At 53.0% G+C, this 48,274-nt stretch carries 42 protein-coding genes and 1 pseudogene; 20 read left to right on the top strand and 23 right to left on the bottom strand.

Annotated elements, in window-relative coordinates:
• Positions 1-171: 171 nt before the first annotated feature.
• Together J1785_RS25255 and copA are read right to left on the bottom strand one after the other, a co-directional pair.
• The gene (locus J1785_RS25255) at positions 172-972 is read right to left on the bottom strand and encodes a TraB/GumN family protein (RefSeq protein ID WP_217220982.1); all 801 of its coding nucleotides are present in this window, start codon (positions 970-972) and stop codon (positions 172-174) included.
• Between the two features lie 50 nt (positions 973-1,022).
• A complete protein-coding gene (gene copA / locus J1785_RS25250) occupies positions 1,023-3,566 on the bottom strand; it encodes a copper-exporting P-type ATPase CopA (protein WP_129992292.1) in 2,544 nt (847 codons plus the stop codon).
• 188 nt (positions 3,567-3,754) lie between these two features.
• Between copA and J1785_RS25245 the strand changes: the two genes are divergently transcribed.
• From J1785_RS25245 to cueR, 3 genes are all read left to right on the top strand, one after another.
• On the top strand, positions 3,755-4,693 hold the full coding sequence (locus J1785_RS25245) for an extracellular solute-binding protein (RefSeq protein ID WP_238483375.1): 939 nt from the start codon (positions 3,755-3,757) through the stop codon (positions 4,691-4,693).
• Complete coding sequence (locus J1785_RS25240; protein ID WP_217139562.1) at positions 4,665-5,450, top strand: molybdate ABC transporter permease subunit; 786 nt, start codon at positions 4,665-4,667, stop codon at positions 5,448-5,450. Before J1785_RS25245 ends, J1785_RS25240 begins: the two co-directional genes overlap by 29 nt.
• 62 nt (positions 5,451-5,512) lie before the next feature.
• Positions 5,513-5,914 (top strand): Cu(I)-responsive transcriptional regulator, encoded by a 402-nt coding sequence (cueR, locus tag J1785_RS25235; RefSeq protein ID WP_129955618.1) that lies wholly within the window; start codon positions 5,513-5,515, stop codon positions 5,912-5,914.
• A gap of 8 nt (positions 5,915-5,922) precedes the next feature.
• On the opposite strand, the gene J1785_RS25230 is transcribed toward cueR, so the two are convergent.
• From J1785_RS25230 to tesA, 5 genes are all read right to left on the bottom strand, one after another.
• Complete coding sequence (locus tag J1785_RS25230) at positions 5,923-6,378, bottom strand: NfeD family protein (protein ID WP_217220981.1); 456 nt, start codon at positions 6,376-6,378, stop codon at positions 5,923-5,925.
• On the bottom strand, positions 6,378-7,298 hold the full coding sequence (locus J1785_RS25225) for an SPFH domain-containing protein (protein ID WP_129955616.1): 921 nt from the start codon (positions 7,296-7,298) through the stop codon (positions 6,378-6,380). Before J1785_RS25225 ends, J1785_RS25230 begins: the two co-directional genes overlap by 1 nt.
• 235 nt (positions 7,299-7,533) lie before the next feature.
• Positions 7,534-8,391 (bottom strand): co-chaperone YbbN, encoded by an 858-nt coding sequence (locus J1785_RS25220; protein ID WP_217139358.1) that lies wholly within the window; start codon positions 8,389-8,391, stop codon positions 7,534-7,536.
• A gap of 208 nt (positions 8,392-8,599) precedes the next feature.
• Entirely contained in the window at positions 8,600-9,376 is a 777-nt protein-coding gene (locus tag J1785_RS25215; protein WP_129955614.1) for an SDR family oxidoreductase, read from the bottom strand.
• A 121-nt stretch (positions 9,377-9,497) separates the two neighbouring features.
• Positions 9,498-10,127, bottom strand: a complete 630-nt coding sequence (tesA, locus tag J1785_RS25210) for a multifunctional acyl-CoA thioesterase I/protease I/lysophospholipase L1 (RefSeq protein ID WP_217158014.1) — start codon at positions 10,125-10,127, stop codon at positions 9,498-9,500.
• Between tesA and ybbA the strand changes: the two genes are divergently transcribed.
• Positions 10,098-10,784 (top strand): putative ABC transporter ATP-binding protein YbbA, encoded by a 687-nt coding sequence (gene ybbA / locus J1785_RS25205; protein ID WP_129955613.1) that lies wholly within the window; start codon positions 10,098-10,100, stop codon positions 10,782-10,784. The two genes, tesA and ybbA, sit on opposite strands and share 30 nt — an antisense overlap.
• Positions 10,781-13,213, top strand: a complete 2,433-nt coding sequence (gene ybbP / locus J1785_RS25200; RefSeq protein WP_217220980.1) for a putative ABC transporter permease subunit YbbP — start codon at positions 10,781-10,783, stop codon at positions 13,211-13,213. Before ybbA ends, ybbP begins: the two co-directional genes overlap by 4 nt.
• 121 nt (positions 13,214-13,334) lie before the next feature.
• Here ybbP and purK read toward each other — a convergent pair whose 3' ends face one another.
• Both purK and purE read right to left on the bottom strand, forming a co-directional pair.
• Positions 13,335-14,399 carry a 5-(carboxyamino)imidazole ribonucleotide synthase gene (gene purK / locus J1785_RS25195; protein ID WP_217220979.1) on the bottom strand — a complete coding sequence of 355 codons (1,065 nt, stop codon included), beginning with the start codon at positions 14,397-14,399 and terminating at the stop codon, positions 13,335-13,337.
• Positions 14,396-14,905, bottom strand: coding sequence for a 5-(carboxyamino)imidazole ribonucleotide mutase (gene purE / locus J1785_RS25190; RefSeq protein WP_129955610.1), 510 nt, complete (start codon positions 14,903-14,905; stop codon positions 14,396-14,398). Before purE ends, purK begins: the two co-directional genes overlap by 4 nt.
• Before the next feature lie 180 nt (positions 14,906-15,085).
• Between purE and J1785_RS25185 the strand changes: the two genes are divergently transcribed.
• Positions 15,086-15,718, top strand: coding sequence for a MiaE family protein (locus tag J1785_RS25185; RefSeq protein WP_129992288.1), 633 nt, complete (start codon positions 15,086-15,088; stop codon positions 15,716-15,718).
• Positions 15,719-15,829: 111 nt separating this feature from the next.
• Here the strand turns inward: J1785_RS25185 and lpxH are convergent, their stop codons facing one another.
• Both lpxH and ppiB read right to left on the bottom strand, forming a co-directional pair.
• Positions 15,830-16,552 carry a UDP-2,3-diacylglucosamine diphosphatase gene (gene lpxH / locus J1785_RS25180; protein WP_129955608.1) on the bottom strand — a complete coding sequence of 241 codons (723 nt, stop codon included), beginning with the start codon at positions 16,550-16,552 and terminating at the stop codon, positions 15,830-15,832.
• 11 nt (positions 16,553-16,563) lie between these two features.
• Entirely contained in the window at positions 16,564-17,058 is a 495-nt protein-coding gene (ppiB, locus tag J1785_RS25175) for a peptidylprolyl isomerase B (RefSeq protein ID WP_129955607.1), read from the bottom strand.
• 227 nt (positions 17,059-17,285) lie between these two features.
• Between ppiB and cysS the strand changes: the two genes are divergently transcribed.
• A complete protein-coding gene (gene cysS, locus J1785_RS25170) occupies positions 17,286-18,677 on the top strand; it encodes a cysteine--tRNA ligase (protein WP_129955606.1) in 1,392 nt (463 codons plus the stop codon).
• Positions 18,678-18,807: 130 nt separating this feature from the next.
• Entirely contained in the window at positions 18,808-19,671 is an 864-nt protein-coding gene (gene alkA / locus J1785_RS25165) for a DNA-3-methyladenine glycosylase 2 (RefSeq protein WP_238483378.1), read from the top strand.
• A gap of 13 nt (positions 19,672-19,684) precedes the next feature.
• Here the strand turns inward: alkA and J1785_RS25160 are convergent, their stop codons facing one another.
• The 3 genes from J1785_RS25160 to J1785_RS25150 all read right to left on the bottom strand — a co-directional run bounded on the left by J1785_RS25160 (position 19,685) and on the right by J1785_RS25150 (position 23,831).
• The gene (locus J1785_RS25160) at positions 19,685-21,961 is read right to left on the bottom strand and encodes a diguanylate cyclase (RefSeq protein WP_129955604.1); all 2,277 of its coding nucleotides are present in this window, start codon (positions 21,959-21,961) and stop codon (positions 19,685-19,687) included.
• Positions 21,962-22,163: 202 nt separating this feature from the next.
• Entirely contained in the window at positions 22,164-23,603 is a 1,440-nt protein-coding gene (gene mgtE, locus J1785_RS25155) for a magnesium transporter (RefSeq protein WP_217220977.1), read from the bottom strand.
• 9 nt (positions 23,604-23,612) lie between these two features.
• Positions 23,613-23,831, bottom strand: coding sequence for a YfgG family protein (locus tag J1785_RS25150; protein WP_217220976.1), 219 nt, complete (start codon positions 23,829-23,831; stop codon positions 23,613-23,615).
• A gap of 541 nt (positions 23,832-24,372) precedes the next feature.
• Here J1785_RS25150 and J1785_RS25145 point away from each other — a divergent pair.
• A complete protein-coding gene (locus tag J1785_RS25145) occupies positions 24,373-26,577 on the top strand; it encodes a sensor domain-containing phosphodiesterase (protein WP_238483374.1) in 2,205 nt (734 codons plus the stop codon).
• Between the two features lie 74 nt (positions 26,578-26,651).
• Here J1785_RS25145 and ppx read toward each other — a convergent pair whose 3' ends face one another.
• The 5 genes from ppx to purM all read right to left on the bottom strand — a co-directional run bounded on the left by ppx (position 26,652) and on the right by purM (position 33,226).
• Positions 26,652-28,196 carry an exopolyphosphatase gene (gene ppx / locus J1785_RS25140; RefSeq protein WP_217220983.1) on the bottom strand — a complete coding sequence of 515 codons (1,545 nt, stop codon included), beginning with the start codon at positions 28,194-28,196 and terminating at the stop codon, positions 26,652-26,654.
• Between the two features lie 22 nt (positions 28,197-28,218).
• Positions 28,219-30,288: a polyphosphate kinase 1 gene (gene ppk1 / locus J1785_RS25135; RefSeq protein ID WP_129955600.1), complete on the bottom strand. Its 2,070-nt coding sequence runs from the start codon at positions 30,286-30,288 to the stop codon at positions 28,219-28,221.
• A 429-nt stretch (positions 30,289-30,717) separates the two neighbouring features.
• Positions 30,718-31,293, bottom strand: a complete 576-nt coding sequence (speG, locus tag J1785_RS25130; protein ID WP_129955599.1) for a spermidine N1-acetyltransferase — start codon at positions 31,291-31,293, stop codon at positions 30,718-30,720.
• A 220-nt stretch (positions 31,294-31,513) separates the two neighbouring features.
• Positions 31,514-32,152, bottom strand: coding sequence for a phosphoribosylglycinamide formyltransferase (gene purN / locus J1785_RS25125; protein ID WP_129955598.1), 639 nt, complete (start codon positions 32,150-32,152; stop codon positions 31,514-31,516).
• A 36-nt stretch (positions 32,153-32,188) separates the two neighbouring features.
• The gene (gene purM, locus J1785_RS25120; protein WP_129955597.1) at positions 32,189-33,226 is read right to left on the bottom strand and encodes a phosphoribosylformylglycinamidine cyclo-ligase; all 1,038 of its coding nucleotides are present in this window, start codon (positions 33,224-33,226) and stop codon (positions 32,189-32,191) included.
• A 232-nt stretch (positions 33,227-33,458) separates the two neighbouring features.
• Here purM and upp point away from each other — a divergent pair, with 232 nt between their 5' ends.
• The 3 genes from upp to hda all read left to right on the top strand — a co-directional run bounded on the left by upp (position 33,459) and on the right by hda (position 36,467).
• A complete protein-coding gene (upp, locus tag J1785_RS25115) occupies positions 33,459-34,085 on the top strand; it encodes a uracil phosphoribosyltransferase (protein ID WP_013576561.1) in 627 nt (208 codons plus the stop codon).
• Positions 34,086-34,290: 205 nt separating this feature from the next.
• Positions 34,291-35,583 carry a uracil permease gene (gene uraA / locus J1785_RS25110; RefSeq protein ID WP_129955596.1) on the top strand — a complete coding sequence of 431 codons (1,293 nt, stop codon included), beginning with the start codon at positions 34,291-34,293 and terminating at the stop codon, positions 35,581-35,583.
• A 176-nt stretch (positions 35,584-35,759) separates the two neighbouring features.
• Positions 35,760-36,467: a DnaA inactivator Hda gene (gene hda, locus J1785_RS25105; RefSeq protein ID WP_013576559.1), complete on the top strand. Its 708-nt coding sequence runs from the start codon at positions 35,760-35,762 to the stop codon at positions 36,465-36,467.
• Positions 36,468-36,518: 51 nt separating this feature from the next.
• Here the strand turns inward: hda and arsC are convergent, their stop codons facing one another.
• Both arsC and bepA read right to left on the bottom strand, forming a co-directional pair.
• Positions 36,519-36,875 carry an arsenate reductase (glutaredoxin) gene (gene arsC / locus J1785_RS25100; protein ID WP_129955595.1) on the bottom strand — a complete coding sequence of 119 codons (357 nt, stop codon included), beginning with the start codon at positions 36,873-36,875 and terminating at the stop codon, positions 36,519-36,521.
• 27 nt (positions 36,876-36,902) lie between these two features.
• Positions 36,903-38,435, bottom strand: coding sequence for a beta-barrel assembly-enhancing protease (gene bepA / locus J1785_RS25095; RefSeq protein ID WP_217220974.1), 1,533 nt, complete (start codon positions 38,433-38,435; stop codon positions 36,903-36,905).
• A 260-nt stretch (positions 38,436-38,695) separates the two neighbouring features.
• Between bepA and J1785_RS25090 the strand changes: the two are divergent.
• Positions 38,696-39,759: pseudogene (locus J1785_RS25090) on the top strand (AI-2E family transporter).
• Between the two features lie 75 nt (positions 39,760-39,834).
• Here the strand turns inward: J1785_RS25090 and bcp are convergent.
• Together bcp and J1785_RS25080 are read right to left on the bottom strand one after the other, a co-directional pair.
• A complete protein-coding gene (bcp, locus tag J1785_RS25085; protein WP_015698249.1) occupies positions 39,835-40,302 on the bottom strand; it encodes a thioredoxin-dependent thiol peroxidase in 468 nt (155 codons plus the stop codon).
• A 25-nt stretch (positions 40,303-40,327) separates the two neighbouring features.
• A complete protein-coding gene (locus J1785_RS25080) occupies positions 40,328-40,894 on the bottom strand; it encodes a glycine cleavage system transcriptional repressor (protein WP_129992281.1) in 567 nt (188 codons plus the stop codon).
• A gap of 145 nt (positions 40,895-41,039) precedes the next feature.
• On the opposite strand from J1785_RS25080, the gene dapA reads away from it, so the two are divergent.
• The 7 genes from dapA (at position 41,040) to ypfH (ending at position 48,200) form a co-directional block, all read left to right on the top strand.
• A complete protein-coding gene (gene dapA, locus J1785_RS25075; RefSeq protein WP_013576553.1) occupies positions 41,040-41,921 on the top strand; it encodes a 4-hydroxy-tetrahydrodipicolinate synthase in 882 nt (293 codons plus the stop codon).
• A gap of 16 nt (positions 41,922-41,937) precedes the next feature.
• Positions 41,938-43,017, top strand: a complete 1,080-nt coding sequence (bamC, locus tag J1785_RS25070) for an outer membrane protein assembly factor BamC (RefSeq protein WP_217220973.1) — start codon at positions 41,938-41,940, stop codon at positions 43,015-43,017.
• Between the two features lie 56 nt (positions 43,018-43,073).
• Positions 43,074-43,787 carry a phosphoribosylaminoimidazolesuccinocarboxamide synthase gene (purC, locus tag J1785_RS25065; protein WP_015698209.1) on the top strand — a complete coding sequence of 238 codons (714 nt, stop codon included), beginning with the start codon at positions 43,074-43,076 and terminating at the stop codon, positions 43,785-43,787.
• Positions 43,788-44,012: 225 nt separating this feature from the next.
• Positions 44,013-44,888, top strand: coding sequence for a KPN_02809 family neutral zinc metallopeptidase (ypfJ, locus tag J1785_RS25060; RefSeq protein WP_217220972.1), 876 nt, complete (start codon positions 44,013-44,015; stop codon positions 44,886-44,888).
• Positions 44,889-45,001: 113 nt separating this feature from the next.
• Positions 45,002-45,454, top strand: coding sequence for a DUF441 domain-containing protein (locus J1785_RS25055; protein WP_129955589.1), 453 nt, complete (start codon positions 45,002-45,004; stop codon positions 45,452-45,454).
• A 1-nt stretch (position 45,455) separates the two neighbouring features.
• Positions 45,456-47,441, top strand: a complete 1,986-nt coding sequence (locus J1785_RS25050; RefSeq protein WP_217220971.1) for a tRNA(Met) cytidine acetyltransferase TmcA — start codon at positions 45,456-45,458, stop codon at positions 47,439-47,441.
• Between the two features lie 108 nt (positions 47,442-47,549).
• Entirely contained in the window at positions 47,550-48,200 is a 651-nt protein-coding gene (gene ypfH / locus J1785_RS25045) for an esterase (protein ID WP_129955587.1), read from the top strand.
• Positions 48,201-48,274: the final 74 nt, after the last annotated feature.

Below are 48,274 nucleotides of genomic sequence, written 5' to 3'. Positions count from 1 at the left end.
ATTATTAAGCGAGAGAGAAATAGTAGAGCAAGGAATGGTTATTGCCAAGACCCGTCGCAGATTGATACCCTGTGGCCGCCGGTGCTGTGCCTGTAAAGGCTGGCACTGAAGCTATAACTAATAAAATGAAATTCCTCTTTGACTGGCCGGCCTTAAAAACCGGCCATTTTTTTAATCTTTCAGTAATTCCGGCAGGTTCCCTTCGCCATACAAATGCAGTGCGCCGACGGCGACGACATAATGCCCCGGCGGAAGATCCAGAAGCAGTTGTTTCCAGCGCAGATTACGCTGATTCATCAGGATATCGTACAAATCGCTGCTGAAGGTATTCGGCAAAGGCTCGGCAGCCAGTCCTGGTTTGGTATCCAGCCACCAGCTGATCATGGTTTGCAGCAAACGGGCATTGGTTTGCCAGTGTGTCAGAGTATCTTCCAGCAATGCGAGTCCGTCGTCCGGCAAGTGCTGCAATAATTCAAACTGTTCCTGCGGACCTTCCAGCTCAATGATTTTCTTTCCCTGCTTTTTAGCGGTCTGCAACAGCTGATAATCAATGCCGTAATGTCCGCGCAGCCCGAGGCGCTGCGCCTGCGTAGCCTGCAACATCAGGGCGATCTGCCACGACGGCAGCGGGTTCAGCGTCCACATTGAGACACCCAGTTCTTCGCATAAACGTTCGACGTGCAGATATTGTGATTCAGGCAGGCGTTCGGCCAGCGGCGGAAATTCACCGGTCATGCTGAAAGGGGATTCTGTTGTGCTGATATCGGCCTCCACAATCAGCGCATCGGCTTTTTGCAGGCGACGCAACAACTTCGCCGGCAGCGGTTGCATATCTTGCGTGCCCATATGAATGCTGCCAACCAGATGCAGTGCGCGGTTGCCCGGAAGCTGAATATCAATGGCGGGATAAGAATACTCGACGGGAAACAGCCTGCGAAGCCTGCGGATCACCCGGTTTAAAAACTGCGCCATAGTGCATGGTCTCCCGAAAAAATGAGAGACCATGCTAACGTGTCAGCGTTTTAGCGAACAGGGGAAACGTCTTGTTTTTTCGGCTTAAAGTGCAACAGACGATTTGCATTAGCGACGACGGTAATTGATGACAGCGCCATTGCTGCGCCCGCGACTACCGGGCTGAGCAAGGTGCCGGTTAGTGGATAAAGCACACCGGCTGCAACCGGAATACCAATCACGTTATACACAAACGCGCCCAGCAGGTTCTGCTTCATATTACGCAGCGTCGCCTGTGACATCGCCAGTGCATCGGCGACACCGTTCAGGCTCGGACGCATCAGCGTAATGGCCGCCGTTTCGATCGCGACATCGCTGCCGCCACCCATCGCGATCCCGACATCTGCCTGTGCCAGTGCCGGTGCGTCATTAATACCGTCACCGATCATGGCGACCTGCTGGCCTCCGGCCTGCAATGCTTTAATGGCATCCGCTTTACCTTCCGGACGCACACCGGCAATCACTTTATCGATTCCCGCTTGTGCGGCAATTGCCTGAGCGGTACGCGGGTTATCGCCGGTCAGCATCACCAGTTGATACCCAAGCTGATGCAGACGTTGCAGGGCACTGACACTGTCTTCCCGTAATGGATCGCGCAGCGCAAACAGGGCTGCCAGTTTTCCGTCAACGGCAAGCAATACCGGTGTCGCGCCTTCACCTGCCATGCTTTCCAGCAGCGTATTGGCATCAGAAGTGTCGATGCCGTTTTCCTGCATCAGCGCCTGGTTACCTAATAACAACGCCGAATCTTCAGCATCACCGCGCAGGCCCAGACCACCCAGTGTACGGAAATTCAACACATCAGGAACGGCCAGCCCTTCCGCTTTGTCAACGATCGCTTGTGCCAGCGGATGGTGCGATCCTTTTTCCAGCGCGGCCGCATAGCGCAGCGCCTGTTGTTCACGGGTGCCGCCAAAGGTATGGATATCGGTCACTTTGGGCTGGCCTTCTGTCAGCGTCCCGGTTTTATCAAATACCAGCGTGGTGAGGGTACTGGCTTTTTGCAGCGCATCGGCATCACGTACCAGTACGCCGAATTCTGCTGCACGGCCTACACCCGCCGTAACTGACATCGGCGTCGCTAATCCCAGTGCACAAGGGCAGGCAATAATCAGCACGGTAGTGACGATCACCAGTGTGTACATCAGTTGTGGCTGCGGGCCGAAGAAGTACCAGATTGCGCCGCTTAACAGGGCTATCAGCACCACCACGGGCACGAAGACAGAAGAAATTTTATCTGCCAGCTTACCGATTTCCGGTTTGCTGCTCTGAGCTTCGCGCACCAGTTTGATGATCCGCGACAGGGTGGTCTGGCTGCCGATGGCGTCAGCACGAAACAGCACGCTGCCGTCTTTGACCAGCGTCCCCGCATGGACTTTTTCACCCTGCGATTTCTGCTGAGGAATTGGCTCGCCGGTCAGCATGGCTTCATCCATCCAGGCTTCGCCGCTTTGAATCTCACCGTCAACCGGCACACGGTCACCGGTGGTCAGACGCAGCGTCATGCCTTGCTGTACTTCAGCCAGCGGCAGGTTTTTTTCGCCTTCTCCGGTGACGACCCGTGCGGTTGGCGGTGTCAGATCCAGTAAGCGTTCGAGCGCCTTGGATGAACGCTGACGTCCGCGTTGTTCCAGCGCATGACCGAGATTAATCAGGCCGATAATCATCACGCTGGCTTCATAGTAGAGATGGCGCGCCTGCATTGGAAACGCTTCCGGCCACAGGCTGACAGCAAAAGAGAATATCCAGGCCGCACCGGTACCCAGTGACACCAGCGTGTCCATATTGGCACTGCCGTGCATCAGGTTTTTCCAGGCACTGCGGTAGAAATGTCCGCCAGCGACAACCATGATCAGTAACGTCAGCAGGCCGACAATCAGCCAGCCGGTCTGATTGCTGCGGGTGACCATCATTTCACCGCCGAACAATCCCCATAACATCATAGGGATACCGGCAGCTAAGCCGACCGCCGCCTGCCAGCTGAAACGGATCATGCTTTGGCGTGAGGTTTGTTGCTGGCGCTCGCGGCGCTTGGTTTCGTCGATAATAATTTCAGCGCCGTAGCCGGCCCGTTCAACAGCGGCAATCAGCGCGTTTTGATCAGCATTGCCGCTGACCAGCGCACTGCGTTCCGCCAGGTTGACCCGCGCCCGTTCGACACCCCCCACGCCTTCCAGCGCCCGTTGCACTTTACTGACGCAACTGGCGCAGCTCATGCCGCTGAGCAACAACTGTACGCTGGCGTCTGCGGCTTGCGGGGCGTGAGTCTCAGCCGGAACGGGTGACACAGCCGCTGACAGGGGTTCCGGCAAAACACTCGCCTTATCGGTCAGCGGCTCAGATTTTGGGGATGCGTCTCCTGCTACCTGCGCTTCGTAACCGGCGCTGACCACTGCGTCGATCAGGCTCTGGCTGCTTGCATTGCCTTCAACAATGGCTTTATCCAGAGAAACTTCAACGGCGGTCGTGCCTTCCACAGCTTCCAGCGCTTTACGCGTTGAAGCCACGCAGTGCCCGCAGGACAGGCCTTGCAGAGATAATACGGTGGTCGTCATGATTATTTTCCTTAGGTTAACTTCACTCAGGACAAAGGATAAACCTTCCCGCAAGGTGAAGGTCAAGCCACGGTATCGGTTATTTTCATTTATCGTCCATTTACAATTTATTTAGAAACGCGCGCTGACTTTGCCTTATCGTTATACCCTGGGATATATAACGAAAAGTTCAATAACGGTAAACCACAATGGGAAACAAAAAGACGATGGCAATGATGCAAAAAGCGTTGCTGACTGCGGCACTTCTGGTAGCGGCACAGGCTTCGCAGGCAGCGGAGGATTTTCGTGTGACTTACGCCGGTTCGATGGGGGTGGTCATGGACAAATACCTCGGACCGGATTTCGCGAAAGAAAAGAAAGTGAATTATCAGGGACAGGGGCAGGGCGCTTACGGCATGGCAAATTTGCTGGCGTCGAAAAAAGTGGTGGCGGATGTATTCGTTTCGATCACGCCAGGGCCGGTTAAGATCCTGCAAAAAGCCGGGCTGGCCGGGCAGGCGATCCCTGTCGCCAGCACCAGCATGGTGATCGCTTATAACCCGAAAGGAAAATATGCCGAAAAATTTGCCGCGATAAAAGGCGGGAAAGCGGGCGCAGAACCGTGGTGGAAAGTGCTGCAAACCCCCGGGCTGCAATTTGGTCGTACCGATCCGGTCAGTGATCCGCAGGGGCAGAACATCATTTTCACCATGATGCTGGCGGAGAATTACTATAAACAGCCGGGGCTGGAAAAAGCAGTGCTGGGGGATGTACAAAATCCTCAACAGATTTCCGGAGAAGGCGGATTGCTGACGCGTCTGGAAGCCGGTCAGGTAGATGCGGCATCAGGTTACGAGAGTGCCACCCGTTCAGCCCATCTGCCGTACATTAAATTGCCGGACGAGATTAACCTGAGCAATCCGCAGATGAGCAATGACTGGTACAGCAAAGTGACTTTTAATGTGAAAGATGCGGCCGGTAAAGAGAAAACGCTGAGCACTCAGCCGCTGGTGTTCTACGCAGTTGTGCTGAACAACGCGCCGCATCCTCAGCTGGCCAAACAGTTCATCAGCTACATGCAAAGTGCCAGGGGGCAGAAGCTGTTTGAACAAAATGGCTATGATAAGCCGAAAGGCGGAAACCTTTAAGTTGCGTGCGTCAGGACTGGCGGTTCCCGCTCTGGCGTTGCTGATGGTGCCGTTTGTTACCCTGCTTTTCCTGACGCCGTGGTCAGATTTTCATCTGGCTTACGGTGACAGCCATGCGGTAGTCGTTTCGCTCGGTCTCAGCCTGGTGTCGGTAGGGCTGATTGTGGTTCTCGGTTTGCCGGTAGCCTTCTGGCTGGCGAAAACGTCATCGCGCTGGCGCAATATTGTGGAAGTACTGGTGCTGATCCCTTTGCTGACACCGCCGCTGGCGATGGGGATTTTACTGGTGTCGGTTTACGGACCTTATGGCTCGGTCGGGGAAATCCTTTCCGCTATCGGCATGACGCTTAATAACAATGCGCCCGCGTTCGTGCTGGCGCAGATTTATGGTGCGTTACCGTATTTTATTTTATCCGCGAGAGGCGCGCTGGAGGCCGTGCCGGAAGATGTCGAAGAGGCAGGGAAAACACTCGGTGCATCACCGTTTCAGGTATTTATCCGGCTGACATTACCGCTGGCCTCACGCGGGATTGCCGCCGGTGTGGCGATCGCCTGGGTACGTGCCATCGGGGAGTTTGGTATTGTGATGGTATTCTGTTATTTCCCGCAGGGCATTCCGGTAAAAATGTTTATCAACCTGCAAAACGACGGGGTGACCTCGGTGTACTCGCTGCTATGGATCCTGCTGATGGTGACTTTGCCGTTGCCGATGTGGCTGCTTCTGCGTACCAAAAAACAGACTGTGCATTACAGCTGATCGCCGGTAATGGCGTATGATGTCTTTATCATGCGCAAAAATCAGGTTGTCGTGGAGGCGAAATGAATATCAGTGATGTGGCGAAAAAAACCGGGCTGACCAGCAAAGCGATTCGTTTTTATGAAGAGAAAGGGCTGGTCACCGCACCGGCCCGCAGTGAAAACGGCTATCGCCGCTATGCGCAAAAACATATCGAAGAACTGACATTGTTGCGCCAGGCGCGGCAGGTCGGATTTACGTTAGAAGAATGCCAGGAACTGGTGGCATTGTTCCACAATCCTGACAGGCACAGCGCGGATGTCAAAGCGCGTACCCTGGAAAAGGCCGCTGAAATTGAGCGGCACATTCAAGAACTGAAAACAATGCATGAGCGCTTACTTACGCTGGCAGAGGCCTGTCCCGGTGATGACGGAGCCGAGTGCCCGATCATCGACAATCTCTCAGGGTGTTGCCACAAACACTGAGATCTTATTTAACGGGTGTCAGGTTCCACGCGCAGCGTCGCGCCTTCCACGCCTGTGATAATCACTTTGTCACCGACGTTCAGCGGCGACGTACAGATAGCGCGCCAGCTGCTGTCACCGATTTGTACCCGCGTGAACTGATTAGTGACGGGTTCCAGCACCGTGGCATAAGTGCCGACTAACTGCTGGCCTCGCTGATTCAATGCTGAATTGCCGGCGGATTTATCCACCCGCTGGTTCAGCCACTTCCACCACAGCCACGCGGCCAGAATGGTCAGCAGTGCAAACGCTGTGCCCTGCCATTCCCACGGTAGCGGCAGGATCCACGTGACAGCGCCCACTAAGGCGGCCGCCACGCCACTCCATAGCAAGTAACCACTCGCACCCACCAGCTCAGCCGCCAGTAACAGGCCGCCCAGAGACAGCCAGAATACGTGCGGGTTTGCCATGAAATCATGTGGCATTATTTGCCGCCTTTGGTTTCTTTTAGCAGCTCAGCAATACCGCCGATTGACCCCATCAGACTGGTAGCATCCAGCGGCATCATGATGATTTTGCTGTTATTGGCAGAACCAATTTTCGTCAGGGCATCCGTATATTTTTGTGCCACGAAGTAGTTAATCGCCTGCACATCACCGGCAGCAATCGCTTCGGACACCATTTTGGTTGCCTGCGCTTCCGCCTCTGCCGCACGTTCACGCGCCTCAGCCTGCAGGAAGGCCGACTGACGTTCACCTTCCGCTTTCAGAATTTGTGACTGCTTTTCACCTTCAGCACGCAAAATGGCGGACTGGCGTACCCCTTCTGCTTCCAGAATATCGGCACGTTTTGTACGTTCGGCTTTCATCTGCGCGTTCATTGCGGAGATCAGTTCAGCCGGTGGGCGCACGTCACGGATCTCGATACGGGTGATTTTTACACCCCATGGATTGGTGGCTTCATCAACGATATGCAGCAAACGTGCGTTGATATTGTCACGTTGTGACAGCATCTCGTCGAGTTCCATCGAACCGAGAACGGTACGGAAGTTCGTCATTGTCAGATTGACGATCGCCTGCTCCAGATTACTGACCTCATAGGCAGCGCGTGCGGGATCAATAACCTGTATAAAACACACAGCATCGATGGCCACATTGGCGTTATCGCGGGAAATGACTTCCTGTGAAGGAATATCCAGCACCTGCTCCATCATATTAATTTTACGGCCGATGCGGTCAACAAACGGCACGACCAGATTCAGTCCGGGCATCAGGGTCTTGGTATAACGGCCAAAACGTTCGACGGTCCACTGATAGCCCTGAGGCACGATCTTGATGCCGGCGTAGACCACCAGCAAGGCCAGTACGATCAGAATAAGGATAGGAATGGGAATGAGGTCAAACATAGTATGAAACTCCTGTAAAACTGCGTTCTGATGATTCCTGTGGGAATAATCGAATAAAAACATGTCCCTGGCGCTCTCACCGCTGGGTCAGGCGCATGTACAATTATCGCACAAATCGTTAAGTCATCGTATTAATAAAAGAAGGGTTCTGCGGATAAAGGCGGAGGAAAGCTTAAAAAAAACGCACGTCCGGTTAAATGACGTGCGTCTGCTGTTTTACGGTGAAGCCAGCGTATTAATAAAGTAAGGAATATAACTGACGACGATACTTCGCTGCCAGCGCATCACCGGTGCCCAGTGCCGCCATAATATCCATCAGTGTCTTACGCGCTGCCCCGTTCGCCGCGCCCAAATCTTTCTTCAGCGGCGCCATCAGCAGTTCCAGTGCTTCTTCGTTACGCCCGACCTGATGCAGTTGCAGGCTGAGTTTTACCACTAACTCGGCGTTTTCAGGATCCTGCTGCAATTCCTGTTGTAACAACTGAATTTCCGGCGTGTCGGCGGCCTGTTTCAGTAACTCAATTTGCGCAACCAGCCCCTGATAACGGGAATCTTTATCCTGCAGCGGGATGGTCGCCAGCACGGTCTCTGCATCATCGGTACGGTTCAGATGAATTTGGGTTTCCGCCAGCAACAGGCCAATATCACTGCGCTGATTGCTCAGTTGCCACGCTTCTTTCAGTAACGGCAGGGCGTCATGAGTATTGCCCGCCTGCAGCAGCTCCTGTGCCTCGGCCAGTTTCAGCTCTTCTTCTTTCGGCAGCACTTTCTGCAACAGTTCGCGGATCACCTCTTCCGGCTGCGGCCCCTGGAAACCATCGACCGGCTGACCGTCCTTGAACAGGTAAACGGCAGGAATTGAGCGCAGGCCAAACTGCTGGGCGATCATCTGCTCGGCATCGCAGTCCACTTTTGCCAGGATCAGCTGACCGGCGTATTCCGCAGCCAGTTTGTCCAGAACGGGCCCCAGTTGCAGACAATGCTGGCTGCGTTCAGACCAGAAATAGAACATCACCGGCACCGACATGGATTGTTCCAGCGTCTGGTGCAGATTGGTTTCGTTGATATCGATTACTGTAGGTTGTGCAAGCATGAATTTGTTCTCTCCGCTACCTGTCATACTTCGAACTGCTGATGCGTTGGCTACGCTCACTGACCCCGGTCACTTAGGTATCTAAGCTCCCGGGGATTCGTGAACTTGCCGCCTTCCCGCAACCCGAATTATTTAGGGTATAGAAAATTAAAGTATTTAAGAATAAATGGGGGCGACTCGTGCCGCTTCAACCCCTTATCGTTTTTACTTAGCTGTTTCCGCGTAATATTTTGTCCAGCAGGCGTGCCGGTAACAGGCGTTTAAGTACCGTCAGCGCATGGGCGACCAGCGTGACCGGATAACGAAAACGCGCGCGCGGGTTTTCTAAAGCATGGTGCAGTTTGGGTAAAACTGCCTCAGGCCTGAGCGTAAAACGTCGTGCAATGCCTGGATTTTCTACCGGCTGGTCGGCCTGTGACTGATTCACATTGGCGGTGAAATTACTGCTCAGCGGACCGGGTTCAATCAGGCTGACCTGAATCCCCGTACCGTGAAGTTCCATACGCAGCGTATCGGACCAGGCCTCCAGCGCAAATTTACTGGCGGCATAAGCGCCACGTCGTGGCGTCGTTATCAGCCCCATCACCGAGCTGGTCTGGATAATACGGCCTTCGCCGTGCGGTAACATGGCGGGTAACAAAAGCTGCGTCAGCTGATGTGTACCAAACAAATTGGTGGAAAATTGTTGTTCGAACTGCTCACGGCTGATGCTGCCGAGCGGGCCGTAGACACCGTAACCTGCATTATTAAACAGGCCGTACAGACGGTTGCCGGTCAGTGCTATGACCCTGGCAGCCGCAAGTTCGACGCTCTGTTTGTCATCAAGATCACACTGAATGGTTTCAAAACCCATTTGTTGCAGTGTGTCAATATCCTGTGTTTTACGACATGCCGCCAGAACCCGATAACCGCGTGCGCGCAAATCCTGTGCGGCAACCAGTCCGATACCGCTGGAACAACCGGTGATTAATACTGCTTTTTGCATAACTTTACCTGTGAGGTGTCCCTATTTTTTATGGCTGTGATTTACTAGGGAGTCGGGTGAAAAAGGTAACGTCTTGGTTTTACTCACGTCCCGGTATTATTTTATTCGTCGTATTTTAACCCTAATGTACCAGCAGCGGCGTGAGTTTTTCTGACATCCATCCGGCAATAAACGACTGTGCTGCCAGGGCCGGATGTAAGCCGTCGTCCTGCATCCATTCAGGTTTCACGGCGACCTGTTCCATAAAGAACGGCACCAGCGGGACGTTCTCCTGCTTTGCCAGTGCCGGATAAATGGCGTAGAACGCATCGCCGTAGCGGCGGCCATAATTTGGCGGGAGGCGGATTTGCATCAGCAGCGGTTGGGCATTGGCCTGTTTAACCTGTTTAATCACCTGGGTCAGCGTCCGGGAGATGGCCTGTGGCGGGAAGCCCCGTAACCCGTCGTTGGCGCCCAGTTCAATCAGCACCCAGCGGGGATGATGTTGTTGCAGCAAGGACGGCAGGCGTGCCAGCCCTTGTTCAGCGGTATCGCCGCTGATACTGGCATTGATAATGGTGGGTTTACCGCCTTCTTTTTGCCAGTTGTTATTCAGTAATGTCGGCCACGATTCGGCTACCGGAAGGCGATAGACAGCACTCAGACTGTCGCCAATAATCAGCAAGTTATCAGCAGCAACGGCGCGAAAACTCAATAATCCTAACAACATAAGGAAGGGGAGATGCCAGCGGAAAATGTTCTTGAAGTTCATCATCTAAGTAAGCACGTCGGTCAGGGTGAAGGTCAGCTCACCATCCTGTCCGGTGTGGAGCTGGTTGTCAAACCTGCCCAGACAATTGCCCTGATTGGCGAATCCGGCTCCGGTAAATCCACCTTGCTTGGCATTCTTGCCGGGCTGGATGATGGCACCCGCGGTGACGTGAAATTGCTGGGTAAATCCCTTAGCGAACTGAACGAAGAAGGGCGCGCAGCACTGCGGGCTAAAAATGTTGGTTTTGTGTTTCAGTCCTTCATGCTGGTGCCGACACTCAACGCGCTGGAAAATGTTCAACTTCCTGCGTTGTTACGTGGCGAAAGCGACAGCCGCAGCCGTCAGCAGGCGATGCAGTTACTGGAAAGCCTGGGGCTGGGCGAACGTCTTCATCATCTTCCGGCACAACTTTCCGGCGGTGAGCAGCAACGTGTAGCGCTGGCGCGGGCCTTTATCGGCAAGCCGAAATTGCTCTTTGCCGATGAGCCGACCGGTAATCTGGATCGCGTAACCGGCGAACGCATTGTCGATCTGCTGTTCTCACTGAACCGTGATGCGGCGACGACGCTGATTCTGGTCACGCACGACGAACAGCTGGCGGCGCGTTGTCAGCGCCGGTTACGTCTGCGTGACGGGAAATTGTGGGAGGAAGCATGATCTGGCGCTGGTTCTGGCGGGAATGGCGTTCGCCCTCACTGCTGATTGTCTGGCTGGCGCTGGCGCTGGCGGTAGCCTGTGTGCTGGCCCTCGGCAGCATCAGCGACCGCATGGACAAAGGGCTGAGTCAGCAGAGCCGTGAGTTTATTGCCGGGGATCGCGTGCTGAGTTCTGCCCGTCCGATCACCGAAGCCTGGCTGCAAGATGCCCAGGCGCAGGGATTAAAAGTCAGCCGTCAGCTCTCTTTCATGACCATGACTTTTGCCGGTGAAACGCCGCAACTGGCAGCGGTTAAAGCGACTGATCTGGCGTATCCGCTGTATGGGGCGTTACAAACCGAACCGGCAGGGCTGAAACCTGAGCCGGGAACGGTACTGGTTGCGCCGCGATTACTGGCGCTGCTGAACGTGAAAATCGGTGACAATCTGGATGTGGGTGATACCACGCTGAAAATTGCCGGTGTGATCCTACAGGAGCCGGATTCAGGCTTTAACCCCTTCCAGACTGCACCCCGGGTGATCATGAATCTGGAAGACGTGAAAAAAACCGGTGCTGTTCAGCCGGGCAGCAGGCTGACGTATCGCTATATGTTTGCCGGTTCACCGCAGGCCATTCAGAGTTATGGTGAGGCGATAAAAGGCCTGCTCAAGCCGGATCAGCGCTGGAGCGGCATGGAAGATTCCGATGGCGCGCTGGGCAAATCCTTACAGCGTTCACAGCAATTCCTCACGCTGTCCGCGTTGCTGACGCTGATGCTGTCGATTGCCGCCATTGCCGTTTCAATGGGGCATTATTGCCGCAGCCGTTACGATCTGGTTGCGGTGCTGAAAACACTGGGTGCCGGGAAAAAAGCGCTGCGCAAACTGATTATTGGTCAGTGGCTGGCAGTACTGGTACTGGCAGGGTTGTGCGGTAGCGTGATCGGTCGGGTGTTTGAAGCCGTGCTTATGAAGGTACTGGCACCGGTTCTGCCCGCCACCTTGCCGCCTGCCGGTGGCTGGCCGTGGGTGTGGTCGATGGGTGCGATGGTGGTGATTTCTCTGCTGATCGGCATCCGTCCCTATCGTCAATTGCTGGCGACACAGCCGCTGCGTGTGCTACGCCATGACGTGGTAGCGAATGTCTGGCCGCTGCGTTATTTCCTGCCGGTAATGGTATTGGTGGTGATCGGTCTGCTGGCGGCACTGATGGGCGGAAGTTCACTGCTCTGGTCGTTGCTGGCAGGCGTGCTGGTGCTTTCGTTACTGCTCGGTGTGACTGGCTGGGGAGCACTGATGCTGTTACGCAAGCTGACGCTCCGTCAGTTACCGCTGCGTCTGGCGGTTAACCGCCTGCTGCGCCAGCCGTGGGTAACACTCAGTCAGCTGGCGGCGTTCTCAATGTCGTTTATGTTGCTGGCGTTACTGCTGGTGATGCGTGGTGATTTGCTGGACCGCTGGGAACAACAACTGCCGCCGGACAGTCCGAATTACTTCCTGCTTAATATCACCAAAGAGCAGATCCCACAGGTAACGGATTTCCTGCATCAGCATAACGCTGAGCCGGAAACCTTCTATCCGATTGTGCGGGTTCGCCTGACAAAGATTAACGATAAAGTGGCCACGGATATCATCAGACCGGACGATGCGGGCGGGGAAGCGGTGAACCGTGAACTGAATCTGACCTGGATGCAGGGCTTGCCGGATCACAATCCGCTGGTGGCAGGCAACGGGCCGCCGAAAGCCGGTGAAGTGTCAATTGACGAAGGGCTGGCGGGAAGGCTGGGGCTTAAACTCGGTGATACCGTGACGTTCAGCGGCGATACGCAGGAATTCAGTGCCAGAATTACCAGCCTGCGGAAAGTAGACTGGGACAGCCTGAAGCCGAATTTCTACTTTATCTTCCCGCCTGGTGCGCTGGATGCACAACCGCAAAGCTGGCTGACCAGCTTCCGCTATCATGGCGATATCAGCACTATCACGCAGCTTAACCGCCAGTTCCCGACGCTGAGTTTGCTGGATATCGGCGCGATTCTGCGTCAGGTCGGGCAGGTATTACAGCAGGTCAGCAAGGCGCTGGAAGTGATGGTGATCCTGGTGATGCTGTGTGGCGGATTGCTGTTGCTGGCGCAGATTCAGGTCGGCATGCATCAGCGCCGTCAGGAACTGATTGTTTACCGTACGCTGGGTGCCAGCAAAAAAATGCTCCACCGGACACTGTGGTGTGAATTTGCCGTGCTCGGGCTGGTGGCCGGGATCGCCGCCGCAATCGGTGCGGAAGCCGCGTTATGGCTGCTGCAACGCAAAGTGTTTGATTTCCCGTGGGAGCCGAATTATCTGATGTGGATTGCGGTTCCGGTCGTCGGGGCGGTGCTGTTGTCAGTTTGCGGTGGCTGGCTGGGTGTCAGATTGCTGCGGGGACGGGCGTTGTTCAGGCAATACGACTCGTAGTTTCTAAACGCCTCCCCCCTGCGATAATCTGGTGTCCAGGTTTAGGGGGGCAGTTCATCGCAGGGGGGGGAGCCGATCGCGCTTTTCTCCCCCACCTTCGCAGGGGAGGGAGTCGATCAAATCAAAGCTTATCAACTGCCCATTCAATGCCGCTGGCGTATTCTGGCGGCAGCATCGGGATCAGTGCGTTGAGAGTGTCTTTCAGCAGGCTGGCGCTGGCGTCGTTGAGATTCAGGTGTCCGACTTTACGACCCGGACGCACGTCTTTCTCATACCAGTGTAGATTGACCAGCGGCAGACTCAGCCATTTTTCTGATACATCGGTGCCAATCAGATTCACCATCACCGACGGCGAACTCACTACCGGTTTCGGCAGCGGCAGATCGAGAATGGCGCGCAGATGCATTTCAAACTGACTGTAGGATGCGCCGTTTTGCGTCCAGTGCCCGCTGTTATGTACACGCGGCGCCAGCTCGTTGATCAGCAACCCTTCGCTGACCACGAAACATTCCATCGCCATCACGCCGACATATTTCAGTTCGTTCATGATGGCCGACAGCATGCCTTCTGCCTGCCGTTGCAGATTAGCATCCGGCTGTGGCAGCGCAACGCTGGTGCGCAAAATACCGTCCTGATGCAGGTTGTGGGTCAGCGGATAAAAGACCGTTTTGCCGTCGTGTCCGCGTGCACCCACCAGCGAGACTTCACCGGAGAAATTGATGCCCTGCTCAACGATGCATTCGCCGTAGCAATCCTGCGGCAGCGTATTTTCTTCGCCTGAACGCAGACGCCACTGACCCCGGCCGTCGTAACCGCCAACACGACGTTTCACAATCGCCAGTTCACCCAGCTGTGAGAAAACCTGCGGCCATTGGGCAACATCGGCCAGCAACTGCCATGGTGCGGTTGCCAGGCCGAGTTGATCCAGTAACTGTTTTTGCGTCAGGCGGTCGGCCAGACGCGGGAAAATATCGCGGTTGACGAACGCATTATGCGTCGCCAGTTCACGGGTCAGGGCAGTTTCCGGCCAGCGCTCGATTTCAGCAGTGATGACGCTTTGCTGATACGGTACGGCTTCCGGCTCGGCATCCAGGCCGACGGGATATACGGCGATGCCCAGCGGTTCACCGGCCTGACGCAGCATTCTGCCTAACTGACCGTTTCCGAGTACGCAAACCGGTTTCATGCTTCCTCCCGCGGATCGGGATTATTCAGCACTTCGTCCGTTTGTGTGGTGCGCCATGTCGCCAGATTTTTGGCAATTTCAGCATCATGCAATGCCAGAATCTGTGCCGCCAGTAGCGCCGCGTTAGCCGCACCCGCTTTACCAATCGCCAGCGTACCGACCGGAATGCCACGCGGCATCTGCACGATGGAATATAAGCTGTCGATGCCACTGAGTGCCGCACTTTGCACCGGAACACCCAACACCGGTACCAGCGTCTTCGCCGCCAGCATGCCCGGTAAATGCGCTGCACCACCGGCACCCGCGATGATCACATCAAATCCGTTAGCGGAAGCCTGCTCAGCGAAAGTAAATAACTTGTCCGGCGTACGGTGAGCGGAGACGATATCGACATGGAAAGGAATATTCAGCGTTGTGAGGACGTCGGCGGCGAACTGCATGGTCGCCCAGTCACTTTTTGACCCCATAACGATGGCGATTTTTGCCGGGGTAACGTTGGATGACATGTCTGTAAAGCTCCTGTGATTCGGAAATAGAAACTGCGAGGGCGCAAATGATAGCATGCTCCGTGAGGGAGGAAAACGGTTGCGTCGCCGGAAAACCGCGCATTTTTGATGAGAAGTTGGCGGCAGATTTGTATAATCCCCCTCACGCTGTTAATGACAAATCTGACTGGAAACTGATTTATGACGCAGGCTTTACTGGCACCGATTTATGATTTTCTTCACTGTGAAACCCCTGCTATCTGGGTCGATGTGGCACTGGAAAATCAGACGGTGATGCTGATTGATCACGCCAACTGTGAAAAGAAAGCGGCGGCAACGGCGATGAGCCTGATGACCAAATATCTTGAGCGCACTGAACTGCTGTTTTGCGCGGCCCGTCTGGCACGGGAAGAGCTTCACCACTTTGAGCAGGTGGTGGAAATCATGCAAAAACGCAATATTACTTATACCCAGCTTTCACCGTCGCGCTATGCCAGCGGGATGATCAAACATACCCGTCATCATGATGATCTGAATATTCTGGTTGACCGGCTGATTATCGGAGCGTACATCGAAGCGCGTTCCTGCGAGCGCTTTGCCAAAATTGCGCCACATCTCGATGAAACCTTATCGCGCTTTTATACCTCACTGCTGCGTTCTGAATCACGGCATTTTGCCGATTACCTGGCGCTGGCAGAACAGTATGCCGGAACGGATATCCGTGAACGGGTAGAGGAGTTTGGCAGAATTGAAGCGGAACTGATCCTCACGCCGGATGAGCAATTCCGCTTCCACAGCGGCGTACCTGTCACCCTTCATACTTCAGGCTGCTGATATGTTGACTGCGTTCATTCGCCCTTGTCACTGAGCCAGCTAAGCTCCCGGGGATTCACAAACTTGTTGCCTTCGGCAACTCAACATTATTCAGGGTAATGGGAGGGTGACTCAAAACGGGAAGCTGATCAGTTCCACGTTGTCGGCAGTCACCTTGACCATCGAGCCTTCTTCGTGCCAGGCACCGAGTACCACCCGGTGGCCGGTTTTATTCTGCAACGCCACCTCGTGGATCGCCGGACGATGGGTATGGCCGTGAATCAACCATTCTACGCCTGACGTCTGCATTTCGCTGATCACTGCCTGCGGGTTCACATCCATAATATCCAGTGACTTACCCTGATTTGAGGCTTTGCTGTTGGCGCGCATTCTGGCGGCAATCGCCAGCCGCCATTTCAGCGGCAGCATCAGGAAAAGTCTTTGGATCAGCGGGTTGTGGACTTTTTTGCGGAAATTTTGATACGCGACATCATCGGTACACAGGGTATCACCGTGCAGGATCAGGACGCGGCGGCCATACAGCTCAAGCACTTTTTTTTCCGGCAGCAATGTCATCAGGCTGTCGCGTGCGAAGCGTCTGCCGAGCAGAAAATCGCGGTTACCATGAATGAAAAAGCAGGGTACGCCTTGCTGGTGTAACTGATTGAGTGCTGCGGCGATCTCGGCATGAAGCGGCTGCGGATCATCGTCGCCAATCCAGGCTTCAAACAGGTCACCGAGAATGTACAGGGCATCAGCCTGCGGCGCATCTTCGCGCAGAAAACGCAGAAAACCGGCAGTGATTGCCGGTTCCTGTGCGCAAAGATGGATATCTGCAATAAAAAACGTGGTCATCCCGACGTTGATTATTCGCTGACTGTGACGCTTTTGATCACAACATCTTCTTTTGGAACGTCCTGGTGCATGCCGCTGCGGCCGGTTTTGACGGCTTTGATCGCGTCAACCACATCCATGCCTTCGACCACTTCTGCGAATACGCAGTAACCCCAACCTTGCGCATTTTTGCCGCTGTGGTTCAGGAAATCGTTGTCAGTGACGTTGATGAAGAACTGGGCCGTGGCGGAGTGCGGATCGTTGGTACGCGCCATTGCCAGCGTGCCTTTGGTATTTTTCAGACCATTGTCTGCTTCATTATTGATAGGCGCATCGGTGTTTTTCTGGTTCATGCCTGGCTCAAAACCGCCGCCCTGGATCATGAAACCGTTAATCACACGGTGGAAAATAGTGTTGTCGTAGAAGCCTTTACGGCAATAGTTCAGGAAGTTTTCAACGGTGGCTGGCGCTTTGTCAGCGAAAGTATTAATGACGATGTCGCCGTGGTTAGTGTGGAAAGTGACCATATTTATCATCCTGCTAATGTTGATGTGTGCTCTTAGTAAGAGCGGCTACTATAGCCTTTTCTTATACCATAACTCAAAAGTTGCCGTCAGCAGTGGCTTTGTGATGACTAAAGCCCGTCCGGTGGCCTTATGGCGTTTCGGTGAAATCATTTTCGTTATATTATACGCGTTAGTGTCGCTTAAACGCGTCAACGTCATTTTCTACGCCCAACACACGGAATAGCCTGATGCTGAAGATTTTTAATACCCTGAGTCGCCAAAAAGAGGAATTCAAGCCAATTCATGCCGGTAAAGTCGGTATGTACGTGTGTGGGATCACTGTTTACGACCTGTGTCATATCGGCCATGGTCGCACCTTTGTGTCTTTCGACGTGGTATCACGTTATCTGCGCTACCTCGGTTATGACCTGAAATATGTGCGCAACATTACCGATATCGACGACAAAATCATTAAACGTGCCGCTGAAAATGGCGAAACTTTCATGTCGCTAACCGATCGTATGATCGCGGAAATGCACGCTGATTTTGCCTCACTGAACATTTTGCCACCGGACGCGGAACCGCGTGCGACGCGGCACATTGATGAGATCATCGATATCGTGCAGAAGCTGATTGACCGCGACCATGCTTATGTCGCGTCGAACGGCGACGTGATGTTCTGGGTGGAAAGTGATCCGGATTACGGCGTATTGTCCCGTCAGGATCTGGATCAGTTACAGGCTGGCGCACGCGTTGAAGTTGAAGCTAACGTGAAACGCAATCCGATGGATTTTGTGTTGTGGAAAATGTCAAAGCCGGGCGAGCCGAGCTGGACATCACCGTGGGGCGAAGGTCGCCCGGGCTGGCATATCGAATGTTCTGCCATGAACTGCAAACAGCTCGGCGCGCATTTCGACATTCACGGCGGCGGTTCTGATCTGATGTTCCCGCACCATGAAAACGAAATTGCACAGTCAAGCTGCGCACATGACGGTCCGTATGTGAATACCTGGATGCACTCCGGTATGGTGATGATTGATCGTGAAAAAATGTCCAAATCGCTGGATAACTTCTTTACGGTGCGCGACGTGCTGAAATATTACGATGCTGAAAGTGTGCGCTATTTCCTGATGTCGGGTCATTACCGCAGCCAGCTGAATTACAGCGAAGAGAATCTGAAACTGGCGCGTACCTCAATGGAGCGTCTTTACACCGCGCTGCGCGGGACCGATGCTGCTGCAACGCCAGCCGGTGGTGAGGCTTTCGTTGCGCGTTTCCGTGCGGCTATGGACGACGATTTCAATACGCCGGAAGCTTATTCTGTGCTGTTCGATATGGCGCGTGACATCAACCGCCTGAAAGCGGAAGACCTGTCTGCGGCAAACGGACTGGCCGCCGAACTGCGCCAGCTGGCGGGTGTACTTGGCCTGCTGGAACAGGATCCGGAGCAGTTCCTCAAGTCCGGCGCACAGGCGGATAATGACGACGAAGTGGCTGAAATCGAAGCGTTGATCAAACAACGTAACGATGCCCGTGCCAGCAAAGACTGGGGCATGGCGGACAAAGCGCGTGATCGTCTCAATGAAATGGGTATCGTGTTAGAAGATGGCGCTGCCGGAACCACCTGGCGCCGCAAGTAATCTCCTTCATACCTGAAGCTGCAGCAGTGCGGGTTTGCCGCCTTGCTGCAACTCCAGTTATTTTGGAGAGGCGTGATCTCAACAGCCTCCTTTTTGGAGGCTTTTTTATAAGGATTACCCTGTGACCCGAATGCTTCTGACGTATCAGCCTCCGTATGACTGGCAATGGATGACGACTTTTCTCGGCGTACGTGCGTTGCAGGGCGTCGAACAGCAGGACGGCGAATATTATCAGCGCACGCTGGCAGTGATGCACAATGGTGAACGGCTGACAGGCTGGTTGCGGCTGCGTCCGTTGCCTGAGCAACATGGCGTTGAGCTGGAAGTGTCGGCGTCGCTCTCGCCGGTCACGGAAAAAGTGGCGGCACAGGTGCGGCGTTTGCTGGATCTGGATGCGCAGCCGATGCTGATCGCCGGCGGTCTGGGGACGCTGGCGGAAAACGCCGTGGGATTACGTCTGCCGGGCTGTATCAACCGTTTTGAGCTGACGGTTCGCGCCATTCTCGGACAACTGGTGAGCGTGAAAATGGCGGCGACACTGGCGACGCGGCTGACCGAAAAATGGGGAGACTCTGTGTGTACGCCGTTTGTGGCACTGACCCATTTGTTTCCATCTGCGGCTACGATCGGGCAGTTAACGGTGGATGATTTACGGGGCATCGGTGTGCAGGGCAAGCGTGCGGCATGTCTGATTAATCTTGCACAGGCGGTGGAGGAGGGTCGTTTGCCGCTGGATGGCATCACCGATGTGCAGGACGGAATAAAACAACTGCTGGCAATGCCGGGGATTGGCAACTGGACCGCCAGTTATATCGCCATGCGCGCCTGGTCTGCGCCTGATGTTTTTCTCGGGGGCGATTATCTGATTAAGCAACGCTTTCCGGGAATGACGCCGGCGAAAATTGCCCGCTATGCCGAAATCTGGAAACCCTGGCGTACTTATGCCACGCTACATTTATGGTTCAATCACGACTGGCAGCCGGATATGCCCTAGTCGGGTTCCAATGTTACCCTTGTGCACCAGACTGAGGATTTTCAGGCGGTGTTTCGCCGCTGGTGTACGCGATGGCGTTTTTTTGCTCCGGTTCATATTTATAAACCCGCCCGCGTCCGTTGTGTTTGGCGATATAGCAGGCCATATCCGCCTGCGCCATGTATTCGCTGCCGGTTACGTTAGCATCGTTTATTTGCGTCATCCCAGCGCTGGCTCCGATCCGGTAGCCATTTCCTTCCCAAATAAAGTAAAAATTATTGATTTTATCCACCAGATGCTGAAGCGTTATCAACCCCTGTTCCTGGGGACAATCAAATAAAATCAGCGCAAATTCATCGCCACCCAGCCGCGCCAGCCTGTCACTGTTGCGGATATTCTCCTGCATCAGGGTGCTTAACTGACGCAGCAGTTCATCCCCGGCGGCATGCCCTGCCGTGTCGTTAATCGCCTTAAAATGATCCAGATCGATAAACGCCAGCACATGAGACTGACGTTGTGTTGCCGTCACATTGAGCGCTTTTTTCAGGCTCGATTCGAAGCTGCCACGATTCGATAACCCGGTGAGTAAATCGTGAGAGGCGCTGTAACTGAGTTTGCGCATCAGTTCGCGGGATTTACTGACATCCTGTAGTACCAGCACAATGCCAATCGGTTCGTCTTTCAATGTACGCAGCGGCGACACGGCCAGCTGAACGTCAAACAAAGCAGTATGCTGTCCGTGCAGAACCAGGGAACGCTCAACCGAAGAGTGCAGGTTTTCATTGATATCAAACTGCAAAAGGTTATCGATAAGCGGCCCTCCCGCCCCTTTGCTGATAAGCACAATGCGGCTCACCGGTTGTCCCTGTGCCTGCTGTTCTGTCCAGCCGGTCATTTTCTCGGCCACCGGATTCATGAAAGTAATATTCATGTTACGGTCAGTTGAGATCACGGCTTCATTGATAGAATTGAGCGTGATATGCAGCAGTTCTTTTTCTTCATGCAGCGCTTCCGAAAGGCGCTTATTGGTCACTTCGGTGTGTTTAAGTTCGTTGATATCTTCAATCTGAGAAATGAAATACAGCGGATTATGGTGTTCATCACGCACCAGCGATACGGCGAGCAGTGTCCAGATAATTTCCCCGCTGCGGCGCATATAGCGCTTCTCCAGAGTGTAGCTCTGGATTTCATCGTTAAGCAGTTGCTGCAGTAGCATCAGGTCTTTGCCCAAATCGTCATGATAGGTAATTTCCTGGAACGTCAGGGTCGTCAGATACTCCGCCTCATAACCCAGCAACTGACATAACGCTTTGTTTACCTGCAACAGTTTGCCTTCCGGAGATACCAGCGTCATACCAATCGCTGAATATTCCATGGCATTTCTGAAGCGATTTTCACTCTGCGTGATGTGAGATTTTTCAGCGCGCAGCGCATGCATCGCCATCGCCATGGCATTCGCAGGCATCAGAATCAGTAACAGCGGCAGAAAAATTAACCCCTGGGGGACCTGAATCGACAGTCGCGGCTGAACAGAAATAATGCCGCTGGTATGCAGTAACGCAATCATCAGGGTCACTGCCAGGAAAATAATGAACGCTTCAATCCGGGGTAAACGAATGGCGCACCACAGCAGGGGAATGGTGATAAATGCGAAAGTGTAAGGCAGCCATTTCAGCGCAAGATAACCGGCGGCCAGGGTCAGGATTAACGTCAGAAGTAGCCCGAACAGACGTCGTGAAGTGAGCAGTTTAGACAGATAGCCGCGCTGGTAGATTAGCCCCAGTGGTGTGAGAGCGAGGATCGCCACCGCTTCTGACATAAACCAGGTCACAAAGCGGCTTTGTAATTCCGCCGGGGTATGAGCAGGCAGAATAAACAACAGCATAATTAACGCGCCGACCAGCGGGCAGAAAATTACCGCGACGAAGAGAAATTTCATCCAGGAACCCAGCCCGGAAAGCGGATCCTGGGCTGGCAGCATTCTGCGCAACAACGCGGCGCAAAGTGCCCCTTCAATAAGATTGTTGATCAGATAAGGCAGGTAATGGAAAAAAGGGGTGCCGAGGATGGTATGTGATGCCGCGATCCCAAGCGCAGCGGACCCCAGCAGCGGGATCCAGGCGCGATAACGGTTATGGAATAAAACAGGGATCAGCAATGCCGTCGGTAGCCACATCCCGGCGAGGCTGGATGACTTCTGAATAATACTCAGGCAAGTCAGCGCCAGCAGGCAAATTGAAATGCCCAAAAGTAAGCAGGATGTCCAGTTTGCCCGATAAATCCTGCGTGAAAGCGGTTTGCTCTTTTCCACAATGAAAACCTTTTTCTGGCTGACGGAGAGTTGCAGGCAGTCGCAGTGACACTTATTTATTCCTGTTACTCTGCACCTGTCGCAAGTCGGGCTGCGACAGGAGGAATGAATATCGGAGAATCAGCGCTAATTATTAATGTAAATTCTACATTACGCTGTAATAGATAACGAATTTTCCGGCCAGAAAGCCGGAATTGATTCATCAGAGCAGGAAAATGGTGGCGAGGCCGAGGAAAATGAAAAATCCGCCGGTGTCTGTCAGCGCGGTAATCATGACACTCGAACCGACTGCCGGGTCCCGGCCAAGACGCACCATGGTCAGCGGGATCACGACGCCCATCAGTGCGGCCAGCAGCAAATTCAGTACCATCGCCAACGTCATCACGGCACCCATTTGCCAGTCACCGTAGAGCAGCCAGGTGACGACCCCCATTAATCCGCCCCACACAAGGCCGTTGATCAGCGCCACGCCCAGTTCCCTGAACATCAGGAATTTCAGATTGCCGAGCTGTACGTGGTGCAACGCCAGCCCGCGCACAATCATAGTGATGGTCTGATTACCGGTATTCCCGCCGATACCGGCAACAATGGGCATCAGCGCGGCCAGTGCAACGAGCTGTGAAATCGTGTGTTCAAACAGGCCAATCACGCGGGAAGCCACAAACGCCGTACACAGATTGATGGCCAGCCATGCCCAGCGATTACGTACAGCTTTGGTCACCGGCGAGAAAACATCTTCTTCAGGACTTAACCCCCCCATACGGCGTAAGTTGCTGTCGGTGTCGTTATTGACGAAATCAACAATTTCTTCCACCGTCAGGCGCCCCATCAGTTTTCCTTTTTTATCCACGACGGCAGCGGTGATCAGATCGTAGCGCTCGAACGCACTGGCTGCATCCTCCGCTTTATCCTCCGGTTCAAAGCTCGTGAGTTCGGTGATCATCACATCAGAAACCAGCGTATGCGGCGGGTTCAGTAAAATGGTAGTCAGCGGCAATTCGCCGATCAGCGTATTTTTCCGGTCAGTGATAAAGACTTTGTCGGTTGCCTGGGGAATTGATTTGCGTGATCGGAGAAAGCGCTGAACGGTGCCCAGTGAGACATCCGGACGAACGGTCAGTAACTCGAAATCCATAATGCGGCCAACGCATTCTTTACTGAATTTCATGACTTCACGGACTTTGTCGCGCTGGCGCGGATCCAGCGAAGTCAGTACGCGGCCAATCAGGTCGCGGGGCAGATACTCCGCCAGATAAACCTGATCATCGACATCCAGCAGTGACATGGTTTTGAGCAAATCTTTATCGCTCATTTCTTCGATCAGGCTGTCCCAGACCGTTTCTGAGACTTCCACCAGTGCTTTGCCGCGCGCAGCAGGTTCTACCAGCCGCCAAAGCGCCAGACGCTCCCGTATCGGCAAGGCTTCCAGTACGTCCGCCACGTCAGCGGCATGAAGATTTTTTACCCGCGAGGTCAGCTCGGCGGTGTTGTCCATCAGTTGTGCACGCGTGTCGTCATCGACGTCCGGTTCCTCGCCCAGAATACTGTCGGCGAGGTCATCGGTGTTCAGAAGGAGATCGAGGATCCTGCTGCGGCTTTCAGCCAGCTTCTGGCCGTAATTTTTCGGTTTTTCACCAGGCATTTGAGATCCTTAGTCCTTTGAATAACGGCAGGTTTTCAACGTTCCGGTACAGGTTTTTTCAGGAGCCGGTTCCTGTGGCCCCACAGTTTGCGTATCGGTCAGGGTTTGTTTTTGATCCTGATGATGTGAATACGCGCCGATAGCGGAGTAGACCAGACGTCCGAACAAAATAATGAAGCTTATCGCTAAAACGATTTTCGTTATTCTGATGTTGGTTTTTCGAGACATAATTTAATCGCTTAAGTAAATCGTTGCTACGGTGAAGGAATGAAGACATGCAAATGATAACGTTTACAATATATAGCACATCTAAACAGGCGGCCAGATAATCGGATTAAGAACAAAACGTGCGGTATTATCTTTTATACAACTGACAAAAACGCATCCTTTTCCTTATTCATGGGAATGATCTCATTAAATAATCTATACATTTTATTTTGTTAATCACGCGATGAATTTGTTTGAGATGAATTTCAGCCAAATCATAAAGATTGTGTTTATTGATATGCATCAAGGGATTTAAGATGGGGCACATTAGAATCCAGTCATATTTTAAAAGTGATGTCCCGACCTCCGCTGTATTCTTTTTTCTTCTGCGCTTTTTCTGTGAGATGACGTTTTTACAACGATAATTGAGGACGCGACCCGTAGCCACCGTCATCGGACTGCCAGTCTGACGTCAGTTATACTTTGAACCCTTCATTGCGGCATGAAATTCATGCACAAAACTTAGATGGACTTGATGCATAAAATTTTTTCCAGGCACAACATGCGCCATAAATGGTGGGGACTCCCCGTAATTTGTGCGCTGGTGCTGATCCCGGTGACCTCGTGGCTTTCTCCGATGATCTCCCTGCCGGATGGCCGCACTTATCTTATTTATATGCCGATGGCGACCTGTGTCGCGTTGCTGATGGTGTTTGACTGGGCTGCATTACCTGGCATCGTCCTGACGCTTTTCCTGCGTTATTACCTGCGGGTTGGGGTCGAGATGGGCATGCTGATGACGGTAATTTACTTCACCGCGCTGTCCCTGGCCTGGCTGGGTTATCGCTGGCAGGCGGGCAGCCGCTGGTCCGCACCGCTCGGGCTGATGAATCTGGCGAAGGCCCGCGTAGGCTGGTTGGTGATTTTCCTGACGTTATTTTTCGTCATTGTGCTGCAGGTTGTGATTGAAAGCGGGTTACTGCCCGGTTATCTCGGCATGGCGACACGGGATTTTGTTACGCTCAGGACGCTGGTCAATTTACAGGCATTGATCCTCGGCATTCTGCTTAACTCTCATGTGATTTATCTGGTGTTACGCATTATCCGTAAGCCGCATTATTTACGTATGATATGCATGAGGCTGCGAAAAGAGCAATCAGCGGGCGTGAGATTTGCTGAAATTGTGCTGTGGTTTACGGTTCTGGTGTTTATGGTCACGCTGCTGTGCCTGCCGGGGATGAGTGAACCGTTCATGAAGATTTTACTCAGCGATTACACGCTGACGCTACTGTTCCCGGTATTGCTGTTTGGGGCATGGCGCTACGGTTATTACTTTATCAGTATTGTCTGGACCCTCACCCTGACGGTTTTATTTCACTACTATCAGGGGTTTATTTCCGGGAACGGCTTTATTCATAATCTGGTGTTCGTCTCCGCCCTGATGCTGGTTTATACCATCACGTTGTTACTGATGGCGGCTATCGCCTCACGGCAGCGTTTGCTGATGAAAAGATCCAGTGCCGCCGCCTTGCAGGACCCGGTGTTTGGCCTGCCTAACCTGCGTGCCTTCAACCGTGATCTGGCGCGCTATCCGCGTTCCATGCTCTGTTTTATCCGCGTCTCCGATATGGATGTGTTAAGCCGTAATTACGGCATGCAGTTACGTATTCAGTTCAAACAACAACTGGCGCTCGGGCTGAAGCCTTATCTGCAGAAGGGGGAGCAGGTTTATCATTTGCCGGGTTATGATCTGGTCTTGCGGCTTAACTGCGAAGATGCGGATAAAAAACTGCAGAATTTGCATGACTATCTGGAAGATTTCCGTCTCATCTGGAACGGTTTACCGCTGCATCCCAACATTGGTTTATCTTACTGTACGGTGTATTCGCCGGTGGAACATCTGCCGGTTTTACTGGGCGAACTGAGCGGGATTGCCGAAGTTTCCCTGACCACCGGACAGCCGGAATCGAATAAAAACGATCACACTCAGGTACAACTGGAGATCAGAGAGAAGGTCGAGATGCTGCACAAAATCCAGCGGGCACTGGATGACGATCGTTTTGTGCTGATGGCGCAACCGATCTTCGGGGTACGCGGCGACAGTTATCATGAAATTCTGCTGCGCATGTCAGATGGTGCGCATGAAACGCTGATCACACCGGATAAGTTCCTGCCGGTGGTGCATGAATTTGGTTTGTCGTATCAGCTGGATATGTGGGTGCTGAAACATACGCTGATGTTTATCAATCAAAACCGTGTCCGTCTGCCAAGCCTGCGTTTTGCGGTGAATTTCACACCTTCGACGTTGTGCCGGCCGACATTTACCCGCGATTTTAAAGCACTCATGCTGGAATATGAGGTGGAACCGTTCCAGATTGTGCTGGAGGTGACTGAATCTCATCTGCTACAGAATATGAAATATGCTGACCTGGCGATGCGGGAATTACGTTCTTATGGTTGCCGCATTGCGATTGATGACTTCGGTACCGGCTATGCCAGTTATGGTCGTCTGAAGGCTATCCAGGCTGATATTCTGAAAATTGACGGCAGCTTCGTGCGCAATATGCTCACTGATTCGCTGGATGCCTACATTGTGCAGTCGATCTGTCAGGTGGCGCGCATGAAGCATTTATCGATTGTGGCGGAGTATGTAGAAACTGAAGACCAGAAAACCGCGCTGCATGCGCTGGGTGTGGATTACATGCAAGGTTATCTGGTGGGTAAACCGGAGCCGTTAAAGACACTACTTGAACTCCCGGGCGCCTGAAACTGAACGGCAGCCGGAGAAAAAAGCCCTCTGCGCATCAGATGCCAGAGGGCTTTTTTATTGCAGCGAAACGGTTAGTTTTCCGCAATGTCGTCTTCTTCCTCAAGCATCAGTTTCCAGCCTGTGACGTCATCCCAGTAACTTTGCTCTTTTTCGAAATCCAACTGAACCAGGTTATTCTGCGCCAGATATCCGGCCGGGAAACGCAGCGTCCAGTGATTATCATCGGTGGATAACCGCAGGGATTCAGGCGTTGTCGTCGACTGACGCTGGTTATTGAGCAATGCGCCTAAGCGCAGAAGCTGAATCAGCGGAATGTAGTGCTTCTTCTTGAACAAATTCAGGCGCGGCAGTTCTTCCAGCTTGATGGCTTTGCGGTGGAAACGTACCAGTGTGGCCAGCAGCGTTTGCTGTTCCTGGTTGAACCCCGGCAAGTTAGTATTTTGCAAAATATACGAGGAATGACGGTGCATGCCGGTGTGGTTAATACTCAGACCGACCTCATGCAACATGGCGCTGAATTTCAACAGTGATTCCAGCTGCGGCTGCACCAGCTTGGTATTTTGCGCCAGCCATTGTGCATACAATTGCTCGGTCGTATCCAGCACGCGGCGAGCCTGTTCCCGATCAATGTTATAATGCTCAGCCAGGCTTTTCGCGGTACGGGTACGGATATCCTGATGACGGAAGCGGCCTTCCATTTCATACAGCACTCCTTCACGCAGCGCACCGTCCGAAAGACGCAGCTCTTTGACCGCCAGCGCATCAAATACGCCGCGCAGAATGGCCAGACCCGGTACAAAAACCGATTGCCTGTCTTCCGATAAACCCGGTAAATCCAGTGCGCTGAAATGCTTGAAGTTCAGTACTGCTTCGGTCAGCATTTCCAGCCGTTCAGGGGTAATTAAGCCGTCTTTCTCGCCCATGGCGACCAGGACTTCATGTGCTGCTTTAATACTGCCGGATGCACCCAAAGCATACTGCCAGCCTTGCAGCCTGTATTGCCACGCCAGAGTTTCCAGCTTTTGCGCGGCGGCAAGCTGCGCACGTTTGAAATTACTGCGACTGATTTCGCCATTGGGGAAAAACATCTGCGCAAAACTGACGCAGCCCATACGGCGGCTTTCGGCCAGCAATGGCTCGAAATCCTCTCCGATGACCAGTTCTGTTGAACCGCCACCGATATCGACTACCAGCTTGCGGCCTTTTTCAGGCTGGGTATGTTCAACACCCATAAAAATAAGTCGTGCCTCCTCCTGCCCGGAAATAATTTCAATCGGGTAGGGGATGACTTCTTTGGCGCGCTTGAGAAACTCCTCGGCATTCACTGCCTGACGCAGCGTATGCGTGCCGACGATAGTGACGTTATTTTCCGCAAACCCCTGCAGGCGTTCGGCGAATAAAGCCAGGCAATCCAGCCCGCGTTGAATGGCTTCTTCACTGAGCACATTTTTAGCGTCGAGGCCATCGGCCAGATGAACGCGTTGTTTCAGGCGTCCGAGGACCTGTAGCGCGCCGTTGACGACGCGGGCAATGACCATATGGAAACTGTTCGACCCGAGATCGATGGCCGCAATTTCCTGTGGTTTAGCATTCAGTGGGCTGCTTTTAAGGGGCATAATGGTATAACGCTCCAGGGGTTCAGGCTTGCTGACTTTGTTGTTCCAGCTCTTTGAGATATTCATAAATCGCCAGTTGCGCACGAACTTTGCGGCGATTTCCGCGTGGAACATACCGGTTGCTCAGTTCTTTATCAATCACTCTGGCTTTTACTGTGTCACTAAACAGCAGTTCAAGGATATCCAGAACGCGCTGTTTCAGACGCGGATCGAGCAGGGCAACGGCCACTTCAATACGGTAATCAATATTACGTGTCATCCAGTCGGCAGAAGACAGGAAGACTTTCGTCTCGCCGCCGTTTTCAAAGACATACACGCGATCGTGTTCCAGATAACGGTCAATGATACTGGTGACCTGAATATTTTCACTAAAACCAGGCAAATTCGGTACCAGTGAGCACATGCCGCGGATCAGCAGACGGATTTTCACCCCGACGTTTGACGCCACGTAGAGACGGTCAATCAGCCCTTTATCCACCAGGTTGTTGATTTTTAAAGTAATGCCGCCGGTACCTCCTGCCTGCACGTTGGCAATTTCACGGTCAATCAAACGGTAAAGCATGTCGCGTGAGTTTTGCGGTGACACCATCAGATGCTCGAACGACACCGGGCGGTACGGGTTTTCAATAAAGTTGAAGACACGTCGGACTTCGTTGGTGATCCTCGCATCGGCGGTGAGCAGTGAATAGTCGGTATAAAGCCGCGCTGTTTTCTCGTTAAAATTACCGGTCCCGATATGAGCATAGCGGACAATTTCATCGCCTTCCCGGCGGGAAATAAGAAAGAGTTTTGCGTGAATTTTCAGACCCGGCGCAGAGAAAATAACGTGCACACCGGCTTCCGTCAGGCGTTTCGCCCAGTGAATATTCGCTTCTTCATCAAAGCGCGCCTGCAGTTCGACGACCACCGTGACTTTCTTACCGTTGTGGGCAGCGTGGATCATCGATTCGATGATGCGGGAATCTTTCGCCACGCGGTAGATATTGATTTTTATCGACAGCACGTTCGGATCGAAAGATGCCTGACGCAACAGTTCCAGTACATGCTCAAACGTGTGGTACGGATAATACAGCAGTACGTCTTGTTCACGGATCGCCGCAAAGCCGTTGCGGAATTTGTCGAACCACAAATGGCGCAGACGGGGGAGTGGACGGTTCACCAGATTGGCTTTGCCAACATTCGGGAAGCCAATGAAATCTTTGAAATTGTGGTAACGGCCACCGGCGATCACCGAATCATAATTGGAGATACCGAGTTTACCGCGCAGCAGCTCCACCATTTCATCCGGCATATCGCGCTGGTAAACGAAACGTACCGGTTCGGCGGTCAGACGCTGTTTCAGACTCGATGACATCAGCTCCAGCAGGCTCGATTCCATTTCCGTGACCAGATCATATTCAGCATCGCGGGTCATTTTCATTGAGTACGCATTCAGCGCATCGTAATCGAAGAAGCCTTTAAAAATATCATCCAGACAATAACGCAGAATGTTATCCAGCAGAATCATTGGCTTACGGCGGCGTGGTGCTTCCGGTGGCAAGTTAACGAAACGCGGCACTTTATCGGACGGAATTTCGAGCAGCGCGTAGTGGATCTCTTCGCCGCGGATAATTTCAACCGCCAGATAGGTGTAATCGTCTTTAAGGAATTGCACCAGGTTGGTGTCGTGATTAATCAGAATCGGTGTGATGTACTGGCGCAGATGATGTTTGAAATACTGGCGCAGCCAGGCTTGCTGGTTTTCGGAAACCTGACGTTCGTTAATAAGGAAAATCTGATTACGCGCCATTTCCAGAAGCAAGTCGTTGTAAAGGCTGTCGAACTCCTGATCAATGCGCAGCACCTTGGCCTGGATTTTTTTCAGTAAATGGCGGGACGCGCCCAGAAAACCTTGTTCTTCGCTGATGAGGATCCGTCTTTTTAAATCGGCGAAACGAACTTTATAAAATTCATCCAGGTTATTGGAATAGATCCCTAAGAAACGCATCCGTTCGATCAGGGGATTGCTTTTGTCAGCCGCTTCTTGCAACACGCGCTCATTGAAGGACAGCCAGCTTAGTTCTTTCTCGATATAAAGCTTTTCCTGACCCATTTTCACTCCGTTCATTTAGCTTGCAACCTGGCCCATACAGGCAAATTTGCCTGAAAACACCGCAATATAGCTCAACATATTCTTCGTGTTGCCCGCTTTTTAAGCGGCCAGCGCAGCAGGAAGCCATCTGTGAGAGGGGCCTAGTGTCTACTATCAATATTGCGAAAGATTGACAGGAAAGTCCAACATAACAAAGGATGATTTCAGAAGAGTTTATAGCAGGGGAATTATTGCGAGAAAAAGGAGGACAAAGCCTTACATGTGAAGGAGTTCGTCTACGCTTCATACTTCAGATCGCAGGTGCGTTGGCTCCGTTTGCTGACCCGCACCACTGACTTAAATCAGTGATGCGGGATTCACCCACTTGCCGCCTTCCTGCGAACCGAATTATTTTGGGTATAAATATTGAATAATATTTACCGCGCTAAATTAAATCGCGCTGGCACCCACCAGAGATTCAGGTTTGACCTGAGCAGGCTTGGTTTTGTATTTCGCCAGGAACTGAGGCTGGAAAATACACATGCGGATGGCGCTGCGATATTCGCCGTTCACAAAAAATTCCTGTTTCAGTTCCCCTTCAAGCTCGAACCCTAATTTGCTGTAAATATGGATCGCCTTTTTGTTTTCTTTATCCACAATTAAATACAGTTTGTAGAGGTTCAACACGGAGAAGGCATAATCCATCGCCAGACGGACGGCATCACCGGCAAAGCCTTTGCCCTGATGCTGCGGGTCAATAATGATCTGAAACTCCGCGCGGCGGTGAATATGATTAATTTCCACCAATTCGACCAGGCCGACCGGTCCGCTTTCGAATTCGATAATAAAGCGGCGCTCGCTTTGGTCATGGATATGCTTGTTATACAAATCGGTCAGTTCGACGAAGGCCTCGTAAGGTTCTTCAAACCAGTAACGCATGATGCTGGCGTTATTATCAAGACGATGAACAAACGACAGGTCGTCCTTTTCCAGTGGACGTAATCTGACGCTGTTATGGCTAAACATGGGGTGTTCCTCAACTATACAAGCCGTTTTATGAGGGTAACCTTCGTAAATATAAAATCTGAAACAACCGTGGTTCAGATGAAGGTCGGCGCACAAACGACGTTTAAACGTGCACCGGGACGGGCATTATATCGGGCGAAATGTAAACAAATGTCAAATAACGGAAAATAAAAAACCGGCACGTGGCCGGTTTATAGTGAAATCATGATGTAATGGCAGATTAATCTTCCGCGTATCCACGTTCAGAAAGTGGATGGTTATCCAGCAGTGCCTGGCCGTTTTGCAGCGACAAACGTCCCTCAACAAACCAACTGACCACCAGCGGATAAATGCTGTGTTCCTGCGTTTGCACGCGGGCGATCAGATCTTCTTCGGTATCCTCAGTAAACACCGGTACCTTAGCCTGTAAAATTACCGGACCACCGTCGAGTTCTTCAGTCACGAAATGCACGGATGTCCCGTGTTCCGCATCCTGATTTTCAATGGCCTGACGGTGTGTATGCAGACCCGGATATTTTGGCAGCAGGGAAGGGTGAATGTTGATCATGCGACCGGCAAAGCGCCGGACGAATTCAGCGGTCAGAATACGCATATAACCGGCAAGTACCACCAGATCAGGCTGGTAACTTTGGATAGCATCGGCCAGCGCAACGTCAAACGCCGCACGGTCTTCATAGGCTTTAACATCCAGCGCATGCGCGGGAATATTGGCTGAACGGGCTCTTTCAAGCCCGTATGCCGCTGCTTTATTGCTGAAGACCGCACAAAGCGTTGCATTGATTCGTCCCTGCTGGCAGGCATCGATCAGGGCCTGTAAATTGCTTCCCTCGCCCGATACCAGAACCACAATCCTTTTCATTTTCCTACCCGTCATCAGTCAGTTGTTTTACTGGTTTTATTCAATAATCACGCGTTCAGCGGCATCAGAGGCTTTAATGTAGCCAATTTTCCACGCTTTTTCGCCGTTATCGTTCAGTAATGCAATCGCCTGATCGGCCAGTTCTGCAGGAAGTGCCACCAGCATGCCGACACCACAGTTAAAGGTGCGGTACATTTCATGACGGCTGACGTTACCGGCGGTTTGCAACCAGGTAAAGACATCCGGCCACTGCCAGCTTGATTCATCGATAATCACCTGCGTGTTGTCCGGCAATACGCGGGGGATATTTTCCCAGAAGCCGCCACCGGTCAGATGGACGATGCCGTGAACATCCACGTTTTCGATCAGGTTCAGGATCGATTTCACGTAAATTTTGGTCGGTGCGAGCAAATGATCAGCCAGCGGTTTGCCTGCCAGATCGGTGGTTTCCGGGTCGGTCTTGCTGACTTCCAGAATTTTGCGCACCAGAGAATAACCGTTAGAATGCGGGCCACTGGCGGCCAGACCAATCAGCACATCCCCGTCAGCCACTTTGCTGCCGTCGATGATTTCTGATTTTTCCACCACGCCCACGCAGAAGCCTGCCACGTCGTAATCTTCGCCGTGATACATGCCCGGCATTTCAGCGGTTTCACCGCCAACTAACGCACAGCCAGACTGTTTACAGCCTTCTGCGATACCCGTGATCACGCTGGCAGCCGTATCGACGTCCAGTTTGCCGGTAGCGTAATAATCGAGGAAGAACAGGGGTTCGGCGCCCTGAACGATCAAATCGTTGACGCACATCGCGACCAGGTCGATACCGATAGTATCGTGGCGTTTCAAATCCATCGCCAGACGCAGCTTGGTGCCAACGCCGTCGGTACCCGATACCAGCACGGGTTCACGATATTTTTGCGGCAGCGCGCAGAGGGCACCAAAACCGCCCAGTCCACCCATGACTTCAGGGCGGCGAGTCTGTTTTACTACACCTTTAATGCGGTCTACCAATGCGTTACCGGCATCGATATCTACGCCTGCGTCTTTATAGCTGAGAGAGGTTTTGTCGGTCACTGCGAAGTCCCCACGGCGGTTTGGGTTGGTGGTTGAAGAATAAAGCGGGGCAATTCTAACAGTGCAAGCAAACGTTTGCGAGCGCCTTATTCGATGAGGGATTTTAGGCTGTCTATACTCTAACCGGGTTAGTGATGATCCAGATCAGGCTATTTGGTATGGCGTTCAAAAAAAATGGCGTTATAATCTCGCGATTTTTTTTTGCAGCTCAACCACCTTAGGAGAATAAATAATGAAGATCGTCGAGGTGAAACACCCGCTGGTGAAACACAAGCTGGGCCTGATGCGTGAAAATGACATCAGCACGAAACGTTTTCGCGAACTGGCTTCTGAGGTGGGGAGTCTGCTGACGTATGAAGCGACTGCCGATTTAGAAACTGAAAAAGTGACGATCGAAGGCTGGAATGGCCCGGTCGAAATTGATCAAATCAAAGGCAAGAAAATTACCGTAGTGCCTATCCTGCGCGCCGGTCTGGGCATGATGGAAGGCGTACTGGAGCACGTTCCAAGCGCGCGTATCAGCGTAGTCGGCGTATACCGTGATGAAGAAACCCTGAAACCTGTGCCGTATTTCCAGAAGCTGGTTTCTAACATTGAAGAACGTCTGGCTCTGGTGGTTGATCCGATGCTGGCGACCGGGGGGTCTATGATTGCGACCATCGACCTGCTGAAAAAAGCTGGCTGCCAGAGTATTAAAGTCCTGGTGCTGGTTGCCGCACCGGAAGGGATCGCCGCTCTGGAAGCTGCGCACCCGGACGTTGAGCTGTACACCGCCTCGGTGGATCAGGGGCTCAATGATAAAGGCTACATCATCCCGGGGCTCGGTGATGCGGGCGACAAGATATTTGGTACGAAATAAGTTATTAGCCGACTGAGAAGTCGGCTTTTTTTTGCTCGTCATACTTCAGGCTGCGGATGCGTTGGCTGTGCCTGTTCACCCTGAGCGCATAATTATCTGTGCCTCCGGGGCTTACGGATTGGCCGCCTTTCTGCAACCCGAATTATGCAGAGCAAAAGGTTCTGTTTAACACAACATCACAAACACCTTTGAGAGGATCACATTCATGACCCGTCGTGTCATCGGGGTAAGCGAACGTCCGCCATTGCTGCAGACGATTCCCCTGAGTTTCCAGCATCTGTTTGCCATGTTTGGTGCCACCGTTCTGGTGCCTATTCTGTTCAAGATCAACCCGGCAACAGTGCTGCTGTTCAATGGCATAGGGACTTTGCTGTATTTATTTGTCTGTAAAGGGAAGATACCCGCCTACCTCGGCTCAAGTTTTGCGTTTATTTCTCCGGTGCTGTTGCTGTTGCCGATGGGGTATGAAGTGGCGCTGGGCGGCTTTATTGCCTGTGGTCTGTTGTTTTGTCTGGTGGCGCTGATTGTTAAGAAAGCCGGGATTGGCTGGATTAACGTGATGTTCCCTCCGGCGGCAATGGGCGCAATTGTAGCCGTTATCGGGCTGGAGCTGGCGGGTGTGGCGGCGAACATGGCGGGGTTGCTGCCTGCTGATGGCGCTGCGGTGGATTCCACCACCATTACCATTTCGCTGGTGACGCTGGCCGTGACTATTCTCGGTTCCGTATTGTTCCGCGGCTTCCTGGCGATTATCCCGATCCTGATTGGCGTGCTGGTGGGTTATGCGCTGTCGTTCTTCATGGGCGTGGTGAATGTTTCTGCCATTGAAAACGCGCACTGGTTCGCGCTGCCAACCTTCTATACGCCACGTTTTGAATGGGTCGCTATCCTCACGATCCTGCCTGCGGCGCTGGTTGTTATTGCCGAACACGTCGGGCATCTGGTTGTGACGGCAAACATTGTGAAGAAAGATTTGCTGCGTGATCCTGGCCTGCACCGTTCGATGCTGGCTAACGGCCTGTCGACCGTGTTATCCGGTTTTTTTGGTTCAACGCCAAACACCACGTATGGTGAAAATATCGGCGTCATGGCCATCACCAAGGTCTACAGTACCTGGGTGATCGGCGGCGCGGCTATCCTCGCCATTCTGCTTTCCTGTATCGGCAAACTGGCGGCGGCAATCCAGGCCGTTCCGGTGCCCGTGATGGGGGGCGTTTCTTTGCTGCTGTACGGCGTGATTGGCGCATCCGGTATCCGCGTGCTGATTGAATCGAAGGTTGATTACAACAAAGCACAGAATCTGATCCTGACGGCGGTGATCCTGATTATCGGTGTCAGCGGCGCGAAGATCCACATTGGTGCGGCAGAGCTGAAAGGTATGGCGCTGGCAACGATCGTGGGCATTTTCCTGAGTCTGTTGTTCAAAGTGATCGAGATTTTCCGTGGTGAAGAACAGATCATTGATGTTGATGATGAGCGGGAAAATCCGCCGGTCTGATCCGGGCGTTTTTAAGTCAATCCCTGGCCGGCGGGCACATAACCCGCCGGTCGGGTGCTCGGATCGCAAGCGGTTGCACCGGGCACAGTTCATTTCACCGCGGATCCTTGCTAGAATTCGGCAGTTCTTTTTTTTGACGTGACAACATCTGCGGTCATCATGCCGCTTTGGTTGAGGTGCTTCTGAATACGCCGGCACAGCTTTCCCTGCCACTTTATCTTCCCGATGATGAAACCTTTGCCAGTTTTTATCCGGGGGAAAACCCTTCTCTGCTTTCTGCCATTCAGAGCGCATTGCATCAGGAACACGGCACCTATATTTATTTCTGGTCACGCGAAGGCGGTGGCCGCAGCCATTTGCTGCATGCGGCTTGTGCTGAATTATCACAACGCGGTGAAGCGGTCGGTTATGTGCCGCTGGATAAACGCGCTTATTTTGTGCCTGAAGTCCTGGACGGTATGGAACATCTGGCGCTGGTTTGTATCGACAATATTGAAGGCATTGCCGGTGATGATGAATGGGAGGCGGCTGTTTTTCATCTCTATAACCGCATTCTTGAAACCGGTCGTACGCGCCTGTTTATTACCGGCGATCGTCCTCCGCGTCAGCTGAATCTCAGCCTGCCGGATCTGGCCTCCCGTCTGGACTGGGGACAAATCTACAAACTTCAGCCGCTTTCCGATGAAGAAAAGCTTCAGGCATTGCAGTTACGCGCTAAACTGCGCGGCTTTGAACTGCCGGAAGACGTGGGCCGTTTTCTGCTTAAGCGTCTCGACCGGGAAATGCGTACGCTGTTTATGACCCTTGATCAGCTCGATCGCGCTTCTATTACGGCGCAGCGGAAATTGACAATCCCGTTTGTGAAAGAAATTCTCGGGCTGTAACGGGAAGGAATGTCCGGGTTCGTTAGCTGAACCCGAACGGAAAGCGGGGGGTTATAAAATCTCTTTCACCTGCTCCGGCGGACGCCCTAAACGCGCCTTGCCGTTGGCTACCACAATCGGACGTTCAATCAGCCGCGGGTGATCAGCCATTGCCTGTAAAAGCGCGTCCTCGCTCAGATGAGCATCCTTCAGATTCATGTCCTTGTAAATTTGCTCGCCCTTACGCATCAGTTCGCGTGCTGAGCTAAAGCCCAGCAGCCCGAGCAGTTCCTTAAGCTTATCCACAGACGGCTGCGTTTCCAGATATAAAATCACTTCCGGTTCAATGCCTTCTGCTTCCAGCAATTTCAGGGTTTCGCGGCTCTTTGAACATGCCGGATTATGATAGATTGCGACATCGTGTTGCATAAGATTTCCTCCATTCTGGCCCTGGGATCAGCCTTTCTGATACTGACGGAACCGTTGCTGTAACTGACGAAGCTGATCGATTCGTGCATCGTAACGGGCCTGTTCCAGACTGCCTAATTTTTGTAATGCGCTGGCATTGCTCAGCATCTCAATCGCCTGATCCAGACGTCCGATTAACGCCATGCTTTCTGCCCGGGCAGCCAGTTCCTGCGCGCGCAGCCCTTGCGCCGCCGCGGCCTGAGATAATAAATCCCAGCCATTGGGATCACCCGGATAATTGAAAGTATAGCGGTTGAGGATTTTCATGGCATTGGCCGGTTTCGCGCCTTCGAGATAAGCGTTGGCCAGGTTGAGTTGCAGCACGGCGTTGGAACTACTGGCCGCACCGGCCTGTTCCAGACGCGCAATCGCCTGCGGTGCACGTTTGCTGTCGATATCATTATCGGTGGCTAAATCCAGCAACCATTCATTGCCCGGATACTGTATCAGCAACTGATCCAGTAAGGTCCGTGCCTGATCATTCTTCTTGGCTTTGTAAAATTGCAATGCACGGCCATATTTTGCCGCCAGTTGTTCACGGATATTGCCGTTACTCAGTTTTTGCAGATAGTCATCTGACAACGGGAAACTCTCGGAACCGTACATGCCCAAAATGCGCACTTTTGCCATCAGATAATCTTGTGAGGATTGCACAATCGGGTGCGGCATCTGGTTGGCGCGGTTACGGATATCGGCCAGGCGGCTGTCGGGAAGGGGGTGGGTCAGCAGCATTTCCGGAGGACGGGTCGAGTAACTTGCCTGATCCGCCAGTTTTTGCAGGAAGGCTGGCATAGCCTGCGGATCAAAACCGGAACGCTGTAAGACCTGAATGCCGATACGGTCAGCTTCCTGCTCATTGCCCTGGGTGAAACTGATCATGCCCTGTTGCGTGCCGGCCAGGGTACCGGTCAGTGCCGCCATGCCCATTTGCGGGCTGGCCATCGCCAGAAGAATCGACCCCAGCGCGCCCACCCAGGTGAGCGGGGCGTTACGTTGCTGGTCTTCCATCGCACGCGCCAGATGGCGCTGGGTTACGTGGGAAATTTCGTGCGCCATGACGGAGGCCAGCTGGCTCTCGTTATCGGTGTAGCGGAACAGCGAAGAGTGAAGCACAACATTGCCGCCAAAAAAGGCAAAGGCGTTCAGCTCATCGTTATTAACGATGAAAAAATGGAACGGGGTGCGTACGGAATAGGCATGCGCCACCAGCCGTTGCCCCAGTTCGTTGATATACTGATTGAGCAGCGGATCGTTAATCAGCGGCGTGCTGGCGCGCATCTGACGGACATAAAAATCGCCCATCTGTAATTCCTGATTAATACTGAGCGTGCCGCCTGCGGTAGTGCCGATGTCCGGTAACTGGTCGCTCACCGGCGGAGCTAAGGGCGAGTTAATGCTTTTTGCGGGACCCGCGGGAGTTGACCAGAATGAACTGTCATCTGCACCGGCGGGCAGTATGGAACCCGCGAGCAGGCTACCCAGACACAGGGCAATCACTCTTTTTTTCAACCGCATAACCATAAACATTTGCTTCCCAATAAGTTAACCGCGATACCGATGAGCTTTACGAGCCTTTCTTTCGCGAACAGTCAGCCAGACTGTTATTTTCTTGCGCTTTTCTCTGCGCCGGTCTCTATAGTAGCTATCCGCGTGAGAGTTTAAAACACTCCGAAGCTACAGTTGTGTGACAACGAACTTTTTAAATAGTTACTTGTGTCTGAGCGCGCAGGGAACGAACAGCGCGCATATGCCGGACCCGAAATTACAGGAGCGTTTTCTTGATGTTGGATATGTTATTACAGTGGTATCGCCGTCGCTTTACGGATCCGCAGGCTATCGCACTGCTGGCTATTCTGGTCGCAGGTTTCTGCATTCTCTATTTCCTCAATGGCATCCTAGCGCCGCTTCTGGTGGCGATGGTGCTCGCCTATTTGCTGGAGTGGCCGACAGTGCGTCTGCAACATGTCGGGCTTTCCCGCACACTGTCGGTGAGCGTGGTGCTGATTATTTTCGCCGGTATTTTACTGCTCGGTATGTTTGTCATTGCGCCGGTGACCTGGCAGCAGGGCGTGAACCTGATGACTGATTTACCGAGCATGCTGAACCGCTTCTATGATTTCGCCGCGACATTGCCGAAACGTTATCCTGCGCTGGTGGATGCGGGCATCATCGACATGATGGCAGAAAATATGCGCAGCAAATTATCCGGTCTGGGTGAATCAGTGGTGAAATATTCACTGGCCTCGCTGGTCGGTTTACTGACGCTGGCGATTTACCTGATTCTGGTACCGATGATGGTCTTCTTCCTGCTTAAAGATAAAGAGCAGATGCTGAATGCCGTGCGTCGCATACTGCCACGCGATCGTGGACTGGCCGGACAGGTCTGGGTGGAGATGAATCAGCAGGTCACCAACTATATCCGCGGCAAAGTGCTCGAGATGATTATCGTCGGTGTGGCCACTTATCTGGTGTTTTGGTGATGGATCTGCATTATTCGCTGCTGCTGGCGGTGCTGGTCGGTGTATCGGTTCTGATTCCGTATATCGGCGCAATGCTGGTGACTATTCCGGTGGTCATTGTCGCGATGTTCCAGTGGGGACTGGGCGCGGATTTCTGGACGCTTTTTGTCGCCTATCTGGTGGTACAGGGTCTGGACGGGAATGTGATTGTGCCGTTGTTGTTCTCAGAAGCTGTTAATCTGCATCCGCTGGTGATTATTCTTTCTGTCGTGGTGTTTGGCGGTTTGTGGGGATTCTGGGGGGTATTCTTTGCAATACCGCTGGCGACGCTGGTCAAAGCTGTGGTTCACGTCTGGCCGGATGAATCACTGAACGAAACCCGGTGATTTATTATGCTGAGCGTATCCAATAAAAAAAAGCGCGTCTGCGCTTTTTTTGTATCCACACTCTGACCGTTTCGGTTATTTACCGTTCAGGTAGGCCATCACGATGTCATGGTGATTAGTGGTTTTGAAATCGTCGAACACTTTCTCGACTTTGCCATTGCCATCGAGCAGGAAGCTGATGCGATGAATGCCATCGTAGGTTTTACCCATAAAGGATTTTTCACCCCAGACGCCAAACTGTTCACAGACCTGATGATCTTCATCGGACAGCAAAGTGAAGTTCAGCAGTTCTTTCTCAGCAAAACGCGACAGCTTTTCCGGCTTATCGGTGCTGATCCCCAGCACTTCAACGCCGGCACTTTTTAACTGATCCATGTTATCGCGCAGTCCGCAGGCTTGTACGGTACAACCCGGGGTCATGGCTTTAGGATAGAAATAGACCAGGACTTTCTGTCCCTGGAAGTCGGCCAGATTAATTTGTTCACCGTCTTGGTCGGGCAAACTAAATTGCGGCGCAGGGTCACCGGCTTTCAGTGGGCTCATTGTCTTTCTCCATATCTCTTAGCGATTACTGCAGTTTATCTTCATTCTCAGAATAACTAACGACATTAATACTGCCTTGCGCTTTCAGTTCTGTACATAGCTGATGAAACGCCTGCTCAATAATTGCCGCATCAGTGTTGGCTGCGCTGTGCGCCGTAATTTGAATCGATAACTGCGCCGGTGTGTTGGCATCTGCCGGGCGGGTTTTGGAGGCAAGTTCGGCGATATTCATCTGATGCGTATCGAACAAATCGGTAAAACGCTCGATCAGATGCGCTGAGTCTTTCACTTCCACTTTCACCCAAACCGTAGCAGGCATGGGCGGACGTTCATGTGCGCTGGTTCGCTTCATCACGATTAATAATTCCAGCTCTGCGCCTTTTTGCGGCAGGGTGGATTCAATCAGCGTAATCGCATTCCAGCTACCGGAAAGCAACATGATAAACGTAAACTCATCACCGAGCATCGCAAGACGGCTGTCTTCAATATTACAGCCGCAGCTGCTGACCTGGCGGGTTATGGTGTTGACGATGCCCGGGCGATCAGCACCTAACGCGGTGATCACGAGATAATGTTGTTGTGGCTGCGGCAAAATAGGTCTTCCTGTCGTGCTTGGGAGTATTCCCAAGGTAAACATAAAAAAAACCGCCGGACAAGCGGTTACCGCTCGTTGATTGCTTGCTTTTGCAGGGGTGTCAAAAGTACCATGAGTGACCTGTTTGTGGAGGGGAAGGTCAATGTTTACGGGAAGTATTGTTGCACTGGTTACGCCGATGGACACCAAAGGTGCTGTCGATCGCGCGAGTCTGAAAAAACTGATTGATTATCATGTGTCCAGTGGTACTGCGGCGATCGTTTCCGTTGGCACGACCGGCGAGTCGGCCACGTTGAGCCATGAAGAGCACGGTGACGTGGTCTTACAGACGCTGGAACTGGCTGATGGACGCATCCCTGTTATCGCAGGTACCGGCGCAAACGCGACCGCTGAAGCGATTTCTCTTACGCAACGTTTTGAAAAAAGTGGCGTTGTTGGTTGTCTGACTGTCACCCCTTATTACAACCGTCCGACGCAGGAAGGTCTGTATCAGCACTTCAAGGCCATCGCTGAAAATACCTCTCTGCCGCAAATTCTCTACAACGTGCCTTCACGTACCGGCTGCGATATGTTGCCGCAGACCATCGCGCGTTTAGCAAAATTGAAGAATATTGTTGCTGTTAAAGAAGCAACAGGGAACTTAAGTCGCGTTAGTCAGATCCAAGTGCTGGTTGATGATGAAGATTTCATTCTGCTGAGCGGCGATGACGCCAGCGGTCTGGACTTTATGCAACTCGGTGGTAAGGGTGTTATTTCCGTCACGGCTAACGTAGCTGCCCGTGAGATGGCACAACTTTGTGAGCTGGCCGCCTTAGGCAACTTTGCCGAAGCGCGTCGCCTGAATCAGCGCCTGATGCCTTTGCATCAGAATTTGTTTGTAGAAGCAAACCCAATCCCGGTGAAATGGGCCTGTAAGGCACTGGGTTTGATGGCAACCGATACGATGCGTCTGCCTATGACGCCGTTAACAGATGCTGCCCGTCCGGTCGTGGAAGAAGCATTAAAAAGCGCCGGTTTGCTGTAACTCTTAGGAAGATTTGATGGCCTCTTTATTTGACAAGAACAGTTTCCAGATGACCCGATTGCAGAAAACGGCCGTGGCGAAAGTGGTCGGGGTTTCCCTGATCATGCTGCTGGCTGCCTGTTCAAGTGATCAACGTTACAAACGCCAGGTGAGTGGCGATGAAGCCTACCTGGATGCGTCAGGTTTGCATGAGCTGAAAGCGCCGGTCGGGATGATTCTGCCTGTGCAGAACGGAACATACGAGGTTCAGGCAGGCTCAATGCAGGGCGCGGTGGGCAAACAGCTCGACATCCGTCCTCCTTCCCAGCCACTGGCGCTGCTGAATGGTTCTCAGACGCAGTTCTCTGGTGACAGCAGTACCGTATTGTTGGAAAACACCGCGCAGAACCGTGACCTGTGGAATAACGTCGTGAAAGCCGTTGAGCAAAATAACTTCAAAATTGCCAACCGTGATGACGCTAACCAGACGCTCACCACTGATTTCATTGACTGGAATCGTGCGGATGAAGACTTCCAGTATCAGGGACGTTATCAGGTTAGCGTGAAACAGCAGAGCTACCAGTTAGCGCTGACGGTGAAAACGCTTGAGCTGAAACAACAGGATAAAGCTGTGACGTCTTCCGCTGAAATCCAGCGTTACAACAGCCAGATGATGAACTCCATCACGGCGAGTCTGGATAAAGTGCAGCAGGATACGCAGGCGCGTCTCGACAACCGTCGTGTTGGTGAGATTGACGTTCAGAGCGGCGCAGATGATACCGGCCTGCCGGTGCTGATTGTCCGTGAGAACTACGGTGTTGTGTGGGATCGCCTGCCAAATGCCCTGGCAAAAGCTGGCATGAAAGTGACCGACAGCAGCCGTCCGCAAGGCACATTGTCTGTGACCTACAAACCGCTGAATGACGATGCATGGCAGACACTGGGTGCGAAAGATCCGGGCCTGACTTCCGGTGATTACAAACTTCAGGTTGGCGATCTCGACAACCGCAGCAGCTTGCAGTTCCTTGATCCGAAAGGACATGCTCTCAGCCAGTCGCAGAACGATGCGATGGTGGCGGTCATGCAGGCCGCGTTTAGCCAGAGCAGCGCAAAATAATACCAAGGGGCTCCGGCCCCTTTTTACATCTGTTTTTTCCACTGGAGTAAGTAAAGATGCAAAAGTTAGCTGAGTTGTATCGCGGCAAGGCGAAAACCGTCTACACCACCGAAAACCCGGACCTTCTGGTACTGGAGTTCCGTAACGATACGTCAGCACTGGATGGTCAGCGTATTGAGCAGTTCGACCGTAAAGGTATGGTTAACAATAAATTTAACCATTTCATCATGGCTAAGCTGGAAGAAGCCGGTATTCCAACCCAAATGGAACGCCTGCTGTCTGACACCGAAGTGCTGGTGAAAAAACTGGATATGGTCCCGGTTGAATGCGTTATCCGTAACCGTGCTGCAGGTTCGCTGGTAAAACGTCTGGGCATTGAAGAAGGTCTGGAACTGAATCCGCCGTTGTTCGATTTGTTCCTCAAAAATGACGCCATGCATGACCCGATGGTCAACGAATCGTATTGCAAGACGTTTGGCTGGGTGAATGAAGAAAACCTCGCACGCATGAAAGAGCTGAGCTACAAAGCCAACGACGTCCTGAGCAAACTGTTTGATGACGCCGGTCTGATCCTGGTCGACTTCAAACTGGAATTCGGTCTGTTCAACGGTGAAGTGGTGCTCGGTGATGAGTTTTCTCCTGATGGCAGCCGCCTGTGGGATAAAGAAACCCTGAACAAAATGGACAAAGACCGTTACCGCCAGAGTCTGGGTGGCCTGATCGAAGCTTACGAAGAAGTCGCTCACCGTATCGGTGTGAAACTGGACTAAGCTGCGCATTATTTTTTTAGCCAGGCTGCGCAATCGTTTACGCAGTCTGCGCTGGCGCTCAACGGGGGGCGGATACCGCTTCCCGTTCTTTTATTTGCGTTTTATTTTTGTCTTCCTGCCCTGCTTTCTTTCATTTAATTCTGACTTCCCTAAAATTACGTCCCTTCGCGGATGGTATTAACCGCGTGTGCTGGCTAGTCTTACAAAAACAGTCTGGAGGTGATTATGCGTTGGCAAGGGCGTCGCGAAAGCGACAATGTAGAAGACAGACGCGGACAGGGAGCTAACAGCGGCGGTTTAGGTGGCGGAGGAATGCGCCTGCCGATCCGTGGCAAAAGCGGTATCGTGATCATCATCGTGGTGCTGGTCGCCGGGTATTACGGTATCGACCTGACGCCGCTGATTGATGGCGGTCAGTCCGGCGGCATGCAGCAACAAACACAATCACAATCCATCAGCCCGAAAGATGACGAGCAGGCAAAATTCACCTCGGTGATCCTTGCCTCGACAGAAGACACCTGGAAAGACATTTTCCAGAAGCAGGGCATGATTTATCGTGAGCCCAAACTGGTGATGTATCGCGGCGCGACCCGCACCGGGTGTGGTACCGGCCAGTCGGTAATGGGCCCGTTCTATTGCCCGGCGGACAGCACGGTCTATATCGACCTGTCTTTTTATCAGGAATTACAGGACAAGCTCGGGGCGGGGGGGGATTTTGCACAGGGCTACGTTGTGGCGCATGAAGTCGGCCATCACGTGCAGAATCTGCTGGGCACTGAACGCAAGGTTCGCCAGTTGCAACAGGGCGCATCGCAGGCTGTGGTAAACCAGCTATCGGTAAAAATGGAATTACAGGCTGACTGTTATGCCGGTGTCTGGGGACATGCGATGCAGCAGCAAAACGTTCTCGAAGAGGGTGACCTGCAAGAAGCGCTGGATGCCGCACAGGCCATCGGCGATGACCGGCTGCAACAGCAAAGTCAGGGGCGCGTGGTGCCGGACAGCTTTACCCACGGGACTTCCCGGCAGCGTTATACCTGGTTCAAACGCGGGTTTGATACCGGTAATCCTGACCAGTGTAATACCTTTGCCAGCCGCTGATTATGTGGCAGGAAGCGCTGGTTTGCTGCTAAAAACTGTTTAATAATCAGTGACTGATCCGGAGAGGTCTGCGGATCTCTCTTTCATTTTCATGTTGACCCGCTGGGAACGCCATGGCTTTTCTCGATCCAACGCTATTGATCTTACTTGTCTTCGCCGGTCTGGGCATTATCAGCCATAACAGCGCCGTCACCATCGCCATGTTTTTCCTCCTCACGGTGCGCATCACGCCGCTGAACAGCTTTTTTCCGTGGATAGAAAAATACGGTCTGACTCTCGGTATTATTATTCTCACCATTGGGGTAATGGCACCGATTGCCAGCGGAAAAATCAGCGCCAGTACCGTTGTACATTCTTTCCTCCACTGGAAATCCATCGTTGCCATTCTGGTTGGTGTGCTGGTGTCGTGGCTGGGCGGGCGTGGCCTGACGCTGATGGGCACGCAGCCGCATCTGGTGGCTGGCCTGTTAGTGGGCACCGTGCTGGGGGTGGCGTTATTTAAAGGCGTGCCGGTCGGGCCGCTGATTGCTGCCGGTCTGTTATCGATGATTATCGGGAAAACCTGAGATGTCTGCCACTTTGCTACAGCAACAGATGCAGCGGCTGGGCGTCCGGCGTTTGCTGGTGTTCAGTGGCGCAACGCAGTGGTGTGAGCAACAGGCGATTCTGTTTTCTGCACAAAGTGTGGGTGACTGGCTCTGGCTGAGCGATTCACCGCCTGACGGCGTCACTTCCTGTCCGCCTTCAGCGGCACATACGTTGCTCGGGCAGGATATTTTTCACGGTGTGTTTGATGCGCGTTATGGTCTGAATGTCGAGGCACTGGCGGCGTTTTCAGGCACATTAAAAGCCGGAAGCTGGCTGATTCTGCTGATACCGGAATGGCATTCCTGGCCTGACACGCCGGACGCGGACAGCCTGCGCTGGAGCGAGCAACCCCGGCCAATCCCCACTCCGCGTTTTATACGTCGTTTCCGGTCTTTCCTTGAGCAAGACTCTGGCATTACGATTTGCCGGCAGGGTCAGCCTTTAACTATTGCTCCTCTGCCTGCCGCACCCGACTGGCTGTCACCCGACGGCCAGCCGACCTCTGAGCAGTCCCAGATTTTAAAACAACTGATGCAGGCTCAGTCCGGCGTGTGGGTGCTGACCGCGCCGCGCGGGCGGGGGAAATCGACACTGGCGGGAATGCTGGTCAAACACTGGCCGGGTACCTGCCGGGTAACCGCACCGGCTAAAGCCTCTGCCAGCCAGATCCTTAATCAGCAAACAGACTCTGCCCGCTTTATCGCACCTGATGCATTGCTTGCCTTATGTCGCGAAGGCGCGGTAACCGGCGTTGACTGGCTGATCATCGATGAAGCTGCCGCCATTCCGGCCCCGATGCTGTCGGAAATTATCGCGGCTTTTCCGCGCGTGTTGCTCACCACCACGGTTCAGGGATATGAAGGCACCGGACGCGGATTCTTACTCAAATTCTGTGCGTCTTTGCCGCAGTGGCATGACCTGCGTCTGAACGCACCCATCCGCTGGTCATCATCCGACACGCTTGAGCCGTTCATTAGCCAGTTATTGCTGTTTGAGGAGCATCTGCCGGTGGCCGGTGAGGCGCGCGGTACATCAGAAATTTTTCCGATTCATGCTGACGACTGGCTGAATGAACCGGTGCTGTTAGAGGATTTCTACGGCCTGCTGACCAGCGCACATTACCGCACGTCGCCGCTGGATCTGCGGCGTCTGCTGGATGCGCCGGGCATGACGTTCAGCGCCTCACGGCACAACAATACGCTGACCGGCGCGTTATGGCTGGTGGATGAGGGCGGCCTTAGCGCAGCGCTGGCGCAGGAAGTCTGGGCCGGAAGACGGCGTCCGCGCGGGAATCTGGTGGCGCAGTCGCTTGCCGCGCACGCAGGGTTCCCGGAGGCTGCCGTCATGCGTTCACGGCGCATCAGCCGGATTGCCGTGCACCCGTTATTCCGTCGTCAGGGGATTGCCCGTCATTTATTGTTGGCGCAGAAACGGCAGGCTCAGCAGGCGGGGCTGGATTTTCTGTCGGTCAGTTTTGGTTATACCACGGAGCTGGCTGCTCTGTGGCAGCAGACCGGATTCCGGCTGGTACGCGTGAGTATGCACAAAGAAGCCAGCAGCGGGTGTTATGCTGCGATGGCGATATTACCGCTGAGCGCGGCGGGGCAGGCACTGGCGGACAACGCCGTGCATCAGCTTCAGCGGGACTGGCGCTGGCTGGCACCTCAGGTGGATTTAACTCTGCCGCTCAATATCGCTGCAGATACACAACCCGATGACGCCGACTGGCGCGAGCTGAGCGGATTTGCCTTCGCCCATCGTCCGCTGGAAAGCAGTTTACCTGCGCTCAGCCGTGTTTTGCTGCACAGTGATTTGCCGCTGACGGCGTTGCGTGCGTATTTGCAGCAAGGGAAAAGCGTGGCGGACATCGTACAACACTTGCGGCTTTCCGGGCGCAAAGCGCTGGTTTCGCGCTGGCGTGAGGAAACGCAGCAGATACTGAAAGAGGCGGGTATGGGCGGATAAGCCCCCGCTTTCATTGCAATAAATGGAAAGACTCGTTCAATAAAACCCGATTTCACTGACCGGCAGGCGGCGTATAGTGAACCCATTATTCGACAACGGGAGAGAGCAATGAGCTCAGAACAGATCATCGTCCGGCAGCCGGAGGAAAGGGCTAATCAGCTGATTTTATTGTTTCATGGCGTAGGCGATAATCCGATTTCAATGGGGGAAATCGGTAAATTTTTCGCTGTTTCATTTCCGCAGGCGCAGGTGATCAGCGTCGGCAGTCCGGATATCTGTGATTTTGGCCGGGGCTTCCAGTGGTTCTCAGTTCAGGGTGTGACTGAGCAAAACCGTCAGCCGCGTGTCGATGCCGCAATGCCAGTTTTTGTGCAGATTGTGCGTGACTGGCAGCAAAAAACCGGTGTCCCGCCGGAACACACCACATTAGTCGGTTTCTCGCAGGGCACCATCATGGCGCTGGAATCAACGAAAGTAGAAGAGCATCTGGCGTCGCGTATTATCGCGTTCAGCGGACGTTTCTCAACGCTTCCGGAAAAACCGATTGCCGCCGGTACGGTCGTGCATTTCATTCATGGGGAGCAGGATCCGGTGATTAATCCGTTCCAGTCGAAAAGTGCGGCAGAACGTCTGAAATCATTAGGTTGTGAATGTACGCTCAATCTTCAGCCGGGCATGGGCCACGGGCTGGATTCGCATATGATCAATACCGCCATCGCGCATTTGAAAAACTACGAGCCGAAATCACATCAGCATTAATTTTTCGCGACTTTAATAAAAAATGCCCCCGGCTGTATCACAACCGGGGGCGTTTTTTTATGGCTGACTGAGGG

It is taken from the genome of Rahnella perminowiae (assembly GCF_019049755.1).
In the GTDB taxonomy this organism is placed as follows: domain Bacteria; phylum Pseudomonadota; class Gammaproteobacteria; order Enterobacterales; family Enterobacteriaceae; genus Rahnella; species Rahnella perminowiae.
Note: the sequence above shows the minus strand (reverse complement) of the source record. Positions and strands in the feature narration are given on the sequence as shown.

What these genes read in the sequence shown, in the direction of transcription:
- J1785_RS25255 (WP_217220982.1), bottom strand. Translation starts at nt 972, where the DNA reads ATGGCGCAGTTTTTAAACCGGGTGATCCGCAGGCTTCGCAGGCTGTTT.
- copA (WP_129992292.1), bottom strand. Translation starts at nt 3,566, where the DNA reads ATGACGACCACCGTATTATCTCTGCAAGGCCTGTCCTGCGGGCACTGC.
- J1785_RS25245 (WP_238483375.1), top strand. Translation starts at nt 3,755, where the DNA reads ATGGGAAACAAAAAGACGATGGCAATGATGCAAAAAGCGTTGCTGACT.
- J1785_RS25240 (WP_217139562.1), top strand. Translation starts at nt 4,665, where the DNA reads ATGATAAGCCGAAAGGCGGAAACCTTTAAGTTGCGTGCGTCAGGACTG.
- cueR (WP_129955618.1), top strand. Translation starts at nt 5,513, where the DNA reads ATGAATATCAGTGATGTGGCGAAAAAAACCGGGCTGACCAGCAAAGCG.
- J1785_RS25230 (WP_217220981.1), bottom strand. Translation starts at nt 6,378, where the DNA reads ATGCCACATGATTTCATGGCAAACCCGCACGTATTCTGGCTGTCTCTG.
- J1785_RS25225 (WP_129955616.1), bottom strand. Translation starts at nt 7,298, where the DNA reads ATGTTTGACCTCATTCCCATTCCTATCCTTATTCTGATCGTACTGGCC.
- J1785_RS25220 (WP_217139358.1), bottom strand. Translation starts at nt 8,391, where the DNA reads ATGCTTGCACAACCTACAGTAATCGATATCAACGAAACCAATCTGCAC.
- J1785_RS25215 (WP_129955614.1), bottom strand. Translation starts at nt 9,376, where the DNA reads ATGCAAAAAGCAGTATTAATCACCGGTTGTTCCAGCGGTATCGGACTG.
- ybbA (WP_129955613.1), top strand. Translation starts at nt 10,098, where the DNA reads ATGCCAGCGGAAAATGTTCTTGAAGTTCATCATCTAAGTAAGCACGTC.
- tesA (WP_217158014.1), bottom strand. Translation starts at nt 10,127, where the DNA reads ATGAACTTCAAGAACATTTTCCGCTGGCATCTCCCCTTCCTTATGTTG.
- ybbP (WP_217220980.1), top strand. Translation starts at nt 10,781, where the DNA reads ATGATCTGGCGCTGGTTCTGGCGGGAATGGCGTTCGCCCTCACTGCTG.
- purK (WP_217220979.1), bottom strand. Translation starts at nt 14,399, where the DNA reads ATGAAACCGGTTTGCGTACTCGGAAACGGTCAGTTAGGCAGAATGCTG.
- purE (WP_129955610.1), bottom strand. Translation starts at nt 14,905, where the DNA reads ATGTCATCCAACGTTACCCCGGCAAAAATCGCCATCGTTATGGGGTCA.
- J1785_RS25185 (WP_129992288.1), top strand. Translation starts at nt 15,086, where the DNA reads ATGACGCAGGCTTTACTGGCACCGATTTATGATTTTCTTCACTGTGAA.
- lpxH (WP_129955608.1), bottom strand. Translation starts at nt 16,552, where the DNA reads ATGACCACGTTTTTTATTGCAGATATCCATCTTTGCGCACAGGAACCG.
- ppiB (WP_129955607.1), bottom strand. Translation starts at nt 17,058, where the DNA reads ATGGTCACTTTCCACACTAACCACGGCGACATCGTCATTAATACTTTC.
- cysS (WP_129955606.1), top strand. Translation starts at nt 17,286, where the DNA reads ATGCTGAAGATTTTTAATACCCTGAGTCGCCAAAAAGAGGAATTCAAG.
- alkA (WP_238483378.1), top strand. Translation starts at nt 18,808, where the DNA reads ATGCTTCTGACGTATCAGCCTCCGTATGACTGGCAATGGATGACGACT.
- mgtE (WP_217220977.1), bottom strand. Translation starts at nt 23,603, where the DNA reads ATGCCTGGTGAAAAACCGAAAAATTACGGCCAGAAGCTGGCTGAAAGC.
- J1785_RS25150 (WP_217220976.1), bottom strand. Translation starts at nt 23,831, where the DNA reads ATGTCTCGAAAAACCAACATCAGAATAACGAAAATCGTTTTAGCGATA.
- J1785_RS25145 (WP_238483374.1), top strand. Translation starts at nt 24,373, where the DNA reads ATGCGCCATAAATGGTGGGGACTCCCCGTAATTTGTGCGCTGGTGCTG.
- ppx (WP_217220983.1), bottom strand. Translation starts at nt 28,196, where the DNA reads ATGCCCCTTAAAAGCAGCCCACTGAATGCTAAACCACAGGAAATTGCG.
- ppk1 (WP_129955600.1), bottom strand. Translation starts at nt 30,288, where the DNA reads ATGGGTCAGGAAAAGCTTTATATCGAGAAAGAACTAAGCTGGCTGTCC.
- speG (WP_129955599.1), bottom strand. Translation starts at nt 31,293, where the DNA reads ATGTTTAGCCATAACAGCGTCAGATTACGTCCACTGGAAAAGGACGAC.
- purN (WP_129955598.1), bottom strand. Translation starts at nt 32,152, where the DNA reads ATGAAAAGGATTGTGGTTCTGGTATCGGGCGAGGGAAGCAATTTACAG.
- upp (WP_013576561.1), top strand. Translation starts at nt 33,459, where the DNA reads ATGAAGATCGTCGAGGTGAAACACCCGCTGGTGAAACACAAGCTGGGC.
- uraA (WP_129955596.1), top strand. Translation starts at nt 34,291, where the DNA reads ATGACCCGTCGTGTCATCGGGGTAAGCGAACGTCCGCCATTGCTGCAG.
- arsC (WP_129955595.1), bottom strand. Translation starts at nt 36,875, where the DNA reads ATGCAACACGATGTCGCAATCTATCATAATCCGGCATGTTCAAAGAGC.
- bepA (WP_217220974.1), bottom strand. Translation starts at nt 38,435, where the DNA reads ATGGTTATGCGGTTGAAAAAAAGAGTGATTGCCCTGTGTCTGGGTAGC.
- bcp (WP_015698249.1), bottom strand. Translation starts at nt 40,302, where the DNA reads ATGAGCCCACTGAAAGCCGGTGACCCTGCGCCGCAATTTAGTTTGCCC.
- dapA (WP_013576553.1), top strand. Translation starts at nt 41,040, where the DNA reads ATGTTTACGGGAAGTATTGTTGCACTGGTTACGCCGATGGACACCAAA.
- bamC (WP_217220973.1), top strand. Translation starts at nt 41,938, where the DNA reads ATGGCCTCTTTATTTGACAAGAACAGTTTCCAGATGACCCGATTGCAG.
- purC (WP_015698209.1), top strand. Translation starts at nt 43,074, where the DNA reads ATGCAAAAGTTAGCTGAGTTGTATCGCGGCAAGGCGAAAACCGTCTAC.
- ypfJ (WP_217220972.1), top strand. Translation starts at nt 44,013, where the DNA reads ATGCGTTGGCAAGGGCGTCGCGAAAGCGACAATGTAGAAGACAGACGC.
- J1785_RS25055 (WP_129955589.1), top strand. Translation starts at nt 45,002, where the DNA reads ATGGCTTTTCTCGATCCAACGCTATTGATCTTACTTGTCTTCGCCGGT.
- J1785_RS25050 (WP_217220971.1), top strand. Translation starts at nt 45,456, where the DNA reads ATGTCTGCCACTTTGCTACAGCAACAGATGCAGCGGCTGGGCGTCCGG.
- ypfH (WP_129955587.1), top strand. Translation starts at nt 47,550, where the DNA reads ATGAGCTCAGAACAGATCATCGTCCGGCAGCCGGAGGAAAGGGCTAAT.